Origin of the sequence: Halomonas sp. BC1 (genome assembly GCF_002078135.1) — a bacterium.
Classification (GTDB): Bacteria; Pseudomonadota; Gammaproteobacteria; order Pseudomonadales; family Halomonadaceae; genus Vreelandella; species Vreelandella stevensii.
On the sequence record NZ_LFGS01000019.1, the window covers coordinates 136951 to 182721 of the forward strand.

At 61.6% G+C, this 45771-nt stretch carries 45 protein-coding genes, 1 tRNA gene and 1 pseudogene; 19 read left to right on the plus strand and 28 right to left on the minus strand.

Annotated elements, in window-relative coordinates:
• From trkA to def, 5 genes are all read right to left on the minus strand, one after another.
• The coding region (gene trkA, locus B7L72_RS14685; RefSeq protein WP_081195219.1) for a Trk system potassium transporter TrkA at positions 1 to 591 on the minus strand (591 nt) is incomplete at its 3' end.
• A 111-nt stretch (positions 592 to 702) separates the two neighbouring features.
• A complete protein-coding gene (locus B7L72_RS14690) occupies positions 703 to 909 on the minus strand; it encodes a dodecin (RefSeq protein WP_016914940.1) in 207 nt (68 codons plus the stop codon).
• Between the two features lie 59 nt (positions 910 to 968).
• Entirely contained in the window at positions 969 to 2300 is a 1332-nt protein-coding gene (gene rsmB / locus B7L72_RS14695) for a 16S rRNA (cytosine(967)-C(5))-methyltransferase RsmB (protein ID WP_081195221.1), read from the minus strand.
• Positions 2297 to 3277 carry a methionyl-tRNA formyltransferase gene (fmt, locus tag B7L72_RS14700; RefSeq protein ID WP_081195223.1) on the minus strand — a complete coding sequence of 327 codons (981 nt, stop codon included), beginning with the start codon at positions 3275 to 3277 and terminating at the stop codon, positions 2297 to 2299. Before fmt ends, rsmB begins: the two co-directional genes overlap by 4 nt.
• Before the next feature lie 136 nt (positions 3278 to 3413).
• Positions 3414 to 3926, minus strand: a complete 513-nt coding sequence (gene def / locus B7L72_RS14705; RefSeq protein WP_081136606.1) for a peptide deformylase — start codon at positions 3924 to 3926, stop codon at positions 3414 to 3416.
• Positions 3927 to 4109: 183 nt separating this feature from the next.
• Between def and B7L72_RS14710 the strand changes: the two genes are divergently transcribed.
• The 5 genes from B7L72_RS14710 (at position 4110) to aroE (ending at position 8925) form a co-directional block, all read left to right on the plus strand.
• Complete coding sequence (locus B7L72_RS14710; protein ID WP_081195225.1) at positions 4110 to 5153, plus strand: LysM peptidoglycan-binding domain-containing protein; 1044 nt, start codon at positions 4110 to 4112, stop codon at positions 5151 to 5153.
• 112 nt (positions 5154 to 5265) lie between these two features.
• Positions 5266 to 6432 (plus strand): DNA-processing protein DprA, encoded by a 1167-nt coding sequence (gene dprA / locus B7L72_RS14715; RefSeq protein WP_081195227.1) that lies wholly within the window; start codon positions 5266 to 5268, stop codon positions 6430 to 6432.
• 47 nt (positions 6433 to 6479) lie between these two features.
• On the plus strand, positions 6480 to 7037 hold the full coding sequence (locus B7L72_RS14720) for an L-threonylcarbamoyladenylate synthase (RefSeq protein WP_081195229.1): 558 nt from the start codon (positions 6480 to 6482) through the stop codon (positions 7035 to 7037).
• Between the two features lie 92 nt (positions 7038 to 7129).
• Positions 7130 to 8107, plus strand: a complete 978-nt coding sequence (gene hemF, locus B7L72_RS14725; RefSeq protein ID WP_081195231.1) for an oxygen-dependent coproporphyrinogen oxidase — start codon at positions 7130 to 7132, stop codon at positions 8105 to 8107.
• Positions 8104 to 8925, plus strand: coding sequence for a shikimate dehydrogenase (gene aroE / locus B7L72_RS14730; RefSeq protein WP_081195233.1), 822 nt, complete (start codon positions 8104 to 8106; stop codon positions 8923 to 8925). Before hemF ends, aroE begins: the two co-directional genes overlap by 4 nt.
• Here aroE and B7L72_RS14735 read toward each other — a convergent pair.
• Both B7L72_RS14735 and B7L72_RS14740 read right to left on the minus strand, forming a co-directional pair.
• Positions 8922 to 9179, minus strand: a complete 258-nt coding sequence (locus B7L72_RS14735) for a hypothetical protein (protein WP_016914931.1) — start codon at positions 9177 to 9179, stop codon at positions 8922 to 8924. The two genes, aroE and B7L72_RS14735, sit on opposite strands and share 4 nt — an antisense overlap.
• A gap of 26 nt (positions 9180 to 9205) precedes the next feature.
• Entirely contained in the window at positions 9206 to 10009 is an 804-nt protein-coding gene (locus B7L72_RS14740) for a M48 family metallopeptidase (protein WP_016914930.1), read from the minus strand.
• 97 nt (positions 10010 to 10106) lie between these two features.
• On the opposite strand from B7L72_RS14740, the gene B7L72_RS14745 reads away from it, so the two are divergent.
• Complete coding sequence (locus B7L72_RS14745) at positions 10107 to 10994, plus strand: ATP-binding protein (protein ID WP_081195235.1); 888 nt, start codon at positions 10107 to 10109, stop codon at positions 10992 to 10994.
• On the opposite strand, the gene B7L72_RS14750 is transcribed toward B7L72_RS14745, so the two are convergent.
• The 15 genes from B7L72_RS14750 to trmJ form a co-directional block, all read right to left on the minus strand.
• On the minus strand, positions 10985 to 11599 hold the full coding sequence (locus B7L72_RS14750; protein ID WP_081195237.1) for a hypothetical protein: 615 nt from the start codon (positions 11597 to 11599) through the stop codon (positions 10985 to 10987). The genes B7L72_RS14745 and B7L72_RS14750 overlap by 10 nt on opposite strands.
• Before the next feature lie 190 nt (positions 11600 to 11789).
• Positions 11790 to 13193 (minus strand): ribosome biogenesis GTPase Der, encoded by a 1404-nt coding sequence (der, locus tag B7L72_RS14755; RefSeq protein ID WP_081195238.1) that lies wholly within the window; start codon positions 13191 to 13193, stop codon positions 11790 to 11792.
• Entirely contained in the window at positions 13190 to 14371 is a 1182-nt protein-coding gene (gene bamB, locus B7L72_RS14760) for an outer membrane protein assembly factor BamB (RefSeq protein WP_081195240.1), read from the minus strand. The genes der and bamB overlap by 4 nt, the downstream gene beginning before the upstream one ends.
• Entirely contained in the window at positions 14371 to 15030 is a 660-nt protein-coding gene (locus tag B7L72_RS14765) for a YfgM family protein (protein WP_081195242.1), read from the minus strand. Before B7L72_RS14765 ends, bamB begins: the two co-directional genes overlap by 1 nt.
• Before the next feature lie 84 nt (positions 15031 to 15114).
• The gene (gene hisS, locus B7L72_RS14770; RefSeq protein ID WP_081195244.1) at positions 15115 to 16431 is read right to left on the minus strand and encodes a histidine--tRNA ligase; all 1317 of its coding nucleotides are present in this window, start codon (positions 16429 to 16431) and stop codon (positions 15115 to 15117) included.
• A gap of 68 nt (positions 16432 to 16499) precedes the next feature.
• Positions 16500 to 17615 (minus strand): flavodoxin-dependent (E)-4-hydroxy-3-methylbut-2-enyl-diphosphate synthase, encoded by a 1116-nt coding sequence (ispG, locus tag B7L72_RS14775; protein WP_081195246.1) that lies wholly within the window; start codon positions 17613 to 17615, stop codon positions 16500 to 16502.
• Between the two features lie 8 nt (positions 17616 to 17623).
• Positions 17624 to 18541, minus strand: a complete 918-nt coding sequence (locus B7L72_RS14780) for a RodZ domain-containing protein (protein WP_081195248.1) — start codon at positions 18539 to 18541, stop codon at positions 17624 to 17626.
• 40 nt (positions 18542 to 18581) lie between these two features.
• Positions 18582 to 19313, minus strand: a complete 732-nt coding sequence (gene pilW / locus B7L72_RS14785; protein WP_081195250.1) for a type IV pilus biogenesis/stability protein PilW — start codon at positions 19311 to 19313, stop codon at positions 18582 to 18584.
• 101 nt (positions 19314 to 19414) lie between these two features.
• A complete protein-coding gene (gene rlmN, locus B7L72_RS14790; RefSeq protein WP_026001827.1) occupies positions 19415 to 20593 on the minus strand; it encodes a 23S rRNA (adenine(2503)-C(2))-methyltransferase RlmN in 1179 nt (392 codons plus the stop codon).
• Between the two features lie 81 nt (positions 20594 to 20674).
• The gene (gene ndk, locus B7L72_RS14795) at positions 20675 to 21100 is read right to left on the minus strand and encodes a nucleoside-diphosphate kinase (protein ID WP_016914919.1); all 426 of its coding nucleotides are present in this window, start codon (positions 21098 to 21100) and stop codon (positions 20675 to 20677) included.
• Between the two features lie 168 nt (positions 21101 to 21268).
• A complete protein-coding gene (locus B7L72_RS14800; protein ID WP_016914918.1) occupies positions 21269 to 21595 on the minus strand; it encodes a HesB/IscA family protein in 327 nt (108 codons plus the stop codon).
• A 28-nt stretch (positions 21596 to 21623) separates the two neighbouring features.
• The gene (locus B7L72_RS14805) at positions 21624 to 22814 is read right to left on the minus strand and encodes an aminotransferase class V-fold PLP-dependent enzyme (RefSeq protein WP_081136578.1); all 1191 of its coding nucleotides are present in this window, start codon (positions 22812 to 22814) and stop codon (positions 21624 to 21626) included.
• Positions 22811 to 23314, minus strand: a complete 504-nt coding sequence (iscR, locus tag B7L72_RS14810) for a Fe-S cluster assembly transcriptional regulator IscR (protein ID WP_081136576.1) — start codon at positions 23312 to 23314, stop codon at positions 22811 to 22813. The genes B7L72_RS14805 and iscR overlap by 4 nt, the downstream gene beginning before the upstream one ends.
• 76 nt (positions 23315 to 23390) lie before the next feature.
• Positions 23391 to 24254, minus strand: a complete 864-nt coding sequence (gene cysE, locus B7L72_RS14815) for a serine O-acetyltransferase (protein WP_081136574.1) — start codon at positions 24252 to 24254, stop codon at positions 23391 to 23393.
• Positions 24255 to 24372: 118 nt separating this feature from the next.
• Positions 24373 to 25128, minus strand: a complete 756-nt coding sequence (gene trmJ, locus B7L72_RS14820; RefSeq protein WP_081195252.1) for a tRNA (cytosine(32)/uridine(32)-2'-O)-methyltransferase TrmJ — start codon at positions 25126 to 25128, stop codon at positions 24373 to 24375.
• Positions 25129 to 25268: 140 nt separating this feature from the next.
• On the opposite strand from trmJ, the gene B7L72_RS14825 reads away from it, so the two are divergent.
• Together B7L72_RS14825 and B7L72_RS14830 are read left to right on the plus strand one after the other, a co-directional pair.
• On the plus strand, positions 25269 to 26063 hold the full coding sequence (locus tag B7L72_RS14825; protein ID WP_081195254.1) for an inositol monophosphatase family protein: 795 nt from the start codon (positions 25269 to 25271) through the stop codon (positions 26061 to 26063).
• 128 nt (positions 26064 to 26191) lie between these two features.
• Entirely contained in the window at positions 26192 to 26776 is a 585-nt protein-coding gene (locus B7L72_RS14830) for an LOG family protein (protein ID WP_081195256.1), read from the plus strand.
• 10 nt (positions 26777 to 26786) lie between these two features.
• Here B7L72_RS14830 and B7L72_RS14835 read toward each other — a convergent pair whose 3' ends face one another.
• Positions 26787 to 27695: a LysR family transcriptional regulator gene (locus B7L72_RS14835; protein ID WP_081195257.1), complete on the minus strand. Its 909-nt coding sequence runs from the start codon at positions 27693 to 27695 to the stop codon at positions 26787 to 26789.
• Between the two features lie 104 nt (positions 27696 to 27799).
• On the opposite strand from B7L72_RS14835, the gene B7L72_RS14840 reads away from it, so the two are divergent.
• The 9 genes from B7L72_RS14840 to B7L72_RS14880 are packed head-to-tail and all read left to right on the plus strand — an operon-like array spanning position 27800 to position 37325.
• A complete protein-coding gene (locus B7L72_RS14840) occupies positions 27800 to 28552 on the plus strand; it encodes a cysteine hydrolase family protein (RefSeq protein WP_081195258.1) in 753 nt (250 codons plus the stop codon).
• A 35-nt stretch (positions 28553 to 28587) separates the two neighbouring features.
• Positions 28588 to 29652 carry an ABC transporter substrate-binding protein gene (locus B7L72_RS14845; RefSeq protein WP_254893827.1) on the plus strand — a complete coding sequence of 355 codons (1065 nt, stop codon included), beginning with the start codon at positions 28588 to 28590 and terminating at the stop codon, positions 29650 to 29652.
• 10 nt (positions 29653 to 29662) lie between these two features.
• Complete coding sequence (locus B7L72_RS14850) at positions 29663 to 30457, plus strand: SDR family NAD(P)-dependent oxidoreductase (RefSeq protein ID WP_081195260.1); 795 nt, start codon at positions 29663 to 29665, stop codon at positions 30455 to 30457.
• A 14-nt stretch (positions 30458 to 30471) separates the two neighbouring features.
• Positions 30472 to 31923: an allantoinase AllB gene (allB, locus tag B7L72_RS14855; RefSeq protein WP_081195262.1), complete on the plus strand. Its 1452-nt coding sequence runs from the start codon at positions 30472 to 30474 to the stop codon at positions 31921 to 31923.
• Positions 31917 to 32774, plus strand: coding sequence for an ABC transporter ATP-binding protein (locus B7L72_RS14860; RefSeq protein WP_081195264.1), 858 nt, complete (start codon positions 31917 to 31919; stop codon positions 32772 to 32774). Before allB ends, B7L72_RS14860 begins: the two co-directional genes overlap by 7 nt.
• 10 nt (positions 32775 to 32784) lie before the next feature.
• Positions 32785 to 33564: an ABC transporter permease gene (locus B7L72_RS14865; protein WP_039180287.1), complete on the plus strand. Its 780-nt coding sequence runs from the start codon at positions 32785 to 32787 to the stop codon at positions 33562 to 33564.
• A gap of 19 nt (positions 33565 to 33583) precedes the next feature.
• Positions 33584 to 34600 (plus strand): ABC transporter substrate-binding protein, encoded by a 1017-nt coding sequence (locus tag B7L72_RS14870; RefSeq protein ID WP_081195266.1) that lies wholly within the window; start codon positions 33584 to 33586, stop codon positions 34598 to 34600.
• A gap of 56 nt (positions 34601 to 34656) precedes the next feature.
• Entirely contained in the window at positions 34657 to 36102 is a 1446-nt protein-coding gene (locus tag B7L72_RS14875; protein WP_081195268.1) for an amidohydrolase family protein, read from the plus strand.
• Positions 36103 to 36113: 11 nt separating this feature from the next.
• Entirely contained in the window at positions 36114 to 37325 is a 1212-nt protein-coding gene (locus tag B7L72_RS14880; RefSeq protein WP_081195270.1) for a M20/M25/M40 family metallo-hydrolase, read from the plus strand.
• A 72-nt stretch (positions 37326 to 37397) separates the two neighbouring features.
• Here B7L72_RS14880 and secF read toward each other — a convergent pair whose 3' ends face one another.
• From secF to queA, 5 genes are all read right to left on the minus strand, one after another.
• Positions 37398 to 38324 (minus strand): protein translocase subunit SecF, encoded by a 927-nt coding sequence (secF, locus tag B7L72_RS14885; protein ID WP_081195272.1) that lies wholly within the window; start codon positions 38322 to 38324, stop codon positions 37398 to 37400.
• Between the two features lie 48 nt (positions 38325 to 38372).
• On the minus strand, positions 38373 to 40226 hold the full coding sequence (gene secD / locus B7L72_RS14890) for a protein translocase subunit SecD (protein ID WP_081195274.1): 1854 nt from the start codon (positions 40224 to 40226) through the stop codon (positions 38373 to 38375).
• Between the two features lie 134 nt (positions 40227 to 40360).
• On the minus strand, positions 40361 to 40687 hold the full coding sequence (yajC, locus tag B7L72_RS14895; RefSeq protein ID WP_016914910.1) for a preprotein translocase subunit YajC: 327 nt from the start codon (positions 40685 to 40687) through the stop codon (positions 40361 to 40363).
• Positions 40688 to 40761: 74 nt separating this feature from the next.
• Entirely contained in the window at positions 40762 to 41889 is a 1128-nt protein-coding gene (gene tgt, locus B7L72_RS14900; protein WP_139788520.1) for a tRNA guanosine(34) transglycosylase Tgt, read from the minus strand.
• 53 nt (positions 41890 to 41942) lie between these two features.
• Positions 41943 to 42974 (minus strand): tRNA preQ1(34) S-adenosylmethionine ribosyltransferase-isomerase QueA, encoded by a 1032-nt coding sequence (gene queA / locus B7L72_RS14905; protein WP_081136564.1) that lies wholly within the window; start codon positions 42972 to 42974, stop codon positions 41943 to 41945.
• Between the two features lie 113 nt (positions 42975 to 43087).
• On the opposite strand from queA, the gene B7L72_RS14910 reads away from it, so the two are divergent.
• Both B7L72_RS14910 and B7L72_RS18620 read left to right on the plus strand, forming a co-directional pair.
• Positions 43088 to 43174: transfer RNA gene (locus B7L72_RS14910), tRNA-Leu, on the plus strand.
• Positions 43175 to 43455: 281 nt separating this feature from the next.
• Positions 43456 to 45771, plus strand: a pseudogene (locus B7L72_RS18620) (calcium-binding protein); the annotation flags it as partial.

Here is a 45771-nt window from a genome sequence, read left to right on the forward strand (position 1 = left end):
ATGGGGGATGATCGGCCGATTGCGCCGGTAGATGGCGGCGACGCGGGTTTCCACGTTGGGCATGTGCTTGCCCAGAAAAGCGAGATTCTGGCCCACCAGCGGACCGCCGTAGAAGGCTTTTACCGCCACCAGCTGCACCAGCCCCCCGGCAAACTCCAGCACCTGCAGGGCGCCGGGATGCTCGATCAAACGGCGCACGTGGTCGGTCACCACCTGTTCCGGGCTGATCAAGACGTCGATGGGAATGGCTTCGTGGGCAAACAGGCCCTTGCGGGTAAGGTAGGCCGTGGAGCGAACCCGCGCGATCTTGGTGGGGGTGCGAAACAGCGTGTGGGCCACCTGACAGGCGATCATGTTGATCTCGTCGGTGTTGGTCACCGCGATCAGCATGTCGGCGTCTTCGCAGCCTGCCTGGCGCAGCACGATGGGGTAGGAGCCCGCACCGGTGACCGTGCGGATATCCAGCTTGGTGTGCAGTTCGCGTAGCCTGGCGCCGTCGGTATCGACGACGGTGATGTCGTTTTCCTCGCGGGCAAGGTGCTCCGCCAGGGTGCCGCCGACCTGGCCGGCGCCGAGAATGATGATTTTCATCGCTAAGCATCGGTTCCGTTATGAGCGCCAGCGTTTTATCAGCACGCGGTGTGCGCTGCAATAAAGACGGCGGCCAGTGTAAACCAGCCGCCGTCGAAAAGCAGGTGACGATTACTCCAGCGTGAAGCCGACCTTGATCGTGACCTGCCAGTGGGCAACACGCCCATCTTCGATGTGACCGCGCGTATCGGTCACTTCCAGCCAACGCATGTTGTGCACGCTTTCGGACGCTTTGGCCAATGCGTTCTGCACGGCTTCCTCAATACCTTTTTCGGAAGAGCCGGTAAGTTCGATGTGCTTGTAGGTGTGATGACTCATGTGTTCTCCATCCTTGTCATGAATTCACTGCCTAATGCCCCTGAGGCCAGGCGCTTGCCTTAGGCAGTCTGCTTCTCCAGTCTGGCATAAAAAAAGCCATCGTGACTGTTTTGTGCGGGAAACAGTTGCCTGCCCGGCCCACTGGGCTCGCCCCAGGCCACATCGTTCGGCGTGGTGGCCCGGGCGTCGGGGGTGCGGGCCAGGAAGGCCCCGATCTGGCCGCTGTTCTCTTCCGGCAGCACCGAGCAGGTGGCGTAGAGCAGCGTACCGCCGGGGCGGAGCAGCGGCCAAAGATTGTCGAGCAGGCGCTGCTGCAGGCTGGCCAACTGACGAATGTCCTCCTTGCGGCGCAGGGCCTTGATGTCCGGATGGCGGCGAATCACGCCCGTGCCGGAGCAGGGGGCATCCAGCAAAATGGCATCGAACGGCGTCCCGCTCCACCAGTCGCGGGTGGTTGCATCGGCATGCTTCAGCTCTGCAGCGAGCCCCAGCCGAGCGAGGGTGTCATCGACACGGGCCAGGCGCTGATTGTCGCTGTCCAGCGCTGTCAGGGCGATATCGAACTGCTCGAGCAAATGGGCCGTCTTGCCGCCCGGGGCGCAGCAGGCATCCAGCACATGGGCGCCGGGCCTGGGCGCCAGGGCCGGGCCCAGCAGAGCGGCCGACAGCTGGGCGGCTTCATCTTGCACGCTGACGTGCCCCTGGGCAAAGCCGGGCAGTACGGTTACGTCGCAGGGGGTGTGCAGCGTAATACCGTCCGGGGCGTGCAGGCACAGCTCGCCGCCCAACCCCTGCTCGGTGAGCCGCGTGAGGTAGGTTTCACGGTCGTTGTGCCGCTGGTTGACGCGCAGTGTCATCGGGCCGGGCTCGTTGTTGGCCTGGGCGATGGCCCGCCACTGGTCGGGCCAGGCGCTGCGCAGCTTGCCCAGCAGCCATTGGGGGTGCTCCAGGGCGACGCTTTCATCACGGTCCACCTCGGCCTGCAGCGCGTCGGCTTCGCGCTGCAGGCGTCGCAGGCAGCCATTGAGCACTCGTGTTGCCCACTCCTTGTCCAGCAGGCGGGCGGCGCCGGCGGTTTCGCCCACGGCGGCGTGGGCCGGGGTACGCATGTAGAGCAGTTGATAAATACCGATCAGGAGCAGGGCCTGAACGTCGGCGTCGCGCTTCTTGAACGGCTGCTTCAGCAGGCGTTGGGCCAGCGCCTGAAGGCGCGGCAAGCGGCGGCAGGTGCCATAGCACAGCTCCTTGAGCAGCGCGCGGTCCCTGGCCACTACGCTGTGCTCGTCCAGCCCCGCCAGGGAGCCCTTGTCGGTGAGGATCGGCACCAGGCTTCTGGCCGCCGCCGCACGCACGTCCAGTCCGCTCCCTGTGGGTGTGCGCGGTAGGTTCATTGGGCGGCTCCTTCCAGTGGCTGGCCGAGGCGGTTGCCCACGGTCAGCGGCGTTTGGCGAGCGTTCAACAAGTCACGGACGGCCATGGCCTTGCCGCCGGGCAGTTGCGCGCGGCTGACGCACAAGACCTCCTGGCCCTGCGCGCCGCAGGCAATCCGCAGGTGCTCTTCACCGTGTGCCAGCAGCGTGCCTGGCGGGCAGGCGGGCTGCTCGCCGGGTTCGACGCTGGCCATCAGCAGGCGCAGGCGGTCGTTGCCCAGCGCGCACCAGGCTACAGGCCAGGGGTTGAAGGCGCGAATCTTGCGCGCCAGCTGCTCGGCAGGCTGAGAGAAGTCCAGTTCGGCCTCGGCCTTGCTGAGCTTGGCGGCGTAGGTGACGCCTTCGTCGGGCTGGGCGGTGGCCTGAAGGCTGCCGTTGTCGAGGTTGTCCAGCACGTGGATCAGCGCATTGGCCCCTTGAATGGCCAGGCGGTCGTGCAGGTCGCCGCCCGTGGTGCGCGGCGTGATCGGGGTGCGCACTTCGTGCAGCATGGCGCCGGTATCCAGACCCGCATCCATCTGCATGATGGTGACGCCCGAGGCGCTGTCGCCCGCTTCGATGGCGCGCTGGATGGGCGCCGCGCCGCGCCAGCGGGGAAGCAGCGAGGCGTGTACGTTGATGCAGCCCAGGCGCGGCGTATCCAGCACTGCCTGGGGGAGCAGCAGCCCGTAGGCCACCACGACCATCACATCGGCGTTCAGGGCCGCCAGCTCGGCCTGGGCCTCGGCGTCTTTCAGGCTGACGGGTTGATACACCGGCAGCGCCTGGGCTTGAGCCAGCTGTTTGACCGGGCTGGGAGTGAGTTTACGTCCCCGACCGGCAGGGCGGTCGGGCTGGGTGTAGACCGCCACCACTTCGTGTTCGCTGTCGAGAAGGGCAGCAAGGCTGGAGGCGGCGAAGTCTGGCGTGCCAGCAAAAACAACGCGTAACGGTGACATGGTGGAGAGCCCTTGAGTGAAAAGAGAAAGTGCTGCCGATGAAACGCAGGAGGGCCGAGAGGCAGCGTTGTCGTCACAGGTAAGCTTGTGGGGCAACGTTGTCAGCTCGGCCCAGGGCCAGATGACGCAACCGGGGTCAGGCGTCGTTCATCTGCTTGTAGCGTTTCTGCATTTTTTTCATGACCCGGTCGCGCTTGAGCGGGGACAGATAATCCACGAACAGCACGCCTTCCAGGTGATCGTACTCATGCTGAATGCAGTGGGCCAGCAAGCCGTCGGCTTCCAGCTCGTAGGGCTCGCCGTGGCGGTCCAGCGCCGTCAGCTTGACCTTCAGGTAGCGCGGTACTTCGGCGTAATACTCAGGAATCGACAGGCAGCCTTCCGACAGCGGCTCGCGCTCTTCGCCGATAGGCTCATAGCGCGGGTTGATCATCACCAGCGGCTGGGAGTTGTCGTCGCTGACATCCATGACCACCACCCGGCGGTGCACGTCGACTTGCGTGGCGGCCAGGCCGATTCCACGGGCGTCGTACATGGTCTCCAGCATGTCATCCACGAGCTGGCGGACCTCGTCGTCCACGGTTTCCACCGCGACCGCCTTGGTGCGCAGGCGCTCGTCAGGAAATACGAGAATAGGAAGTTTGGCCATGGCGTTACCGTCACCGTTTATGCAGAGTCTTGAAGATGAGCAGGCGCCGCGCTGGGTTGGCGGGCCTAAGTGCTTTATATTGACCACTATATCACGCCATAAGCGTTCCTGGGCACGCGCCGCGCCGTGGCGCCCCCGCAACTGCTTCAAACAATCATCAGGGGATAACGAGGGGAGAACGGGATGGTGGCTAGAAAGCCGTTGTATCACAGCGTGTTTGGGGTGCTGCTGGCGGTGCTGGCGCTAAGCCCGGCGGCGCACGCCTGGGAGCGGCTGCGCAGCGATGCGCCCGAGCGCTACGAAGTGGTTGCCGGGGACACGCTATGGGATATCTCCGCACGCTACCTGCGCTCCCCCTGGCAGTGGCCCGCGCTGTGGCAAGCCAACCCGCAGATTCGCAACCCGCACCTCATCTACCCGGGCGACGTACTGATACTGGGCGATTGCCAGGGCCAGCCGTGCCTGACGCTGGAGCGTGGTCAGAGTGTGGTGCGGCTATCGCCGCAAATGCGCAGCGTTCCCGAGCGAGAAGCGATCACGCCCATTCCCATGGACGTGGTGCGCTCTTTCTTACGCGATCACCGGGTAGTCGAGCCGGGTGAGGACATTCAGGAGTTGGCCTATGTGGTGGGTGGCGACAACCAGCGGCTGATCAGCGGTGCCGGGGATACGCTCTATGTGCGTGGCGAGCTGCCCGCCCGCCAGCGGCTGGGCATCTATCGCCCTGGCGAGCCTTACCTGGCAGCAGACGGCACCCTGCTGGGCGACGAGTTGATCAGTATCGGCGAAGCGCGGCGCATCAGCAGTGAAGGCGATATTTCACGTGTCGAAGTACTGAATGCCAACCAGGAAGTGCGCAACAACGACATCCTCCTGCCACTGGAAGATATTCCGATCAGCGAGGCCTTTACTCCCAGGGCGCCGCTGAACCAGGTGGCTGGGCGGATCGTGGCCGTGCCAGGCGGCGTTCGCTTCATTGGCCGACTGCAGGTCGTGGCGCTGGATCTAGGCACCCAGGATGGCTTGCAGCCCGGCCATGTCCTGCGTGTCGATCAGCAGGGCGAAGTGGTCAACGACCCGCGCACCCAGGAGCTGATTCAGTTGCCCGCCACCGAGGCGGGCCTCGTGATGATCTTCAAACCCTACAGTCACATGAGCTATGCGCTGGTCATGCAGGCTTCCAATGTGTTGGCCGTGGGTGACGTGGTGAGATCTCCTCAGCGCTAGTTTTCGTACTCAGCCTGGTTTTCGTACATAACCTGGTTTTTGTACATAACCTGGTTTTTGTACATAGCCCGGTAAGCCGCAGGGGTACTCGAACGATGAAAAGGAGGTGGCGATGGACGCCAGGGAGTGGCTGGTAATCAATGCACTGCCCGGCATGGGCGCAACCCGTATTGCGCAGCTGGTGGCCCGCTCGCCCCAGTGGCCACAGGGCTGGCTGGCGGCGCTGCCCAGTGCAGCGGCCAATGCCCTCAGATTATGGCTGGCGCAGCCTCAGCGCAGCCCGCTTCAAAAGGTGGTGGAAGAGACCGAGGCGTGGCTTGATAAGGCGCCCCATCGTCATCTGCTGCACCGCGACCACCCGGCCTGGCCTGCCTTGCTGAACCAATTGCCGGACCCGCCCGTGGTGCTGTGGGCACAAGGGGATTTGCAGGCGCTGGAGGGCCCGGGCCTGGCCATGGTGGGCACCCGCAAACCGACCGCCGAAGGCAGTGGCCATGCCCAGGCGTTTGCCCGTGAGCTGGCCAGCCGTGGCTGGTGCATCGTCAGCGGTATGGCGCTGGGCGTCGATGGCGTTGCCCAGCGCGCCGCGTTGGCCGCCGGAGGGCATTCGATCGCCGTGCTGGGGTGTGGGGTGGACGTCATCTATCCGGCGCGCCATCGCGAGCTACACGAGCAGCTGAGCACCCAGCCCGGCGGGCTGCTGCTTTCCGAACACCCGCCGGGCACCGTGGCGCGTCCGGCCTTTTTTCCGCGCCGCAACCGCATCGTCACGGGGCTTTCGTTGGGGACCCTGGTGGTCGAAGCCACCGAGAAAAGCGGCTCGCTGGTGAGTGCCCGGCTGGCGCTGGAGCAGGGGCGAGAGCTGTTTGCCCTGCCGGGGTCGCTGCATAACGTTCAAGCCCGTGGTTGCCTGCAGCTGTTGCGCAATGGCGCGACGCTGGTGCGCCACGTGGAGGACATTCTGGCCGAGCTGCAGCACTGGGCACCGCATTATTGGCCGATGCTCACGCCCTCGGAGGCAGCGCCTGCCGAGAAGACCTCGCCTGCGGCCCCCGCGCCGATGTCGCCAACGCCCCCTGCCCAGACAGACTCTGCCCAGACAGAGCCGCCAGACCGCCTGCTGCACGCGCTGGGGCCTTCCCCCACGCCCATCGACTGGCTGGTGCAGAGCACGGGGTTGTCGGTCAGTGAGTGTCAGCAGCGGCTGTTGATGCTGGAGCTGGAAGGGCAAGTGGCCCAGCGTGCGGGTGGCTGGGTTCGGCTGACGGCAGCATGCTAAGATGGCGCTTTCTCGATCTGATGGTGCGATAGCCAGTAGGAGCGTCCATGAATACGGCGGTTGACGTGAAGGCAGCGGTGCAGGCGCTACGGGAAGGGGGAGTGATTGCCTGCCCTACCGAGGCCGTTTGGGGGTTGAGCTGTGACCCGGACAATGACGAGGCGCTGGCGCACCTGATGCGCATGAAAGAGCGTGACCCGGCCAAGGGCGTCATTCTGGTGGCGGCCAGTATTCAACAGTTCCAGCCCTGGCTGAGCCAGCTACCCTTGGCGCTGCATGCGCCGCTGGCTGCCAGCTGGCCTGGCCCCAATACGTGGCTGGTGCCCGATAACGGCCGTAGCCATGGCCTCGTGCGCGGCGCTCACCAAAGTGTGGCCCTGCGCGTCACCGACCACCCGCTGATGAAAGCGCTCTGTGAAGCCTTTGGCGGGCCGCTGGTGTCCACCTCGGCCAATCGAGCCGGTGACCCACCCGCCATGAGCGCCGACGAGGTTGCCACCACTTTTGGCGAGGAAGTCGCGGCCATCGTGGCCGGAGAGCTGGGAGGCAATGCCAAGCCCAGCACCATCAGAGACCTGCTGACCGGCAAGGTGATGCGCGCTTGAGTCATTAGCGTGCCACTAGTGCCTCGACATCAGCGTCTCGACATCAACGGTTGATGACTTACCATTCACGATTCATCTCACCAGGAGCTCCCGTGGCCCACGAACACCTCGACGACGTCAAACACTACCTTCTGGATCTGCAGGATAGGCTGTGCGCCGGTTTGAGCGCCGCCGATGGCCAGGCCACGTTCAGGGAGGATAGCTGGCAGCGTGAAGAGGGCGGCGGCGGTCGCTCACGGGTCATGACCGATGGGCGGGTGTTCGAAAAGGGCGGCGTCAATTTCTCGCATGTCTTTGGTGCTCAGTTGCCCCCGTCGGCCACCGCCGCCCGCCCGGAGCTGGTAGGGCGCAGTTTCCATGCGGTGGGGGTTTCCTGGGTCATGCATCCTGAAAACCCGCATATCCCTACCAGCCACGGCAATGTGCGCTTCTTCATTGCCGAGAAGGAGGGCGAGCCGCCGGTCTGGTGGTTTGGCGGCGGTTTCGACCTCACGCCCTACTACCCTGTATTCGAGGATGTGGTGCACTGGCATCGCGTGGCGCGTGACGCCTGCGCCCCATTTGGGGAAGGGGTGTATGAGCGTTACAAGGCGTGGTGCGATGACTATTTCTACCTCAAGCACCGGGAGGAGACCCGAGGCGTGGGCGGGCTGTTTTTCGACGACCTTAACGAAGGCAGCTTCGAGGAGTGCTTTGCCTTTCAGCGCGCCGTGGGGGACAGCTTCCTGGCGGCGTATCTGCCCATCGTCGAGCGTCGTCAGGCCGATGCCTGGGGCGAGCAGGAGCGCGATTTTCAGCTCTATCGTCGGGGCCGCTACGTGGAGTTCAACCTGGTATGGGACCGGGGCACCCTGTTTGGCCTGCAAAGCGGTGGGCGCACGGAGTCGATTCTGATGTCCATGCCGCCCCTGGCGCGCTGGGAGTATGACTTCACGCCTGCCCAGGGCAGCCGCGAAGCGCAGTTGCACGATTACCTGGTGCCGCGTGACTGGCTGGGTGAAGCGGGCCAGTCGTCTCAAGCTCAGGCCCAGACTCAATCGCAACGCCAGCCCCGTGGAGAGACCTCATGAGCGACCGTTACTGCGTGTTCGGCAACCCCATCGAGCACTCCAAATCTCCGATGATTCACGCTGAGTTTGCCCGCCAGACCGAGCAGGCCATGGAGTACGTCGCGCAGCTGGCACCCACCGACGGCTTCGCCCGTGCCTGGCAGGCCTTCGTGGCGGCGGGGGGGCGCGGTGCCAATGTGACCGTGCCTTTTAAAGGCGATGCCTTTGCGCTGTGCGACACGCTCAGCCACCGGGCCAAGCGCGCGCAGGCCGTCAATACGCTGATCGTCGGCGGCAATGGCCGCACCTATGGCGATACCACGGATGGGGTCGGGCTGGTACGTGACCTTGCCTATCAGGGCGTGACGCTGAAGGGTAAGCGCCTGCTGGTGCTGGGCGCTGGCGGAGCCGTGCGGGGCGTGCTGGAGTCGTTGCTGGCGGAAGAGCCTGCCTGCCTGCAGGTGGCCAACCGGACGGCTGAAAAAGCCACCCAGCTGGCCGCTGCCTTCGCCGACCTGGGGCCGATCACTGGCAGCGGTTACGCGGCCATCGAGGGGCCGTTCGATCTGGTCATCAACGGCACCAGTGCCAGCCTCTCTGGCGCGCTGCCGCCGCTGCCAGATGCCCTGTTCAGCGAGGGCGCCTGGGCCTACGACATGATGTACGGGGCCGAGCCTACGGTCTTTCTGCGCTGGGCCGAGGCGCGGGGTGCCAAGCCGCTGGACGGCCTGGGGATGCTGGTTGAGCAGGCCGCCGAGTCGTTCTTTCTGTGGCGCAACGTGCGCCCCGAGACGTCTCAGGTGCGCACGCGGCTTCGACACTCATTGACGGGCGGCTAGCGGGGTTTGGTGTAGAACCCCACCATACACATCACCAGCCCCACCACGGAGAGCAGCATGCCGCCGTTCACCAGCAAGGGAGAGCGCTCCAGCCAGGAGACGAACGGCTGGGGCGTCTCGCGGCAGGCGCTTTCCAGGTAGTTCCAGTAGCCCCCTTCGAGATGGCAGGCGCGCACGTCGCCCAGCTCCCAGAAATAGACGCTCAGCAGCACCAGAATCGGCAGTACCAGCAGCAGTAAACCCAGTCGGATCATCTAAACCTCAATGTCAGGAGCGTATATCAGGGGCGTGGGCAGTTGGGCGTGCGACCGCTTTGGCGAGCTTCTTCGAAGCTGGCCATGGCGGGCTCCATGTTGGCCTGCAGGCCCTGGATGCGCTGCCCCTGGCTTGGATGCGTCGACATCCAGGCGGGGGGCGCGCCACCGCTGGACGCGGCCTGCATGTTTTCCCACAGAGTGACGCTTTCGCGGGGATCGAAGCCTGCCTGTGCCATCAGCTGCAGGCCGATGACATCGGCTTCGCTTTCATGGCGGCGAGAGAAGGGCAGCGAAATGCCGTACTCGGCGCCCATGCCGAGCACGCCCATCAACTGCTGGCCCGCCGGGGTTTGCATGCCGGAGGCGCTGGAAATGACCGACAGGCCAAGCGAAGTGGCGCTTTGGGTCGAGGCGCGCTCGTTGGCATGGCGTGCCAGCACGTGGCCGATCTCGTGGCCGATAACCGATGCCAGCTGATCCTGGTTGGTGGCCACGTTCAGCATGCCGGTATTGACGCCCATGTAGCCCCCTGGGAGGGCGAAGGCGTTGGGCTGCTCGGACTCGAACACGCGAATTTGCCAATCCAGATTGCGCTGTTCGCCGGGCAGAATGTCGACGATGGCGTTGGTGATGCACTGGACGTAGCGGTGGCTCGCCTGGTTAGCCGTGGGTACGTCGCGCTGGTACTGCGCGAACGCCTGCTGCCCCATCTGATTGAGCTGGTCATCCGAGAGCAGCAGTAGCTGCGAACGGCCGGTGGGGGACGTGGAGCAGGCAGCCAGAGAGGCGCACAAAGCGGTGACGGCAAAGGGGCGAAGCCAGCGCATAGACGGTTTCCTAATAGACGAGAAGGGATCCTTGCACACAAGATAACCACTGACAGCGGTAAATCAACTCCTATCATAACCTACTCTGAGGGCCACCATGGATGCGCAATTAAGCCAGCGCCTGACGCAGCTACTCGATCACATCGACCACTGGTTGCCGCCAGTGCCCACCCCGGTGGATTGGCAGACCCATGTGGCGGCCATTTGGCAGCGCCACCCGCTGGGCGGCCAGCTGGTGCCGGTGCCGCCGCGAGATGGCATGACGCTGGACGACCTGCTGGGTATCGAACGGCAGAAGCTGGCATTGGTCGATAACACCCGCGCCTTTCTGCAGGGGCTGCCCGCCAACCATGCCTTGCTGTGGGGCTCCCGCGGCAGCGGCAAGTCGTCGGTGGTGCGTGCGCTGCTCAACTCTCTGGCCAGCGAAGGGTTACGCCTGATTCAGGTCGACCGTCACGACCTGGCGAGCCTGCCGCGACTGGTCGAGCAGTTGCGCCATCAGCCCCACCGCTTCGTGGTGTACTGCGATGACCTGTCGTTCGAGGGCAACGATGATGCCTACAAGGCGCTGAAAAGTGTGCTGGACGGTGCCTTGACCGGTCCTCCCGAGAACGTGCTGCTGTATGCCACCTCCAACCGTCGGCACTTGCTGCCGGAGTCGATGGAAGACAATCAGGGAAGCCGCTTGGTAGGTGAAGAGCTGCACCATGGCGATGCCGTGGAGGAGAAGATCTCGTTGTCAGACCGTTTCGGGCTGTGGCTGGGCTTTCACCCGTTCAACCAAGCAACTTATTTGGAGGTCTGTGAGCACTGGGTCAACCGCACGGGTAGCGGTAACGACTGGGACGATGGCGCGCGGGCGGAAGCCGTACGTTTTGCCACCCTGCGCGGTGGGCGCAGCGGCCGAACGGCGTGGCAGTTTGCGGCCCAGTACGTGGGCCGCAAGCGGCTGCAAGAGGAGCGTCAGCGCGTCGATCAGCGCTGAGGAATCAGCTGCCCATCGGCGCCGACGTTCAAGCGGATGGTCGGCGTCAGCAGGCCGGAGGGCAGCGTCATACCGAGGCCGCGCAGATCCCCAGGGGTGATGGCCAGCTCGCTACCGGGGGGCAGTTCCCCCTGGCTTGCCAACTGGCTGGCCAGCTCGATCATGGGCGTCATGCGCTGGGGGTCGGTGGCCAGAATATCGAACGCCACCGGCAGGCGCAGGTTGGCGTCGTCGCCTGGGGTGAGGGTCACGTCCTGTTGATATTGCCCCTGCACGGGGTCGACGCCCGGCATGTCCAGCGTCCAGCGAAACCCGGACATTTCCACGGCAGGCATGCCTGCCGGTAGCCCCAGGCCCATGGCCAGGGTGGCCTGCACTGGCAGGCTGCCAGCGCCCAGGCTCGAAGCCAGTAAGCGAGTCAGGTCGCTGGTATCCAGGCCGGCATTCACGCTGTATGGCCCGATGCGTACCTCTTCGACTCCCAGAGAAGTAACGGCCAGCCGGAAGGCAAACAGGCCGGTTTGTGGCAGCGCAAGGCAGCCGGTCAGTAGAGCAGCGAGCAGCAGCAGAATCAGGTTGCGGCCACGGCGAAGGGCATGGTGCATGTGTTTCCCCCAGAGAAAGGGCAAAAGGTCAGTGTAGCGGATGCTCGAAAGCGCCGCTATTTGAGGGCCACCGCCCATGGCTGTCAAGCGGATTTGTTGGCACCGAGCGTTGCGCTGGTCGAAAAACCCGAAAAGCCATCGCCCGCCATATAGGCGGGCGATGCAGGCGGGGCCAGTTTTCGGGCAGCGTCTAGCGGCGGCTCTTGCGGGCTTCCCTGGTGCGGTTCAGCTCGCGTTTCTTGGCTTTCTCCTTGTCGCTGGCACCTGCCATCTTGTCGAAAGGGTTGCTGCCTGAACGGAACTCGAAGCGCATGGGCGTGCCGCGTACCTTCAGCACCTTGCGGAAGGTGTTGATCAGGTAGCGGCGGTAGGCCTCGGGCAGCGATTCGGTCTGGTTACCGTGGACCACGATGATGGGCGGGTTGCTGCCGCCCTGGTGGGCCATGCGCAGCTTGATCCGCCGACCGTTGACCATGGGGGGCGGATGCTGACTGACCGCATCTTGCAATAGCGTGGTCAGGCGGTTGGTGGACCAGTGGGCATTGGCTGCCTTGAAGGCCCGCTCGATGGAGGGGTAGAGGTCGCCAACGGCGGTGCCGTGCAGCGCCGAGATGAAATGCAGCTCGGCGTAGTCGGCGAAGCCCAGGCGGCGCTTGATGTCCGCCCGCATCTTCTCCTTGGCTTCGCTTTCCAGCCCGTCCCACTTGTTCACTGCCAGCACCAGCGCCCGACCCGTGGTCAGAACGTAGTCCAGCAGGTGCAAGTCCTGCTCGACCAGACCGCTGCGGGCATCCAGCACCATCACCGCCACATGGCTCTCTTTGATGGCATCCAGCGTCTTGATGATGGAGAACTTCTCGGCAATTTCACGCACGTTCTTGCGTCGACGTATCCCGGCCGTGTCGATCAGCACATAGGGGTGGCCGTTACGCTCGAAGGGGATCTCGATGGCATCGCGGGTGGTGCCCGCCTCATCGAACACCACGACGCGGTCTTCACCCAAGAGCCGGTTGACCAGCGTGGACTTGCCCACGTTCGGGCGGCCAATCACACCGATACGAATGCCTTTCGTGCCGGTGTCGGCAGGAATGGTCGGGTCGCGCTCGGGGAAGGGTTCCAGCACGGTATCGATGAGCAGCGACACATTGCGCCCGTGGGCGGCGGCGATAGGCCACGGGTCGCCCAGGCCCAGCTTCCAGAAGTCGGCCATGGCAGAGTGCTCTTCGAGCCCATCGGTCTTGTTGACCACCAGCCAGGTTTTCTTCTGATTGACACGCAGGTGATTGGCGATGGCCTCGTCGGCCACGTTGAGCCCCGCTCGGGCATCCACCAGAAACAGCACGATGTCTGCTTCGTCGATGGCGGCCAGTGACTGCTCTGCCATGGCGGCGTCGATGCCTTCCTCGTCACCGCTGATGCCGCCCGTGTCGATCACGGTATAGGCCTTGTTACCCAGCATCCCGTTGCCGTATTTACGGTCGCGGGTCAGGCCGGGAAAATCCGCCACCAGCGCGTCGCGCGAGCGGGTAAGGCGGTTGAACAGGGTCGATTTGCCCACATTGGGGCGACCCACTAAAGCAATGACGGGTGTCATGGAGTGACTTCCAGGGTTTCCAGGCGACCATTGTTGGCCTGGACATGAATGGTGCTGCCTTCAGTGACAGGGCGCACGCTGATACCGGAGCTGTGGATGCGAGTCCGGCCTACCAGGTTGCCTTCACGGGCATCCAGCAGGTGCAGATAACCTTCGAAGTCACCCACCACAAGACGGCCATCCGCAAAGGCGGGTGCCGTCAGCCAGCGATCTTCCAGATCCGTATTACGCCATACTTCCTGACCGCTATTGGCATCCAGAGCAATGACGTGGCTATTGTCGCTCACCACCAGCAGCAGGTTGCCGACCAGAATAGGGGTGTGGCGGCTGGAAATGTTGGCTTCCCACAGCGTACCGCCTTGAGTGGCTTCCAGCGCCACCACCCGGCCGTTGTAGCTAGTGACGAACAGGCGACCATCCGGGCTCAGTACCGGCTGGCCAGAGAGGTCCACCAGACGTTCGACATCGCTACGACCACGTGGCGTGGCAATTTGCATTTCCCAGAGCGGCTGGCCGCTGCGGTTATCCAGGGTGGCCAGGCGACCATTGGCCAGACCGACGAAGGTAACCGGATCGATGACCATGGGCGTGCCCGTGCCGCGAAGCGTCAGAGCGGGTTGCGTGCTGGTGTAGACCCAGCGCTCTTCGCCGCTGGCGCGATCGAGGGCCGTTATCTGGCCGTCGATGCTTTGTACCAGCAGCAGCTGCTGGTTGGCCTGGGGGGCGGCCAGCACTTCGCTGGTGACCCGCGAACGCCAGCTGACGCTGCCGTCACGCTGGCTCAGGGCAATCACTTCGCCGTTGCGAGTGCCCAGGTAAACCTGACCGGCCACGGCGTAGAGCGCACTGGAGATGGGGGTGTCCAGTTCAATTTGCCACTCACGCTCTCCGCTGTCGGCATCGAAGGCCGCGACCAGGCCATTGGCATCGGCGGCAAATACGGTATCGCCTTCACGCGCCGGGGCAATCGGGTAGCGGGCACGACCAAAACCGTCGCCGACATTGCGCCGCCACTGGCTATCCAGCGACGAGGTTTCATCGAAGCTACGCAGCTCCTTGGGCGTGTAGGCAGGCTCTCCCTTGCTGGCGCAGCCGGCCAACAGCGCCAGTGCAACGGCGCCCAACGTGGCACGCATCAGCGAGGTGGAAAAAAGCGGTTTTAACAGGCTGTGGGTCATCACTGATTCGCCTCCTCGGCGCCGATATCGTCGAGCTTGAACTGCACGCCATAAAGCGGCTGGTTCTGCGTTTGGGCAATTTCCAGCGCGGCTTGCCACGCCTCGCGCGCTTGCTCGGGCTGGTTCAGAGCCAGATGGGCATCGCCGCGTACGTTGGCCTGTTGGGCGGCCAGGGTGTCGGTGATCGGCTGGTCCAGCAGCGCCAGGGCCGCTTCCGGGTTGCCTTCAGCGATTTCGATACGTGCCAGACGCAGCCAGGCCAGGCTCTGGACATAGCGGCGTGATGAGCCGTCGGCGACGCTTTCAAGGGCTGCTTTGGCCGCGGCCAGATCACCTTCCTGCACGGCCAGGCGGGCCTCCAGCAGCTGGGCAAGCTCGGCATACAGGGTGCGGCCATGCTGGTCGGTCAGCTCGCCGATCAGCTCTCTCGCCGCCGCGCGCTGCTCCTCTTCCAGCGAGTTGGCGGCCGTGATGGTCACCAGCTGCTGATAGCGGGCTGAGGCCGCTTCCGACTGGCCTTCCTGGTAGTTCTGCCAGGCATTCCAGCCGAACACACCGGCGGCAGCCAGCACCGCTCCAGCAATCAGCGAGGTGCCGTTCTCTTTCCACCAGCGCTTGACGACGTCCAGCTGTTCTTCTTCGCTTCTCAGATCCGCCACGGGCGGCCTCCTATTCAATCACCCAGCCGCCGTAGCGGCTGACAGGTATTCATCTACCCACCCGAGACGCTGGGTGGGCAGCATTTAGTGGGTCGCGTTGCCTGGCGTAGCGGCCAGCAGGTCGCTCAGCGTGCTGGCCAAACCCTCCTGGGCTACCTGCTGCTGCTCACGGTCGTCGCGCAGGAACTTCACAGTAGCCGTTTGCTGAGCCAGCTCGTCTTCACCCAGCAGGATGGCGATGGGCGCGGCGCTTTTGTCGGCCTTTTTCATGCGGCTCTTGAAGCTGCCGCCACCGCAGTGCAGCTGCAGGCGCAGGTCGGGCAGCGCGCTGCGTAGCTGCTCTGCCAGGGTGAGAGCTGCCACGGTGGCGCTGTCATCCATCGGCACCAGGTAGACGTCGCAGCCGCCCAGCGCTTCTTCCGGCACCAGATCAAGGGTTTCCAGCAGCAGGATCAGACGCTCGATCCCCATGGCAAAGCCCACGGCAGGTGTGGGCTTGCCGCCCAGCTGCTCGACCAGCCCATCGTAGCGGCCACCGGCACAGACGGTGCCTTGGCTGCCCAGCGCCGTGGTGGTCCACTCGAACACCGTACGGCAGTAGTAGTCCAGGCCCCGCACCAGGCGCGGGTTGACCACGTAGGGAATGTTGGCCGCGTCGAGCATGGCCTTGAGCTGCTCGAAGTGCTCCCGGGAGGCGTCGTCCAGATGATCCATCAGCTGTGGCGCGGCGTTCAGCATCTCGGCCATATCGGGATTCTTGGAATCCAGAATGCGCAGCGGATTGCTGGTCAGGCGACGTTTGGAGTCTTCATCCAGTAGCGCATGGTGCTGTTCGAAGTACGCCACCAACTTGTCGCGGTAGGCTGCGCGGGCGTCGCTGGAGCCCAAGGAGTTGAGCTCCAGGGTGACATGTTCGAGAAGGCCCAGCTCTTGCCATAGGCGGGCAGAGAGCAGAATTACTTCGGCATCGATGTCCGGGCCGTCGAAGCCATAGGTTTCCACGCCCACCTGATGGAACTGACGGTAGCGTCCTTTCTGGGGCCGCTCATGGCGGAACATCGGGCCCTGATACCAAAGCCGCTGGGTCTGGTTGTGCAGCAGGCCATGCTCCATGGCAGCGCGGACACAGCTGGCGGTGCCTTCCGGACGCAGGGTCAGGCTGTCGCCGTTGCGGTCGTCGAAGGTGTACATCTCTTTTTCGACGATATCGGTGACTTCCCCGATGGAACGGGCAAACAGGGCGGTCTGCTCCACAATGGGCGTACGGATTTCTTCAAAGCCGTAGCGCTGCATCAAGTGGCGTACCTTGGCCTCAAAAAATTGCCAGCGAGGGCTGTCGCTGGGCAATAGGTCGTTCATTCCACGGATGGCTTGAATCTTTTTAGCGGCGGACTTGCTCAATGAAAACTCCTTGTCTGGGCGGCAGCGCGAGGCGCAAGGCGTGCCGCCTGTTGCAGGCAACGCAGGTGTCAAACGCTGCGTGCAATCATGTTCTCTTGCTGCTGCTCTTTCTGGCGTACCTTGTCGCGGATCAGCTTTTCCAGGTCATCCACCAGATGGTCGTTACGCAGCTTGCTGGCAGGTTTGCCGTCGATGTAGACCAGGTTGGCGGGTGATCCACCGGTCAGCCCGATGTCGGTCTCCTTGGCTTCGCCAGGGCCGTTGACCACGCAGCCAATCACCGAGACATCCAGCGGGGTCATGATGTCTTCCAGGCGCTCTTCCAACTGGTTCATGGTGCTGATGACATCGAAGTTCTGCCGTGAGCAGCTGGGGCAGGCGATGAAGTTGATGCCCTTGGCGCGCAGCTTCAGGCTCTTGAGCATGTCGAAGCCGACCTTGATCTCTTCCACCGGGTCGGCGGCCAGCGAGACGCGAATGGTATCGCCGATGCCATCCATCAACAGCATGCCGAGACCAATCGATGACTTGACCGTGCCCGAGCGTAGGCCACCCGCTTCGGTAATGCCCAGGTGTAGCGGCTGCTCGATACGGGTGGCCAGGTCGCGGTAGGCAGCCACGGCCATGAACACGTCCGAGGCTTTGACGCTGACCTTGAACTCCTGGAAGTCGAGCCGATCCAGGTAGTCGATATGGCGCATGGCCGATTCGACCAGCGCGGCGGGCGTAGGCTCGCTGTACTTCTTTTGCAGGTCCTTTTCCAGCGAGCCGGCATTGACGCCAATGCGAAGCGGAATGCCGTGTTCGCGGGCCGCGCTGACCACCGCACGGACGCGATCTTCGCGGCCAATATTGCCGGGGTTGATGCGCAGGCAGTCCACGCCCAGCTCGGCGACTCGCAGGGCAATCTTGTAGTCGAAGTGGATGTCGGCCACCAGCGGTACGTCGACCCGCTGCTTGATCTTGCCGAAGGCTTCAGCGGCATCCATATCGGGAACCGACACGCGGACGATGTCGGCACCGGCTTTTTCCAACTGCTGGATCTGGCCCACCGTGGCATCCACATCCAGGGTGTTGGTGTTGGTCATGCTCTGAACGGCAATCGGGGCGTCGCCGCCCACGGCAACGCTGCCAACCTGTATCTGGCGCGAGGGGCGACGTTTGATCGGAGAAGGGGCGTGCATAGGGCGGGTCACTCTCCCAAGGTAAAGCGGGCAACATTGTTGGCACCCGCACGTTGCGCCAGGTTGACGGTATCGCCTTGATAACGCAGCTCGACACCGGTGGCATTACCGATCGTCAAACGAAAAGGCGGTGTACCCTCGACGCTGGCCGTGGTGCCAGGCGCTTGCAGACCAACGAAAACGCGCTGGTTGTTGGCATCGAAAATTTCGGTCCAGGACTGCTCGTTGAACGTCAACTCCAGCAGGTTGGGGTTGGCGATGGGCTCCGGCGCGGTGTCTTCTGCCTCTGCTTCCGGCGCTTGTACCTCGGCGACATCGGTCGCGGGCTTGGCTGGGGCATCGGTGGCGTCGGTGTCGGCGACTTCGTCATCCATGCTGACCTGGGGTTCGTCGATCATGGGCGGAATCACCACCGGCGTAGGTTCGACCACCGGTTCGGCGGGTGGGGGCGTTGTAGTGTCGGCGGCATCCTCTTCCAGCGTGGAAGACGTACCCATGCTCGGGGGTTCGCTGCCACCACGGCTCTGCCACCAGGCGACGGTAACGCCAATCAGGCCCACGATCACCAACAGGGTGACCAGCTTGAATAGCCAGGCGCCCACCTTTGACGGTGGGCGGGTGACGGCAACGGGCGTGACCTTGCGTTCGGACTCACTGCCCCCGTGGCGCGCTTGATACGCCTCCAGTACCAGCCGTTCATCAAGCCCCAGATATTTTGCATAGGAGCGTAGGTAGCCGCGGCGGTAGGCCGTGACGGGAATTTCTTCGTAGTTGTCTTTTTCCAGGCCTTCGACCACAGCGGTGCGCAGGTTGAGTACACGGGCAGCATCACTGATGGGCACCCCCAGCGCTTCGCGTTGGCGTGAGAGCAGTTCGCCAGCGGTGCTGGTGGGGGTAACGCTATCGTGTAACGGTGTCTCGCTCATGGCTGAGCATCCTTCAAAAATTAGGTGGTCAGGGCAGTGATCAAGGAGTCAGCAGGCGTTGGTATTCGTCTGCCGTAGCGGTGTCGCCACGGGCGAGGGCGATATCTACCGCCATTTCCAACGCTGCCGGGTCGGGGCCTGCCAGCTGCAGGTAGCTTTGCAGTGGCTCCCAGGCCTGATCGTAGCGGCCCTGCGAAACTTCCAGTTCGGCTAACATTAAATACCCGCGTGTATTGCGCGGGTCGATACTCTGGGCGCGCTGCAAACGGTCGCGCGCCTTGTCAAATTCGCCAGTCGCCAGGTAGCACTGACCCAGGTTGGTGAATAGCTGGGCACGACTGGCGTATTGTGCATCTTCGGAGGCGATTTCCAACTGCTCGCAGGCCTCCGGGTAACGCCCCTGTTGATACAGGAATGCGGCGTAGTTGTTACGTCCTCGCGTGAACGAGGGCGAGACGTTCAGGGCCTGCTGGAAATAGCGGTTGGCCAGCTCACGCTCCCCCTGCTGCTGATAGACCAGGGCAATCGCCTGAAGTGCCTCTGGGTGGCGGGCATCCAGTTCCAGCGCACGATCCAGCGCGTTCAGGGCGCGGGGCAGATTGTCACGCTCCAGGTAGGCCACTCCCAGCTGGGCATAGGCATCGGCGGCGTCGGGATTGCTTTCATTGAACGTGGGCGTCGAGGTTGCACAGCCTGCCAGCAGCAGGCTGCCAGCAAGGACGGACAGCATGGGCACTCTGAAAAAGGAGAAGCACCTGCGATGACCGATCATGTATGTCCTCTTGAACAGTGCGGCCTTGCTCACACTAATGACGTTAGTAAAAAAACGTGTCCATCAAAGCGCTGTGTTGTGTGGAAGTCAAGACAGCGGCCTTAGTCTGCATCCAGTTGAACCGATTGAATATAGCGCGCACTGCGCTTGGTGCGGTCCTTTACGCGTCCGACCAGCTGCCCGCAGGCGGCATCGATGTCATCCCCACGGGTGGTACGGACAGTGGCGTTGTACTCCAGGTCATAAAGCCATTGCTGAAAACGCATGACCTGGTTGCGCGAGGGCTTTTCATAACCCGAATTGGGAAACGGGTTAAAGGGAATCAGGTTGATCTTGCAGGGCAGCTCCTTGAGGAGCGCGGCCAGCTGTTCGGCGTGTTCCTGCTGATCATTCACGTCCTTGATCAAGGTGTACTCGATGGTCACCTGACGATTGTCCGGGCATTTGGACAAATAGCGATGACAGGCATCCAGCAAGGCACGAATGTTGTACTTGCGGTTGATCGGGACGAGTTCGTTACGCAGCTCATCGGTGGAGGCGTGCAGCGAAATCGCCAGGCTGACGTCGATCTCATCGCCGAGTTTATCCATCATCGGCACGACGCCCGAGGTGGACAGGGTGACGCGGCGCTTGGAGAGGCCATAGCCGTTGTCGTCGAGCATCAGCTTCATGGCGGGCACGACGTTGTCGAAATTCAACAGCGGTTCGCCCATGCCCATCATGACCACGTTGGTCACCGGACGGTTGGCGGTGTCCCGCCGAGGGCCGACGCTGCGTTGCGCTACCCACACCTGGCCAATGATCTCTGCAGCCGTCAGGTTACGCTGGAAGCCCTGTTTGCCCGTGGAGCAGAAGCTGCAATCCAGCGAACAGCCGACCTGTGACGATACGCACAGGGTGCGTCGTTTACCGTTCTCTGCCGGGATCAGCACCGTCTCGACATAGCTGCCATCTTCCACTTCGAGCACCCACTTGCGCGTGCCGTCGCTGGAGGTGCCTTCATACACGACGCCTGGGCCGCGAATCTCGGCCACCTGAGCGAGCTTGTCGCGCAGCGGTTTGGACAGGTTGGTCATCACGGCAAAGTCATCGACGCCCTCCTGGTGGATCCACTTCATGACCTGGGTGGCACGGAATTTCTTCTCACCAATGGAGGAAAAGAAGACTTCCATTTGCTCACGGGAAAGCCCCAGCAGGTTCTGGCGTGCGGGCTCCGCCTGCGAGGCAAGGTCAGGCGTGGCGAGGGAAGACGGTGATGATGGGGCGGCAGTGGTAGTCATGGCGGTCAGCGTTCAGAAAGAGGCGGGGGCCAGGCCCCCGCAAAAATGGCCGGCAACGAATGTTGAAACGGCAGCGCTGGTTTAGCGCGGGCAGATTTCGTCGTTACCGAAGAAGTAGCTAATTTCGCGTGCAGCGCTTTCGGCTGAGTCGGAACCATGGACAGCGTTGGCGTCGATTGTTTCCGCGAAGTCGGCGCGGATGGTGCCCGGAGCGGCTTCTTTCGGGTTGGTAGCCCCCATCAGTTCACGGTTCTTGGCAATGGCGCCTTCCCCTTCCAGCACCTGTACGACGACCGGACCAGAGGTCATGAAGCCGACCAGATCCTTGAAGAAAGGGCGCTCTTTGTGCTCGGCGTAGAAACCACCGGCTTTCTCTTCGGAAAGGTGCAGCATCTTGGCCGCGACCACTTTCAGGCCAGCCTTTTCGAAGCGTGCGATGATGTCACCGATGGCATTCTTGGCCACGGCATCGGGCTTGATGATGGAAAGAGTACGTTCAATCGCCATGCAGAAATCTCCTGGAAAGGGATAAAGCAGAAATTGCCGCCCCGGAAAGCCAGGGCGGCACAGGAAAATGTGTCCGGCCTTGTCTGGACGCTATGCCGCAGGCCGAGTGGCCGCGATTATAGCGTCTCACGCAGGGGATGAATACCGATGAGTGACGTCAAAGAGCGCTTAAACGGTAAAGCTTTCACCGCAGCCGCACTGATCCTTGACGTTGGGATTGTTGAAGCGGAAGAAGCGATTGAGCCCTTCGCTGACGTAGTCCACTTCGCTGCCGTCCAGCATCTCGACGGCATCGGTGGCCACGTAGACGCTGGCCCCGTGGGACTCGAAGTGCACGTCATCCGGCTGAGCCTCGTCGGCAAAGTCGAGCACATAGCTGTAGCCAGAGCAGCCGCTGGGTTTGACGGATACCCGAAGGCCAAGCCCCTTGCCGCGCTCTTCGAGGACGCGGTGGATCTGCTCGGCGGCGGCGGGGGAAATGTTAAGCGTTGCCATGGAGCACTCTCCTTGAAAAGTCGGTCGGTCAGCGGCCAGGCGCAGTGGCCTGGCGCGCCGAAGCACGCAGGCCGCTGACGGCGTGGTGCAGTAGTGTCAGTGCGTGGTCGATATCGGCTGGCTGGGTAAACCGTCCAAAGCTCAAGCGCAGCGAAGAGAGCGCCAGCCGACGGGGCGTTCCGATGCCCAGCAGGACGTAAGAGGGGTCGACGCTGGCCGAGTTGCAGGCAGAGCCTGTAGACACGGCAACGTCGCGCAGGGCCATCAGCAGCGCTTCACCATCGACACCCTCGAACGCGAGATTGAGAATATTGGGCACCCCGTGCTGCTGGGGCGAGTTGGGAATGACGCCCTCCAGCGTGCTCAGGCCATTCAGCAGTTGCTCGCGAAGGGCGGCAATATGCGCCTGATCCTGAGCTTGCTGCTGCTGCATGACGGCAAAGGCTTCCCCCATGCCCGCAATCTGGTGGGTGGGCAGCGTGCCGGAACGCATGCCGCGCTCGTGCCCGCCGCCGTGAATCAGCGCTTCGACACGCATGTCCGGATGGCGTTTCACGTACAGAGCGCCCACCCCTTTGGGGCCATAGGCTTTATGGGCAGACAGCGACATCAAGTCGATGTGCTGTTCGACCACGTCCAGCGGGATGCGTCCTACCGCCTGAGCGGCATCGGTATGGAAGGCCGCGCCAAAGTCGTGGGCCACGGCTGCCAGCGCTGCGATGTCGTTGATGCTGCCCAGCTCGTTGTTCACTGCCATCAGCGACACCAGGGCGGTGTCATCGCGCATGGCCTCGCGCAGCTGTTCGGGGGTGATGCGCCCGTCCCGCTGGGGCTTGAGCCAGGTGACCTCGAAGCCTTCGCTTTCCAGCGCCCTGGCGGTATCCACCACCGCCTTGTGTTCGATGGACGAAGTGACCAGGTGCATGCCGCGCTGGCGATTGGCGCGCATGAAGCCGATCAGCGCCAGGTTGTTGGCTTCGGTAGCACCGCTGGTCCACACGATCTCGCGGGGGTCGGCATGAATCAGGTCGGCCACCTGACGCCGTGCCTGCTCCACCACCTGCTCTGCCTGCCAGCCCAGCATGTGGCTGCGCGATGCCGGGTTGGCAAACAGTTGGTCGACGGTCAGGTAGCGGGTCATCACCTCGGCCACGCGCTCATCTACCGGCGTAGTGGCGGCATAATCGAGGTAAATGGGCAGTGAGGGGGTGGCGGTCATGGGCTTGATTTCCAACGGGCAGTGAGTGGCGTCAGGGGGGACGAAGCAAGGATCCCGGCGTCGGCGCGCTGCTTCTGTCGAGCGGCAATGCGAATGACGTCCGGGCGCTGCATCAGCTGCGCCAGCGTCACGTCATCCAGAAAGTGACGTATCTGACCCGAAAGTTCGCACCACAAGTGGTGGGTCAGGCAGGTGTCGCCCTGCTGGCAGTCGGACAGCCCCTGGCAGCGGGTGGCATCGACGGTTTCATTGACCGCATCGATGACCTGGGACACGCTGATCTCGGCGGCAGGTCTGGCAAGAAGATAACCGCCGCCCGGGCCACGCACGCTGGTGACCAGCCCGCTGCGCCGCAGCCGCGCAAATAGCTGCTCCAGATATGAGAGCGAAATCTCCTGGCGCTGGGATATATCGCCCAGGCTGGTGGGGCCTTGTGGCGTATTGATCGCCAGATCCAGCATGGCGGTAACGGCGTATCGGCCTTTGGTCGTCAAGCGCATAACAGGTACCTCGTCGCTGAGCCTCAGCGCACTGGCGGCAAGTGTAGCGCCATTATGGAAATCCTGAGTGCTTTGGTCAACTATTGGGACGGCTGTTGGTGTCGTCAGCGGTATCCACTGCTTCACTGCGCGTCTTACCCAGTCCGGGGCAGCCGGTATCGGCCTCATCCAGGATGTCGGCGAAGTCCTCATCTTTCAGTTCGGGCAGTTGGCCGTCACGGTAGCTGGCATCCAGCTTGCGCAGGGTAGAGCACATGCGTTCGATACGCTCGTCCACGGCGTGCATATGGTCCAGCATGGCCTGCATGGAGCGTGCCACTGGGTCGGGCATGTCCTGGCTGACGCCATAGGCATCGAAGCCGAATTTCTGGCAGATGGCTTCGCGTCGGGCCGGGTCGATATCCAGCGCTTCCTCGATATCGGGCTCGGCGCGCTTGACGATCTTGCCAGGAATACCGACCACCGTTGCACCGGCAGGCACCTCTTTGGTGACCACGGCGTTGGAGCCAATCTTGGCGCCGGCCCCAACCGTGAACGGCCCCAGGATCTTGGCGCCAGCCCCGACGATCACGCCATCTTCCAGGGTGGGGTGACGCTTGCCTTTATTCCAGCTGGTGCCGCCTAGCGTGACCCCCTGGTAGAGCGTCACGTTGTCGCCGACCTGGGCGGTTTCGCCGATCACCACGCCCATGCCGTGATCGATAAAGAAGCGCCGACCAATGGTGGCGCCGGGGTGAATCTCGATACCGGTCATCCAGCGGGAGAAGGTAGATACCGTGCGCGCCAGCCACTTGAAGTTCTTCTTCCATAGCCAGTGGCCACAACGGTGCAGCAGCAGGGCATGCAGGCCCGGGTAGTTGGTCAAGACTTCGAGAAAGTTGCGTGCCGCTGGGTCGCGGTCGAATACGCTGTTGATGTCTTCGCGCAGGCGTTGAAACATGGGAGTGTCCTTGGGCGTAAAAGCGGCAGCGTGGCAGGCTGTGTATGGGTCGGCCCCCAAATGTGGGGGCGCCACTGGATAACTTCAAGTTTAGGCCATGGGGCGACGATAACGCCTCTCAGCGCGGCGTTGTGTTCGGCTGGGCGGCCTTTTCCGTGGCCGACAGGATGCCGCGCAGAATGTTCATCTCCATTTTTTCGGGGCGAGCACGCAGGTACAGGCGGCGCAGGCGCGCCATCAGCTGGCGCGGCTGTGCGGGGTCATGAAACTCGATGGCGATCAGCGTGCGCTCCAGATGCTCGAAGTACCGCTCCAGCTCTTCGTGGGACGCCAGCGCGGCTGCTTCGTCATCCTCTTGAGCGGGAGGCGCGTCGGCTTGCGTCAGCCAGGCCATGCGGCACTCGTAGGCGAGTACCTGTACCGCCGCCGCCAGGTTCAGCGAGCTGAAATCCGCATTGGTGGGAATGTGTACGTGGGCATGGCAGCGCTGCAGCTCGGCATTGGTCAAGCCGCTGTCCTCGCGCCCAAACACCAGCGCGATGCGCGCGTTGGCAGGGCGGCACTCGGCTGGCAGGCGCTCGGCCAGCGCTCGGGGGGAGATCATCGGCCAGGGCAGCGTACGTGAGCGAGCGCTGGCACCCACGGCCAGGGTGCAGTCGGCCACGGCATCTTCCAGCGTGGCATGAATGGCTGCCTGATGGAGCAGATGGTCGGCCCCTGACGCCCGAGAGATGCTCTCCTGGGTGAGCACGTCGCAGCGGGGGGCAACGAGCGCCAGATCCGCTAGGCCCATGTTGTGCATGGCGCGCGCCACGCCACCAATGTTGCCAGGATGGCTGGTGCCAATAAGAACGATTCGAATGCGGTCAAGCATGATAAGCCCGGTTCACGACGTAAAAGGCGCAGTTTAGCACGAGTCGATGGCATGCCCGAGGGGCCTCTGATAGAATTGCCCGCCATTAAGGTGTCCTGCGCCTGCCCCGTTCTTTAACATCACTGTGACAAGGCCCGATCATGAATCCAATGGTCCAATTTACGCTGCGCGCTGCGCGCTGCGCGGTTGAACATTTTTTGCGTGTCCGTGAGCGTATCGAAAACGCCCACGAAGAATTCAATCTTGACCGCCTGCTGGAAGACACGGCCCGCAAGGCCGAAGCCACCATCGTTCAGCAACTGCAGCGCGGCTATCCGCAGCATGGCTTCTCCGGCCGCTACACCCCCCATCAGGCGGGTAAAGGCGAAGGCGAAGAGATCGTTTGGAAGATCGAACCCCTTCACGGCTACTCCAATCTGGCCGTGGCAGGCAAGGGCTTTGCACTCTCAGTGGTGTGTCTCATCAAGGGTCGCCCCGAACACGCGGTGGTGGTCTCTCCCTTTGGCGATGACGAATACATCGCCAGCCGCGGCCGTGGTGCCCAGCACAACGACAAACGTATGCGCGTGAGCAAGCCCACGGCCATTCCCGGCACCCGCATGGCCATGAGCCTGCCGGAAGCCTGGCTGCGCCCCAGCCATCTGCCTGCCTATCTGACCGTGACGCAGCAACTGGCCCCCCAGGTGGAAACCCTGGTCGCCACCGGCTCTGGCCTGCTGGACATTTGCGAACTGGCCGCTGGCCGCGTCGACAGCGTGTTCGTCCTGGGCCTGGAAGAGCAGGACATGCAGGTCGGTATGCTGCTGCTGAAAGAAGCCGGCGCGCTGATGGGCACGCCCGACGGCCAGCCCACCGTGACCGCAGAAGGCCAACTGATGGCCGCTGGTCCGCGCCTCTATAAAGCACTGATCAAACAGCTGGCGCCGCATTTCTGATAAGCCTTGTGTCACTTGCTCTTGATAGCGCCCTGCCGGGATTCCGGCAGGGCGTTTTTCGTTGTGCGCTTGATTTGTGGTCGCGTCAGCGCTCTGATGAGTGCCTTGAGCCATAGGGAGGTAAAACGATGCGTGAACTATCGGCGATAGCCGTTTTTTGTGGATCCAATGCCGGAGGGTCGCCCGACTATGCCAAGGGCGCTGCACGACTGGGTACTCATTTTGCCCACGGCGGTATCAAGCTGGTATACGGCGGCACCCACAAAGGGCTGATGGGCGCACTGGCGGATGCGCTGTTGGCAGCTCAGGGGCAGGCCCATGGCGTGATCACCGAACGCTTGCATGCCAAGGGGCACCTGCACCAAGGGCTCCAGACGCATGAAGTGGTGGCCACCATGCGTGAGCGCAAAGGCCGGATGGCGGATCTATCGGATGCCTTCATTGCCTTGCCGGGCGGGATTGGCACCCTGGAAGAGTTCATGGAAGTGTGGACGTTGAATCAACTGGGCGAAATACAGAAGCCGCTTGGTTTGTACAATATCAACGGCTTTTTTGACCCCTTCATGGCCTTTATCGATCATATGATCGCAGAGCGCTTTCTACCTCCAGAGCACCGAGGCTCTATCGTGCTTGAAAGCGACCCGCATAAGCTGTTGCAGGGACTGCACGACTATCAGCCCACCACGGTGCCCAAATGGCTGCCGTCTGCATGATGCCAGCGTGCTATACGCTGGCCTCCATCTGATCCAGACATTGAGTGAGCTGGTCGGCAAAACGAGCGGCGGCGACCGACAGCGTGCGGCCCCGGAGCTGGGCGCAAATCAGTGGGGCCGTGGGCACGTCACGTTCATCGATCGGACGCGAGATGATGGTATTTTCCTGGGCCATGTCGGGTGTGCCGATAGCGATTTGAAAGCCGACACTTCGGTGATCTTGCAGTAGCCCCCGCATCAGTTCGAAGGAGTTGGTCTCGGCGCTGATCTGGGCCTGATGGGTACGGCGTACCAGTATCGGGCTCAGCAGCTCCCTGACCCCCAACGAAGCGTCGGGCAGTACCAGAGGGTAATTCAGACACTCGCTCAGTCGAACCTTGGGCTGCTCGGCCAACGGGTGCTGTGCCGACATCAGCGCCACGACGGGCTGGGCCACCATGATGAGCTGCAAGACCTCAGAGCTCATCTTGGGGAACACTACCACGGCCAGCTCCGCTTCAAACGACATCAGCGCTTTCAGGGCTTCGCCTCGGTCTGCAATGCGAATCGAAAAAGAGACCCCCGGATGTCGCTCGCGAAACTGGCGGATCTGCTCAGGCAGGAATTTGAGCGCCAAGGCCTGGCTGGCGACGACCGATACATGGCCCTTGCGTAACCCCTTTAGCCCCTCGATTTCTGAGCGCACCCTATCCAGGTCCGCCATGTGGCGGCGCACGTAATCCAGAAAGATCTCGCCTGCTGCGGTCAGCCGCATGCCCTTGGAGTGGCGCTCGAATATCTGGGTGCCCAGCTCTTCTTCGATTTGCTGGATGCGGCGATCCAGCGCAGAGGGTGTGATGTAGAGCGCTTCCGAAGCGCGCCGGATCGACCCCGCCCTGACCACGGCATCGATGTATTCGAACAGGCGTAAGTGCTTCATGTCTTCTCCTGTGTTGAGTTTTTTAGAACACTATCCGAATTTTTTAGCAATAGATATCACCACAAAGGCGGCGCTAGTCTGAAGCAGTCACCAAGGAGACTGCCATGTCCAGCTATCCCGATGCCTCCCACCGCGTATTGAATCGAGCACGACCCTCCGTGGTTTCTCTGGTTAGAGAGACACCCGAGCCGCAACGCTTGACGCTGATGGCTTCCCCCTGCTCGGTCACCCTCGATCTGGCCAGAAGCGCGCTGGTGGTAGTGGATATGCAGAACGACTTCTGTCATCCACAGGGCTGGTTCGCCAGCAGCGGCATCGATATTGCTTATGCAAGGGAGATCATCCCCGGCTTGGCAACGCTGATGGCGAGCGCGCGGCAGCGCAACGTGCCGGTCATACACCTGCACTGGGGAGTGCGCGCCGACACCATGGAGTTGAGCACTGGCCAACTGATGTTTGGTCGTCAGTTTGGCCAGCGCCAGGGCTATGGGGAGCGCTCTGCGTCAGGCCACTCCATTTTGGTGCGTGACGAGTGGGGTGCGGCTGCTATCGATGAATTGGCTCCCACCAACGAAGACATCGTGGTGCACAAGAGCCGTTTCAGTGGTTTTTGGCATACCGAACTGGACGCCATTCTGCGGCGACTGGATATCACCACGCTGCTACTGGCAGGCATCAATACCGAGCGTTGCGTGATGGCGACGCTCCAGGATGCCTCGTTTCTTGGCTACAACGTTGTGCTCATGGAAGAGGCGGTGGCTACACCGTCGCCTGACGTATCGCGACAGGCAGCATTGACGTTGATTAGACAGCTTTACGGGTTCACTGCGCGGGGCTGCTCGCTGGACGAGCAGTAACTCGCTCATCTCGCTGTTCAACTGGAGGTACTTCCATGCACTTATCGACCAAGCACTTAACAACGATGTCGTTGGCTATCCAGACCTGGCGCCGGGCCATCCTGGTACTGCTGGTTTCCCTGTGGATCGCCCCGGCTTCTGCGGAGACGTCTCTACGAATGGTATTGAACTGGTCGTATCAAGGACCCCAGGCCTGGTTCTTTCTCGCCAAGGAGCGAGGTTACTTTGCCGAGGAGGGGCTAGACCTGCGCATCGATCAAGGGTCTGGGTCGGGCGCCGCCGTGGGTAGCGTGGCCTCCGGCGCCTACGATGTCGGGTTTGGCGATATCAATGCCTTGATCAACTACGCCGCCAACCATCCGGATGATTCGCCTGTGGGGGTGTACATGCTCTACACCCAACCGCCTTTCACCATTGCCGTGACTTCAGACAGCGATATTCATGAACCCGCTGACCTCGAAGGCAGAACCATTGCCGGACCCGCCAATGACGGCGCCCTGCGCCTGTTTCCGGCCTTTGCCGCGCTGGCAGGCATCGATGCGGACAGTGTCGAGATCATGAACATCGAGCCGCGTCTGCGTGAGCAAATGCTCAATCGTGGGCAGGTCGATGCAGCCTTTGGCTTCGTCAATACGGTGCGTTTCAACGCCATGTTGGCAGGTATCGACCCTGACGAGCGTTTGCGCTTCATTCGCTACGGCGACCACGGCATGGACCTCTACTCCAATGCGATCATCGTGTCGCGTCGGCTGGCCGATGAGAACCCCGAGGCGGTGCGCGGGCTGGTGCGTGCCATCAACCGTGGTGTTGCCGACGTACTGGCGGACCCGGAAGCGGGCATGGAAGCCGTCATGGCGCAGGAGCCATTGATCAATCGGCAGGTCGAGACCGCTCGCTTGGCGGCCACCATCGAAGATGAAATGAACCACCCTGAGCTGCCCGAGATCGGCCTGGGCAATATCGATGAAACGCGCATGCAAGAAGCCATCGACATCGTGGTGTCGGCCTATGGGCTAGCACATACCCCTGCTCTGGAGGAGGTGTTCCGCACGGATTTCCTGCCTCCTGAAGAAGAGCGCATTTACTCCCTTTACGAATGAGGACCGCGTCATGGACTTGAAACTGGGTAACAAGATCGTTGCGATTACGGGGCCGGTAAAGGGGATGGGAGAAGCCATTACCCGAGCCTTCGCCGAAGAGGGGGCAAAGCTGGCCTTGTTGGCCAGGGATACCCAGGCCGTAGCCTCGCTGGAGCAAGCGCTGCGTGAGCAGGGAGCGGACGTCGTGCTGGTGGCATGTGACATCACGCACTCCGACCAGTGCGAGCGGGCAATAGCGCATATTCAGGAGGCGTTTGGCGATGTGCCGGATGTGCTCGTCAACGTGGCTGGCGGTTCGGGGCCGGTGGGCAAATCGGGCGCGGAAACGACGTTCGAGGAGTTCGAGGAGATCGTGCGTCTCAACATGGCAGGCTGCTTCAACACCATGCGCGCGGTGCTGCCGGGCATGATGGCTCGGCGTAGCGGCAAGATCGTCAATGTGGGTGGCACCTTCGGCATGCGTGGCAAGGCAGGTCGAATGGCCTACTCCGCCTCCAAGTGGGGCCTGCGGGGGATCACCAAAAGCATGGCGCTCGAAGCCGGCCCTTACAACATCAACATCAATATCGTGGCGCCGGGCATGGTCGATGGTGAGCGCTTTCGCAGCAAAGTGTGCCCCGACATGGCGGCAAAGCTGGGCATCAGCGAAGAGGAAGCGGCCCAGAAACATGCCGCCGACTATGCACTGCAGCGCATTTCCACCGCCCAGGACATTGCCGATGCTTGCCTGTTCATGGCGAGCGACCGTTCACGACAAATCACCGGCGCCGACTTGCCCGTAGATGGCGGCTGGGCCGCACTTTGACAAGGAATCCTCTCATGACACACGCAGATCTCGTGATTATCAATGGCCAGGTCGTCAGCCATGAAGCCACCCAGCCTGCGGCGATTGCCATCCGCGATGGCAAAATCATTGCCGTGGGCGACGAGGCCAGCATGCCACCCGCCAAAGACGTATTGGACGCCAAGGGCTTGCACCTGTTGCCGGGGGCGATTGACGTCCATGTGCACTTTCGAGAGCCAGGCTACACCCACAAGGAAACCTGGGAGAGCGGCACGGCGGCAGCGGCCATGGGCGGTGTCACCACCGTCTTCGATATGCCCAATACCCACCCGCCCACGGCAACTCCCGATGCCTTCGAGGACAAGCTGGCGCTGGCGAAGCAGCAGGCCTATGTCGACTTCGGTATTTATGGGCTGATGGCCGAAGACAACGTCGATCAGTTGGAAGCCCTGGCAGAGAGCGGCGTGATTGGCTTCAAATGCTTCATGGGGAACACCTTCGGTAATCTTCCGTCGCCTTCCACCGGGGCGATGCTGGAAGCCTTCGAACGGGTGGCCCCCTATGGCCTGCGCACCTCCCTACACGCCGAGACCGCCTCCATCATGGCGTGGCGTTACGAGCGCTTGCGCAAGGCGGGCCGCAATGACGCGCTGGCGCACGTGGCTGCGCGCCCGGATGTGGTGGCGGTGGAGGCCGTCTCACGCGCCGCCATTCTGGCCGAATGGACGGGAGCTCGTATTCACGTTCTGCACGTTTCCTCGGCCGCCGAGCTAAGGCCCATGCGTGAGGCAAAACAGCGTGGCGTCGATATCACCAGTGAAACCTGTCCCCACTATTTGATGATGGACACTCATGACTACGCGTCGCTGGGCAGTCTGATGCGCGTGAACCCGCCCATTCGCGAGGCCAAGGATAGCGAAGCACTCTGGGAAGCGTTGCGTGATGGCACGGTCGACATGATTGCCACGGACCATGCGCCCCATACGCCAGAAGAGCAGTACAAGGAGGTGATTTGGGAGGCAGATTGCGGCTTTCCAGGCGTCGAAACGCAAATGCCCTTGATGCTGACCGCTGTCAGCGAAGGGCGTATCACTCTGCAGGATTACGTGCGCATCAGTGCCGTTGCTCCCGCCAAGGCCTGGGGGCTGTACCCACGGAAAGGCGCACTCATGGTGGGGGCGGATGCCGATATTGCCATCGTCGATCTCGAGCGCCGTGAGGTCATCGATCAGCAAGCGCTGCATTCCCATCGTGCGCGGGCCACGCCATTTCATGGCTGGGCCGTGACGGGAATGCCGGTGCATACCCTGGTGCGTGGGCGCTTTGTCATGCGAGACCGTGCCCTGCAAACCGCCGCCAAAGGCACCGGCATGTCCGTGAAGAGGGTGCAGCAAATGACCCTGCCAACGCTCGTAAACAGTGACAAGACGCTGGCCGCCGAAGTGGCCAGGGCGAACGTCCAACAAGGGGAGCTAGCATCATGTTAACCATGTCCGTAGGCAACCAGACGACCGTGACCGCAGAGCCGCAGAGTGAGGCTGGCAGGGAGGCCATCAAGCTGGAGGGAGCAGAGGTGATTTATGGTCGTGGCAAGAAGATGACCCAGGCACTTGCACCAACACACTTGAAGGTAGAGCAAGGGGAGTTCGTGGCCCTGGTGGGGCCATCCGGATGCGGCAAGTCGACCATCCTCAAGCTGGTCAGTGACTTGCTGGCGCCGTCATCGGGGCATGTGCATGTCGGAGGGCGCGAAGTCGGTGCCAAGCGGGTGGGCGTTGGCATGGCCTTTCAAAACCCGACCATGCTGCCTTGGCTGAGTGTGCGTGACAATGTCATGTTGCCCTTGAAAATCGTACCGCCGTTTCGCTCACGCTATCGTCAGGCGCGGAAAGGGGAGTTTCGCGATCGGGCCGAAGCATTGCTGGAAAAAGTCGGCCTGAAGGGGTTTGGCGACAAACAGCCCTGGCAACTCTCCGGTGGCATGCTGCAACGGGCGTCACTGTGTCGGGCCTTGATTCATGACCCGGAACTGCTGCTGCTGGATGAACCTTTCGGCGCGTTGGACCAGTTCACCCGTGAAGAGCTGTGGGGAATCCTGCAGAACCTGTGGCTGGAGAGCCAGCCCACGGTACTGCTGGTCACCCACGACCTGCGCGAGGCGGCTTACCTGGGGACGCGTATCTGCGTCATGAGCCCGCGCCCCGGCAAGATCATCGATGATCAGAAAGTCCACCTGCCCAGGCCGCGCACCATTCCCATGACCTACGAGCAGGACTTCGTCCAGCTCACGCAGCAACTGCGTGAGTTGATCACCCACACTCGGCCAGATGCTGCCTAGGAGAAGTCCCATGGAACTCGTCGATAAACTACGCCAGAAACTTGCGGCAGCGCTGTTGATTCTGGGCTTCTTCGTCGCCTGGGAAGTCATTTGCCTAGTGTTTGGCGTGCCGGAAATCGTGCTGCCACGGCCCAGTCAGGTCATGGAGACCCTGATTGCACGCTTTCCGCAGTTGCTACCCCATGTCATGCAGACATTGAGCACGACGCTCACCGGCTTTGTCATGGGAGTAACGGCAGGCCTGGTGCTGGGGGCCATCGTCGGCTCTTCGAAGGTGGCCTACGATACGGCTTACCCCCTGCTGGTCGGCTTCTCATCGATTCCCAAGGTGGCGGTGGTGCCGATCTTCGTGCTCTGGTTTGGCAGTGGCACCGTGCCCGCCGTGCTGACCTCTTTCATCATCTGTATTTTCCCCGTGGTAGTGAATGTGGCTACGGGGCTGGCGACCACGGAGCCCGAGCTGGAAGACGTGCTCAAATCCCTGGGGGCCAAGAAGCGCGAGATTCTCTGGAACGTGGGCATCCCACGCGCCATGCCCTACTTTTTTGCCTCTCTGAAAGTGGCGATCACACTGGCCTTCGTCGGCACGGTATTGGCAGAAACCATTGCCTCTAACCGAGGCATTGGCAACGTCATGATGATTGCCACCTCCAGCTTCGATGTCCCCCTCGTGTTTTCGGGGCTCTTCCTGCTCGCCATGCTCGGCGTCACCCTATACCTGGTCTTCTCTCTGATCGAGCGCAAGGTAACGGGCTGGGCCATGCGTAAATCAGAGCTGCCTGCGGCTTGAACGTTTCAAGGAGATAACCATGAAAAGTGTTTCATACCTCAAACGCCTGTGGTGGGCATGCCTGTTGATGCCGATGACGGCGAACGCCGAGTTGACGCGAGTCAATTTCACGCTGGACTGGAGTTTTCAGGGGGTACATGCCTGGTACTTCCTGGCCAAGGAGCGCGGTTACTTCGAGGAGGAGGGGCTGGATGTACGCATCGATCAGGGCGATGGCTCTGCGGCAACGGTCAGCCGGATCATGTCGGGCGCCTATGATGCTGGTTTTGGCGATATCAATGCGCTGATTCAAAACGCCGCCGAGCGACCCGAGCAGACCCCGGTCATGGTCTACCAGATATACAACCAGCCGCCGTTTGCCCTGCTGACGAAAGCCGATGGCCCCATCCAGGGGATCGACGATATCGAAGGGGCCACGTTGGGCGCTCCTGCCGGTAGTGCTTCCACGCGCCTGTTTCCCGCCTTCGCCGAGGCCGCCGGGATCGACCTGGCGCAGGTCAGCATTACCAACGTCGCCCCCAACCTGCAGGAGCAGTTGCTCCATCGAGGTGATGTCGATGGGTCACTGGTCTTCAATGTGACCAGCTACATGAACCTGGTGTCGCAGGGGCATGATCCCGATAGCGACTATCGCTGGTTTCCCTACGGTGACTATGGCGTCGAGGTGTACTCGAATGGCGTGATGGTCTCTCGAACGATGATGCAGGAGCAGCCCACGGCAGTGGCCGGGTTGGTTCGGGCGATCAACCGTGCCGTGCAGGACGTGATACAGGACCCCGAGGCGGGCATCGCCGCACTGTTGCGGGAAGAAGGGTTTCTCGACCGGGAAGCGGAAACGCGCCGACTCCAGTTTGCCCTCGACAATGTCATCGTGTCTGACGAATCCAGAGCGCTAGGCGTGGGAGCGCTCGATGAGGAACGGCTGGCGCGTTCGATTGACACCATCGTCGCGCTATACGAGCTGCCCACTACGCCGGACGTGGCCGATATCTACAGCGCGGAATTCTTGCCGCCCCTCGATGAGCGCACGCTTTGACGATGCCACCAAGCTCGCCAGAGCGTCACCATCATCGTTGTACTGGAGAGGCCTTCATGAGCCACCACACCTTTGCTGCCGCACTGCGCGGCAGCGCTTTTCAATTGGAAGGGCCTTGTTCGCTGCAGGTGCGTGATGGGCGCATCGCGGAGGTCATGAGCACGGCACACACGACAGCCACCCGAGAAAAACGGCTGGTCATGCCGGCCTTGGCGAATGCCCATGATCATGGCCGCCCATTGTCCACCAGTTCGTTTGGTGCTGCGGGAAAACCGCTGGAAACCTGGCTGCTGCGCCTGGCCGTGATGCCGTCCGTGGACCCTTACGTGGCGGCCTGTGCAGCGTTTGGGCGTGCCGCCGAAGGCGGCTGTGCTGCCGTCATGATGCACTGCACGCGGCCTCAGGGGCTGGACTCGTTGGTCGATGAAGTCAGGAAAGTGGCCCAGGCTGCCCAGGACGTAGGCATTCGACTGACCTTTGCCGTAGGGATGCGTGATCGAAACCCTCTCGTATACGGCGACCATGGCGCGCTGACAGCGCAGCTGAAGCAGGAAGAGCAACACGTCATCCAGCGCTATTTCAGCCTGCCATCCATGACCCCGGCTGAGCAGGTCCGGCAAGTCGAGGCCATGGCAGCGTCGCTGGAGGGGGTAGCGTTGAATCTGCAGTTCGGCCCGACCGGCGTGCAGTGGTGTTCCGATGAGCTGCTGCGTGAGATTGCCGATGCGTCGGCGCAGAGCGGGCGTCGTGTGCATATGCACCTGCTGGAAACACGTTATCAGCGAGAGTGGGCCGACCATCACTTTCCTCAAGGCATCGTTCGGTACCTGGCCGACATCGGATTGCTGTCGCCGCGTCTTACCCTGGCGCACTGTGTCTGGGCGCGGCCCGAAGAGCTTGAGCAGATAGCGTCGGCGGGGGCCACCATTGCCGTCAACACGAGTTCCAACCTGCATCTGCGCTCGGGCATCGCTCCCGTCGGCAACATGTGGCAAACAGGTTGCAAGGTAGCCATGGGCATCGATGGTTGTGCGCTGGACGAAGACGACGATGCATTGAGAGAAGTGCGCCTCAATGCACTGCTGCATGCACCGCCAGGTTTTTCCGATGACGCTACTCGCCAGCGAATGTTGACCGCTGCCACCAGCGTGGGGCGCATGTCGCTGGGCTGGGAGCACCCGGCCTTACTGGAGCAGGGCGATGTCGCCGACTGGATCACGCTGGATCTCGATCGCTTGAATGGAGATGACCTGATGAAGGTGGACAGCGTGGATTTGCTGTTTGCACGGGCTACCCGCCGCCACCTGGACAGCGTCGTGGTCAGTGGGAAGCAGATCGTCGAGCGCGGCAAACTCATGACGCTGGATCTTGAGCAGGTTCACGAGGAGCTGCGTGATATGTATCGCCACGCCTTGCACCAGCGCGCTGACCTGCAGCGTGCCTGGCCCGCCATCGAACATCATGTAGCCGCTTACTACCGCGACCGCATGGGATGTTGTTAAGGAGTTAGTCGATGAATCATTTGAAACACTGGCTGGAGCAGCGCGCAGACGAGCAGGTGGCCATGCTTCGGCAACTGGTACAAGTGCCTTCGGACAACCCCCCGGGTGATGGTATAGCCCACGCGCAGTGTGCCACCGAATGGCTAGAAAAACTGGGCTTCGAGGTCGAGCAACACCCAGTGCCCAGCGCATTATGTCGGCAGCATGGATTGCAACGAGTCACCAATCTGGTGGTGCGACATCGTTTTGGACCTGGTCCCGTCGTCGCGCTCAATGCCCATGGGGACGTGGTGCCCGCGGGGGGAGGCTGGAGCAAGGACCCGTATGGCGGGGAAGTCGACCTGGGCTGGCTGTATGGACGGGGAGCCGCCGTTTCCAAAAGTGACTTCGTGACCTATGCCTACGCGCTGAAGGCGTTGATTGATACGCAAGCGCTGGAGACGGGCAGTGTCGAACTGCACTTTACCTACGACGAAGAGACCGGCGGTTTTACGGGGCCTGCCTGGCTACTGTCCGAGGGTATTTCTCGACCGGATTATGCCGTGTGTGCCGCTTTTTCATATCAGGTGATCACTGCCCACAACGGTTGCCTGCACCTGGAGGTCGTGCTCGAAGGGCGCTCTGCTCATGCCGCCTGGCATCACACCGGTAGTGATGCCATTGAAGCGTCCCTGCCCGTGCTGAGCGCTCTCTATCGCTACCGTGAAACCCTGGCTGAAAAAGTCTCCGCTTACCCTGGGGTCAATGCTCCCTCGTTGGTGGTCGGCACCATCGAGGGAGGCATCAATACGAATGTGGTGCCCGACCGTGTGGTCATGACCATCGATAGGCGGATCATTCCTGAGGAATCGCCGGATGTCGTCGAGCAAGAGTTGCGGTCAGTGATCGAAGCAGCGGTACCTGAGAGCGCCATACGCGTGAGCATCCAGCGACGCCTATTGGCCAAGCCGTTCACCTCGACACCTGATTCCGAAAAGGTCGCCAGCCTGTTTGCCAGTGAGGCACAAAAGGTGCTGGGAGTTCCCGTAGGTACCGGCGCCATGCCTTTGTACACCGATGCTCGCCACTATAGTGAAGCGGGCGTTCCGACCATCATGTATGGCGCGGGCCCCAAGGACCCGCTCGACGCCAATGGGCACCGTGCGGACGAACGTGTGCCGGTTCATCTGTTGACCGATGCCGCTTTGGTCGTCGCCAATAGCCTCAAGCGGTTACTCGCTTGATCAGTCGCTAATACAAAGAAAAAGGCCTTGTCGCTTTCGCGGCAAGGCCTTTTGCTGAAGGGAGCTCACGCCTTACGGCAGCTCTTCTTCCTCTTCATCCACTTCTTTCCTGGTCGGGATCAGGTCTTCCCGAGAAAGCTTGAGCGGAATCAGCAGGGCGCCAGAGATGTAGATGGAGGAGAACGTACCCACACCCACGCCTATCAGCAATGCGATGGCGAAATTGTTGATCATGTCGCCGCCCAACATCAGCAGGGCCAGCAGTACCAGGATGGTGGTGCCGGACGTTGCCAGCGTACGGGATAGGGTGGCATTGATCGCTTCGTTGATGATTTGTGGCATGTCATCGATACGCGACGTACGAATGGCTTCCCGGATACGGTCGTATACCACGATGGTATCGTTGAGGGAGTAGCCGATAACCGCGAGCAGGGCCGCCAGTACCGTCAGGTTGAAGTCGAGCTGGAACAGCGCGAAGATGCCCACCACGATGATCACGTCGTGCATCAATGCCAGCAGGGCGCCGATGGCGAACTTGTACTGAAAGCGCAAGGCCACGTAAACCATCACGACGCCGAGGGCTACCAGCATGCCCATGCCGCTCTGGTCGCGCAGTTGCTCGCCTACCTGAGCACCCACGAACTCTGCGCGGACCAGGTTGACGTCAGCGCCTTCGGCGCGCAGCAGTCCGACGATCTCGCTGCCGATGTCGGGGTCAAAGGCCTGCTGCAGGCGAATCAGGATTTCGGTGGAAGCACCGAAGGTTTGCACGGACACATCCTGAAAACCGCTGTTTTCCAGCAGTTGGCGAATGGCATCCAGCGACGGTGCGGCACCGTAACGTACTTCGACCAGGGTGCCGCCCGTGAAGTCCAGCCCCAGGTTGAGCTGCTGAACAACGATGGCACCGATAGAGACGATCAGCATCACCGCCGAGACGATGAACGCAAGGTTGCGTCGTCCCATGAAGTCGATGCGTAGCTGCGATAGGGGTTTCATTACCACCTCTTCAATTCTGTGCGGAGCGCGTATGTCTGCTTCACGAGATCAGATCCAGAGCTTCTTGACGGGCTTGCTGCCATAGGTGAGGTTGACCATGGCGCGCGTGACCAGCAGGGCCGTGAACATCGAGGTCAGGATACCGATGGAGAGCGTGACCGCGAAGCCTTTGACCGGGCCAGTACCAATCGAGAACAGGATGATGGCCACCAGCAGGGTGGTGATGTTGGCATCCACGATCGAGGTGAAGGCACGCTCGTAACCCGCATGAATGGCTTGTTGAATCGACAGGCCGTTGCGCAGCTCCTCGCGTATGCGTTCGAAGATCAACACGTTGGCATCCACCGCCATACCCAGAGTCAGCACGATACCGGCAATGCCCGGCAAGGTGAGGGTAGCTCCCAGCATCGACATCACGGCAATCAGCAGGGTCAGGTTGAGCGCCAGCGCCACGTTGGCGAAGATGCCGAACACCTTGTAGCGGATCAGCATGAACATCACCACCAGCAGCAGGCCAATCTGAACCGAGAGCAGGCCGCGTTCGATGTTCTCCTGACCCAGGCTTGGGCCGATGGTACGTTCCTGTACGAAGTAGATGGGCGCTGCCAGAGAGCCTGAGCGCAGCAGCAGGGCCAGTTCGGCGGCTTCGGTGGGCGAGTCGAGCCCGGTAATGCGGAAGCTGTTGCCCAGTGCGCTCTGAATGGTCGCCAGGCTGATCAAGCCGCGCTCCGTGTAGGGCTCGCGAATGATGGTCTGCTCGCCAGTCTCCGGGTCGGTCTCGACGCGGTCTTCGCTCTTGTGCTCGATGAACAGCACCGCCATGTTGCGCCCGATGTTGGTGCGCGTGGCGCGGTTCATCAATGTACCGCCGGTGCCATCCAGGTTGATGTTGACCTGTGGGCGGCCATTTTCATCGAAGCTGTGGCTAGCGCTGGAAACGCTGTCACCGGTAATGATCACGTCCCGCATCAGGTCTGCAGAACGGCCGCTGTCGTTACGGAAGTCGAAGCGCTCGGTTTCCATGTCGGGCGTGTCGTTACGCGCTTCCAGGCGGAACTCCAGGTTGGCCGTGGCGCCGACGATGCGCTTGGCTGCCACCGTGTCCTGAATGCCGGGCAGCTCGACCACGATCTGGCTGGGGCCCTGGCGCTGTACCATTGGCTCGGCCACGCCCAGCTCGTCGACACGGTTACGCAGGGTGGTCAGGTTCTGGTTGACCGCATAGTCCTGAATCTCGCTGACCGTTGCGTCGCTGAGTGACATGACCAGACGGGAGGCTCGGCCATCGCCCTGGTTGCTGTAATCGAAGTTGGGGAAGTCGCGGCTGATCAATCGGCGAGCAGCGTCGCGATCTTCGCTGCTGGCAAAATCGATGGACAGCGAACGCTCGGCGATCTCCGTATTGCGGTAACGGATGCGCTCGCCACGCAGCAGTTCACGGATGGCGCTGGCATTGACTTCCAGGCGCTGGGTCAGGGCTGCTTCCATGTCGACTTCCAGCAGGAAGTGAACGCCGCCGCGCAGGTCCAGACCCAGCGTCATGGGTGTGGCGGAGAAGGCCTGCAGCCAACCAGGCGTGGCTTCCGCCAGGTTCAAGGCAACGGTGGCGCCGCTACCCAGCACGTCAGTCGCGATATCCCGCGCATTCAGCTGGTCATCGTTGCTTTGCAAGCGAATCAACCACTGCCCGTCGACCTCTTCCACGGCCTTGATGGCAATGTCGTTGTCGGTCAGCGCTTGTTCGACGCGATTGATTTGCCGCTCATCGAGCATGTTGCCTTGGGCATCGCTCACCTGAATGGCGGGATCGGCGGGAAATAGATTGGGAAGCGAATAGATAAGGCCAACCACCAGGACGACCAGTATCAGCAGATACTTCCACAGGGGGTAACGGTTGAGCATGCAAGCCCTGCCTTCAATTACAAACGGAATCGCTGTGCACAGACAAGTTGTGCACAGCAACGTTCACCATCGACGCTACCATGTCACCCCTGCCGGGGTGGCTGGCACGGAGTCGGCAGGGGGAGGTGCGAGCGTTAGATGGACTTAATGGTGCCCTTGGGCAGTACGGCAGCCACGGCATTCTTCTGCACGTTGACTTCGGTACCTTCCGATACTTCCAGGGTCAGGAACTCATCGCTGACTTTGGTCACGCGGCCTACCAGGCCACCACCGATGACCACTTCATCACCCTTGGCCAGGCTGGAGACCAGCTGACGGTGCTGCTTGGCACGTTTTGCCTGGGGGCGCCACAGCAGGAAGTAGAAAATCAGCACAAAGCCGACGAGCATGACGATTTGCGCAATACCACCGCCAGCGGCGGCTTCCTGGGCATGGGCTGGTGAGATGAAGAAATCCAGCATTGCAGAGAACTCCTGAGTTAGAACAATGGGTGAACCGGTTGACGCCACTCAGCATGGCCGGTGGCGGTTAGTTATCAGGTTTCAGGTCCCGCAAGGGGAGGCACCGGCAAGCCGCGCCGTGCATAGAAGCCTTCCACAAAGGTCGTCAATGTACCCGCTTCGATTGCCGCGCGCAAATCAGCCATGACGCGCTGGTAGTAGCGCAAGTTATGGATGGTGTTGAGCATCGAACCGAGCATTTCGTTGCAGCGGTCCAGGTGGTGCAGGTAGCCACGGGAAAAATGCTGGCAGGTGTAGCAGTCGCACTCTTCATCCAGTGGACGCGTGTCGAAGCGGTGCTTGGCATTGCGGATCTTGACGATGCCGTCCGAGGTGAACAGGTGCCCGTTACGCGCATTGCGGGTCGGCATGACGCAGTCGAACATGTCTACGCCGCGGCGCACGCCCTCGACCAGATCCTCGGGTTTGCCGACCCCCATCAGGTAACGCGGGGTGTCGTCGGGCATCCAGGTGGGCAGGTAGTCGAGGACCTTGATCATCTCTTCCTTGGGCTCACCCACCGACAGGCCGCCGATGGCCAGGCCGTCGAAGCCAATGTCCAGCAGCCCCTTGAGCGAGCGTTCGCGCAGTTCGGGGTACATGCCGCCCTGAATGATGCCGAACAGTGCCGAAGGCGAGTCACCGTGAGCCGTGCGTGAGCGCTTGGCCCAGCGCAGCGACAGCTCCATCGACTTCTCGGCCTCTTCGAAAGTGGCTGGGTAGGGGGTGCACTCATCGAAGATCATCACCACGTCAGAGCCCAGCGAGCGCTGCACGGCCATGGACTCTTCCGGCCCCATGAACACTTTGCTGCCGTCCACCGGCGAGCGGAAGTGCACGCCTTGCTCGGTGATCTTGCGCATCTCGCCCAGCGAGAAGACCTGAAAGCCGCCTGAGTCGGTGAGGATCGGCTTGTCCCATTGGGCGAAGTCGTGCAAGTCGCCGTGGGCTTCGATGACATCGGTGCCCGGGCGCAGCCAGAGGTGGAAGGTGTTGCCCAGGATGATTTCCGCGCCAATCTCTTTCACCGACTCGGGCGTCATGCCCTTGACGGTGCCGTAGGTACCCACCGGCATGAAGGCTGGCGTCTCTACCGTTCCCCGTGGGAAGTGAAGGCGGCCCCGGCGCGCACGGCCGTCTTCCGCAAGGCGCTCAAAGCGCATAAAGCATTCGTTTCGCATCACAGTCGCTCGTTGATCTATCGGGTGGCACAGCGCTAGCGGGTGAGCAGCATGGCATCGCCATAGCTGAAGAAGGCGTAGCGCTCTTCTACCGCCGTGCGGTAGGCGTGCATGATGTGGTCATAGCCTGCAAAGGACGACACCAGCATCAGCAGCGTCGACTCGGGCAGGTGAAAGTTGGTGATCAGTGCATTGACACAGCGCCACTGGTAGCCAGGGTAGATAAAGATATCGGTATCGCCGCTGAACGGGGCGATCTTACCGTCGCTGCTTTTCATGCAGGCACTCTCCAGGCAGCGCACGCTGGTGGTGCCTACCGCTACCACGCGCTTGCCGGCCGCCAGGGTATCACGCACCTGCTGGCAGGTGGCTTCGGTGACCTCGATCCACTCGCTGTGCATGTGGTGTTCGAGGATGTTGTCGACGCGCACGGGCTGAAAGGTGCCTGCGCCCACATGCAGGGTCACGAAGGCACTTTGAATGCCTTTTTCGGCCAGTGCATCCAGCAGCGGCTGATCGAAGTGCAGCCCCGCCGTAGGAGCGGCCACGGCCCCATCGCGGCGCGCATACACGGTCTGATAGCGTTCACGGTCGCTCAGCTCGTCTTCCCGAGTGATGTAGGGCGGCAGCGGCATATGGCCGTGCTGCTCCAGCAGAGCAATCATCGGCGTATCGCCCAGAAAGCGCAGCTCGAACAGCGCATCGCGGCGGCCTTCCACCACGGCATGAATGTCGCCTTCGAAGATCAGCTCGGTGCCCGGCTTGGGCGACTTGCTGGAACGCAGATGGGCAAGCCCACGGTGGCTGTCCAGCGGGCGCTCCAGCAGCATCTCGACTTTTCCGCCACTGGCCTTGTGGCCGTGCAGGCGTGCCGGTATCACTCGGGTGTCGTTGAATACCAGCAGGTCACCTGGCTCCAGCAGCTCCAGCAGATCGGGAAAGCGACGATGCGCCAGCGCACCGCTCTGGCCATCCACACATAGCAAGCGGCAATCGCTGCGCTGCTCGGACGGATAGCGAGCAATCAGCTCATCGGGTAGCTCGAAATGGAAATCTGCTCGCTGCATGGGGAAGTGCTCTTTCGGTGGTCAAACAAGCCGCCTAGGATAGCGCTTTAGGCGTATAAAGTCAGTCGATGTGATTGACCTTGCAGGTTAACTCCGTATAATGCGCCTCCTATGCCGGTGTGGCGGAATTGGTAGACGCAGCGGATTCAAAATCCGCCGCCTTTACGGGTGTGCCAGTTCGAGTCTGGCCACCGGCACCAAACATGAAGGGCCTGACGTTCAACGTCAGGCCCTTTTTGGTCATGTCCAAAGTGTCCTTTCGTGTCGCGGTATTCTGCCCGAGAGCGCCCATGTGTTTTCTAATGCTCTTAAACAGGGCATTACCCCCTCTTTTTTCAGGTTTCTTTCCTACTTCTTTATGAAATACTTGACCCCATTTGAATGGCTCCTTTCCGTGAGGCTGCCGGGGCGACGGTCGCCTAACTAATTAGAAAACGCATTCGCCATGAGCGCTTGCGAACCTTCAGTGGAGATGTGCTCAATGGTGATGTCATCAGCCGATATTCTCAAGTCGACACAGCCCGGCGTTGTGAACGGTCATTTACTCAATGGCGTCAGGGTCAGCAGCGTAGAGGCTCAGGGCGCTTGGCAAGCACTTGCCGACACCCGCAGCGACGTATCGCGCATTGAAGTACCGGCAGATCCCCATGAGCGCGTGGCCTTCGTGCGCCGCTGGATGGAAAAGAACCAGAAGACTCTCAAGCAAGGTGGCATGGCCGCCACGCTCGTCCTGCCCTTGCTCGCCCAGCAGGCCTTGGCCGATAAAATGGTGCCAGTGAATGACCTGCAAGGCGTGTCAGAAGTCATTCGCCAGCCCAACGGCAGCCTCACACTGATGATGAACAGCGGCCAGCGTATCGATCTGGCGGCGGCGGACGTGGCGCTGGCCAACGGGCGTGTCGTGGTCGATGTGGACGCTCTCATGCAACAGCTCGGTAATGACAGCGGTCTTCTGGTGCCGCTCAGTCAGCTGCCGGATGTGCAAACCTGGGAGCTGTTGCCGGACGGGAACGTTCTGGTGACGATGGCCGATGGGTCGCAGGTCGTGGTGCCACGCTGGGCGGTGGTCGAGCAGGGTGACCTGTTGTTGATCAGCCCCAGCGATGCCCTGCAGCAAGGCATTGCCGCTGGAGAAGACTTCGGTAATTTACTGTTCGTGCCAAGCGCCTCGTTTACGTCGGCACCATCGGGCGCCGCTGCCGCGGCGGGGACCACTGGCTCGAACAGTGCGCCGGTTAGCTCGTTTGCCGATATCCCGCCATGGCTTTATATCGGTGGTGGTGCCATTGCGGTAGGTGCGGCGGCTGCAGGCGGTGGTGGTGGCGGTGGCAGCTCGCCAGCACCTGAGCCAGCACCAGAACCAGAGCCAGAACCAACGCCAGAGCCGCCTGTAACGGTGAGCGGTTATGTCATTGATGGCTATATTTCAGGCGCTACCGTTACACGAGCGCTTGACGCTAATAGTGTGACGACCAATCGAGAAGGCTTTTTTGAGGGCTTGCAGGGCAGCGGTATCTTGACCGCGACTGGCGGGGTCGATATCTCGACCGGTCTGCCTTTTGTCGGTGAGCTGCGGGCGCCTGAGGGGGCGACCGTCATTACACCGCTCACCACTATGATGGTACAACTGGCTCAGCAGTTTAATTTGAATGATGCGGACGCCCAAACGGCTATTAAAACGGCGTTAGGACTCGACCAGCGTATTGACCTGGTGAACACTGACCCTCTGGCTGAGTCGTCGCCGAACGCAGACTTGCTTATTGCCGGTGTCAAGGTTTCGAGTTTGTTGGCCATGGCTGCGACGGCAGGTATCAGTAATGAGGATGCTCTGTCTCTGCTGGCTGAGGCGTTTAATGAGGCTGATGATGTCGATGCGCCACTCAGTAATCAGGAAATGGCCGATTTACTGGGTTTGCCGACAATTGCAGGCCAAGTGACGCAGGCGCTGGATGCCATTGATGCGGCGGGTGAAAATCTGAATGTAGAGGCCTATCGTGAAGGTGTGCGTAACCCGCTGCGCGATGCACAGCGTGATGCGCAAAATCCTGATAGCAGTCTATCCGACACTATTGAAACCCGTGCCGACCTACCCTATTTGACGTTACAGCAAGCCGTTACGCTGTCACAAAATAACGAATTACCCTCTCAGTATTTGCTTAATCCGGACCAGCCCTTTGCGTCCGGTAATCTCGGGCTAACGGTGGCAGCTGACCGCTTGGTGCTTGTGCAGCAAATTCTGGAAGGTGACTACGATGCTGATAGTGCCCCCATCGCGCTTGAAGATATATATACGTGGGCTATTCGCGCACGTGTAGAAGATGTATTGGTGACAGGTGGTCTTGAGCGCCCAGCGGTATTGGGTGCCACACGTGTCATGGTAACCAACGACACCATTAGGCCTGACCAGTTTGCAGATTTAAACACGCTGGATAACTTTGTGTTGGGCAACACGATAGTGCCTTATCGTTTGGAGCAGGCGCTTAATACATCTGAAATGCCTGCGAATTATACTCTTGACCCAGATACTCTACTGCTCAAAAACGACTTGACGCTTCGCGAAGCAGCGGAGTTGATTGATGCAACACGTTTGCTGATAGACCGTGCAGTTAATGCCGAAGAAGATGGTTTGACGCGAGAGATGCTGCTTGACTGGACTGTTTTGGATAGCTTCCAAAACGTTATTAGCGCGTCCAGTGCTGATCCTCAGTTGAATGAGGCGGGGCGTGTGAGTGTGACCGAATCCATAATTACACCGGCTCAATTTTCACAGCTGAGCAGGCTTGATAATTTTGACCTA

Coding starts and splice junctions, on each gene's coding strand:
- der (WP_081195238.1), bottom strand. CDS start 13,193: ATGACACCCGTCATTGCTTTAGTGGGTCGCCCCAATGTGGGCAAATCG.
- yajC (WP_016914910.1), bottom strand. CDS start 40,687: ATGCTGGATTTCTTCATCTCACCAGCCCATGCCCAGGAAGCCGCCGCT.
- B7L72_RS14845 (WP_254893827.1), top strand. CDS start 28,588: ATGCACTTATCGACCAAGCACTTAACAACGATGTCGTTGGCTATCCAG.
- B7L72_RS14850 (WP_081195260.1), top strand. CDS start 29,663: ATGGACTTGAAACTGGGTAACAAGATCGTTGCGATTACGGGGCCGGTA.
- B7L72_RS14735 (WP_016914931.1), bottom strand. CDS start 9,179: ATGATCCGACTGGGTTTACTGCTGCTGGTACTGCCGATTCTGGTGCTG.
- secD (WP_081195274.1), bottom strand. CDS start 40,226: ATGCTCAACCGTTACCCCCTGTGGAAGTATCTGCTGATACTGGTCGTC.
- ispG (WP_081195246.1), bottom strand. CDS start 17,615: ATGCACGCCCCTTCTCCGATCAAACGTCGCCCCTCGCGCCAGATACAG.
- tgt (WP_139788520.1), bottom strand. CDS start 41,889: ATGCGCTTTGAGCGCCTTGCGGAAGACGGCCGTGCGCGCCGGGGCCGC.
- fmt (WP_081195223.1), bottom strand. CDS start 3,277: ATGTCACCGTTACGCGTTGTTTTTGCTGGCACGCCAGACTTCGCCGCC.
- B7L72_RS14865 (WP_039180287.1), top strand. CDS start 32,785: ATGGAACTCGTCGATAAACTACGCCAGAAACTTGCGGCAGCGCTGTTG.
- secF (WP_081195272.1), bottom strand. CDS start 38,324: ATGAAACCCCTATCGCAGCTACGCATCGACTTCATGGGACGACGCAAC.
- B7L72_RS14750 (WP_081195237.1), bottom strand. CDS start 11,599: ATGCACCATGCCCTTCGCCGTGGCCGCAACCTGATTCTGCTGCTGCTC.
- B7L72_RS14825 (WP_081195254.1), top strand. CDS start 25,269: ATGAATCCAATGGTCCAATTTACGCTGCGCGCTGCGCGCTGCGCGGTT.
- B7L72_RS14780 (WP_081195248.1), bottom strand. CDS start 18,541: ATGAGCGAGACACCGTTACACGATAGCGTTACCCCCACCAGCACCGCT.
- cysE (WP_081136574.1), bottom strand. CDS start 24,254: ATGTTTCAACGCCTGCGCGAAGACATCAACAGCGTATTCGACCGCGAC.
- B7L72_RS14720 (WP_081195229.1), top strand. CDS start 6,480: ATGAATACGGCGGTTGACGTGAAGGCAGCGGTGCAGGCGCTACGGGAA.
- B7L72_RS14875 (WP_081195268.1), top strand. CDS start 34,657: ATGAGCCACCACACCTTTGCTGCCGCACTGCGCGGCAGCGCTTTTCAA.
- allB (WP_081195262.1), top strand. CDS start 30,472: ATGACACACGCAGATCTCGTGATTATCAATGGCCAGGTCGTCAGCCAT.
- iscR (WP_081136576.1), bottom strand. CDS start 23,314: ATGCGCTTGACGACCAAAGGCCGATACGCCGTTACCGCCATGCTGGAT.
- B7L72_RS14745 (WP_081195235.1), top strand. CDS start 10,107: ATGGATGCGCAATTAAGCCAGCGCCTGACGCAGCTACTCGATCACATC.
- pilW (WP_081195250.1), bottom strand. CDS start 19,313: ATGATCGGTCATCGCAGGTGCTTCTCCTTTTTCAGAGTGCCCATGCTG.
- B7L72_RS14860 (WP_081195264.1), top strand. CDS start 31,917: ATGTTAACCATGTCCGTAGGCAACCAGACGACCGTGACCGCAGAGCCG.
- B7L72_RS14690 (WP_016914940.1), bottom strand. CDS start 909: ATGAGTCATCACACCTACAAGCACATCGAACTTACCGGCTCTTCCGAA.
- rsmB (WP_081195221.1), bottom strand. CDS start 2,300: ATGAACCTACCGCGCACACCCACAGGGAGCGGACTGGACGTGCGTGCG.
- ndk (WP_016914919.1), bottom strand. CDS start 21,100: ATGGCGATTGAACGTACTCTTTCCATCATCAAGCCCGATGCCGTGGCC.
- def (WP_081136606.1), bottom strand. CDS start 3,926: ATGGCCAAACTTCCTATTCTCGTATTTCCTGACGAGCGCCTGCGCACC.
- B7L72_RS14740 (WP_016914930.1), bottom strand. CDS start 10,009: ATGCGCTGGCTTCGCCCCTTTGCCGTCACCGCTTTGTGCGCCTCTCTG.
- B7L72_RS14835 (WP_081195257.1), bottom strand. CDS start 27,695: ATGAAGCACTTACGCCTGTTCGAATACATCGATGCCGTGGTCAGGGCG.
- queA (WP_081136564.1), bottom strand. CDS start 42,974: ATGCAGCGAGCAGATTTCCATTTCGAGCTACCCGATGAGCTGATTGCT.
- B7L72_RS14800 (WP_016914918.1), bottom strand. CDS start 21,595: ATGGCAACGCTTAACATTTCCCCCGCCGCCGCCGAGCAGATCCACCGC.
- B7L72_RS14805 (WP_081136578.1), bottom strand. CDS start 22,814: ATGACCGCCACCCCCTCACTGCCCATTTACCTCGATTATGCCGCCACT.
- B7L72_RS14830 (WP_081195256.1), top strand. CDS start 26,192: ATGCGTGAACTATCGGCGATAGCCGTTTTTTGTGGATCCAATGCCGGA.
- rlmN (WP_026001827.1), bottom strand. CDS start 20,593: ATGACTACCACTGCCGCCCCATCATCACCGTCTTCCCTCGCCACGCCT.
- aroE (WP_081195233.1), top strand. CDS start 8,104: ATGAGCGACCGTTACTGCGTGTTCGGCAACCCCATCGAGCACTCCAAA.
- dprA (WP_081195227.1), top strand. CDS start 5,266: ATGGACGCCAGGGAGTGGCTGGTAATCAATGCACTGCCCGGCATGGGC.
- B7L72_RS14840 (WP_081195258.1), top strand. CDS start 27,800: ATGTCCAGCTATCCCGATGCCTCCCACCGCGTATTGAATCGAGCACGA.
- bamB (WP_081195240.1), bottom strand. CDS start 14,371: ATGACCCACAGCCTGTTAAAACCGCTTTTTTCCACCTCGCTGATGCGT.
- B7L72_RS14870 (WP_081195266.1), top strand. CDS start 33,584: ATGAAAAGTGTTTCATACCTCAAACGCCTGTGGTGGGCATGCCTGTTG.
- B7L72_RS14880 (WP_081195270.1), top strand. CDS start 36,114: ATGAATCATTTGAAACACTGGCTGGAGCAGCGCGCAGACGAGCAGGTG.
- B7L72_RS14710 (WP_081195225.1), top strand. CDS start 4,110: ATGGTGGCTAGAAAGCCGTTGTATCACAGCGTGTTTGGGGTGCTGCTG.
- trmJ (WP_081195252.1), bottom strand. CDS start 25,128: ATGCTTGACCGCATTCGAATCGTTCTTATTGGCACCAGCCATCCTGGC.